The organism is Paenibacillus pinihumi DSM 23905 = JCM 16419, assembly GCF_000422505.1.
In the GTDB taxonomy this organism is placed as follows: domain Bacteria; phylum Bacillota; class Bacilli; order Paenibacillales; family Paenibacillaceae; genus Paenibacillus_D; species Paenibacillus_D pinihumi.
The window spans coordinates 1-57,671 of sequence record NZ_AULX01000019.1 but is presented as its reverse complement, the minus strand read 5'-3'; the positions used below and the strand labels follow the sequence as shown (position 1 = coordinate 57,671).

Below are 57,671 nucleotides of genomic sequence, written 5' to 3'. Positions count from 1 at the left end.
TCCATATAGAGCTGGGTTCCCGGGCCGAACCACTGGTCGAAATTCACATCGGCATCTTTTGCGGTCTTGAGCACTGCTGTCAGGAGCCCCATCAGATAGACCTGGATATCCTTGTAGCTGTGCTCAAGCTCTGAAATATCGGCGAAAATGTCTGTTATCGCCTCCTCCAGTTCTTCCTCCGTTCCTACCTTCAGACAGCGGATCAGCGCCTGCTCCTTCAGTTCATCCTGCCTAAGCTTCTGTGTCGTGCGGTTTTCTACGTCCTGAATGTAAATCAGCCGCCCTCTGCCGAGCACCAGCCGGTAGTCCAGTGCCATTACGGCCTCATCATATGACTCCTTAACCTCTGACAGTTGGCGGGCAGGAGAACCTGCCCCGATCGTCACCTTTAACTTCAAATAATGCTGGACGCTCCGGATAATGCCTTCCAGTGCCTCTTGCAGGGAGCTTAGCCAATGCTGCTCCGCTTCATTCTTCTTTATGGAAAGCAGCACAATATAGTCCTGATAGAGAAAGACGTTCCCCAGCTTTTTGCCCTCCCATACTTCCTCTGCAATATTCCGCACAGAGAACAGCCTCAAATCCGTATCATCCGAATAATAGAGAGAATGCTCCTGCCTGATGCCGTCTTGCGGGTCAGGGGCGTGTAGCTGTATGACTTGCATTGCGTAGTGCGATCCCTGCAAATCCAGATTGAGATTGCGCGTTCTCTCACGGATCGTCTCCTCCGACAGCTTACGGGTCAGCAAGGAGGCGAGGAAGGTCTCCTTGAGCACAGGAAGGCTGTTATAATAATGCTGCTTCAATTGCCGGATATCCTCACGTTCTGCGATTTCAGCCTCGATTTTGCTGCGGATTTTGACCAGAAGCTCTGACAATTGCCCTGACGAGAAGGGCTTCAGCAAGTATTCGTCCACACTTAGTGTGACCGCCTGACGGGCATAATCGAACTCGTCATAGCCAGTCAGAATAATGATTTTGACAAGCGGATGATGCTCGCGCAGCCAGGCGGCCAGCTTCAAGCCGTCCATAAACGGCATGCTGATATCCGTAATGACGACATCCGGCTCCAACCTCGAACATTGCTCCAGCGCTTCTCTGCCGTTCTCCGCTGTCCCTGCGACTACGAAGCCATGCTCCTGCCAGTCCACTTCTTCCAGAAGTCCCTCCCGGACGTCGATTTCATCATCTACAAGCAGTATTTTGTACATTGCAGCAGCCACTCCTATTCTTTCATCTCATTGCAACTAATCCGTTATATGCTTTGATTTTGCCGGTTCATGCCCCTTTTAGCAGTGAAGTCCGCACGTTTTTTTAAATTTTGGAACCATCTGGCCCGTAACTTCACTCGATCCTGTGTTATGATGATAGGACAGGCACGGAGCCTGAATATTTTTGATACGGGAGTGCGGCCCTCATGGTAGTGGTGTATTACATTCGTTGGAGGTAATGTGAGGTACAGCTGAAGTGAACCTGGCTTTTTTGAAGAAATCGCCAGGCTTATTTGGTTGTGCCTTCTTTCATTTACCTAAAAATGAATGGAGTGCATCAAAATTGAATCTTGACCCGAATCCATCTCATCCGAAGCAAATCTGCGAATGGGAGCATTTATTGCAATGCCCGATCTGCACCAGTCCCATGAAATGGACAATACCGGGCAGCTTTACATGCAGCAGCAAGCATGTCTTTGACTTTTCCCGGCAAGGCTATCTCAATCTCTCCACCCGGGCAATTAAAACCAAATATATGAAGCCGTTATTTACGGCAAGAAGAGCAATGATTGACAGCGGCTTCTTCAGTCCGCTCCATGAGCTTGTCATCGATCAGATTATTTTGAATAGAGCGGAGCGAACGAGCACAATGCGAATGCTCGACGCCGGATGCGGAGAAGGCTCGCATCTGCAGCAGATAACGGTAAAGCTGCCCGATGCAATGAGGCTGGGCGTGTACCAGGGCTGCGCGGCGCAAGCCTGCTCATATCCCAATGTGCGCTCGCGCGCGGAATCGACATGGGCGGGGCCGCAAATATGGGCGATTTTGCGGCATCCCCGCTCCAGCAGGTGCCGGGATGCCAGTTCACCACCCTGCCGGTTTGCTGTGGTTACGCAGACGATCGGGTCTTCCGGGAACGCTTTATCCAGCGCCACTACAGGAATCGAGCGCTTCTGCAAATCCAGGATCTGCTGGGGATGCATCGTATACGAGGAGATGATAATGCCGTCGATCCGTTTTCTGACAAGCGCCTCCACATACTTCTTCTCCTTCTCCGGATTGTTGTCTGTATTACAGAGCACCAGTGTAAATCCGTGTCCTGCCGCAGCATCCTCCGCCGCCCTCGCAATCTCCGGGAAGAACGGATTCAGAATGTCCGGCACCATCAGCGCTACGGTCGCAGTCTGCTTGCCGGCCAGACTTCTGGCGATATTGCTCGGTTTGTAGTTCAGCTTCTCGATCGCCTCGGTAATGGCCATCTCAGCTTCCTTGCTCACATAGCCGCTCTGGTTCAGCAGACGGGAGACAGTCGCCACAGATACGCCCGCCAATTTGCCTACATCTCTTATTGTCGTCATCTCAATCTCCTGCCCTCGCGCAATCTGATCCGCCATAAAGAATCATATAATCAATTACCTCACTAACTTAAAGCAAAATATCCGGTTATACCGAACCTGCAGCGAGATACTTCTCCACCTCATTGCGAAGCGGCATTCCGCTTGTTGCTCCCAGCTTGGTGACAGACAATGCACTGGCGCCTACTGCAAACCGGACAGCCTCCTCCAGCGTCTTGCCTTCACTGAGCATGACAGCCAGCGCTCCGTTGAAGGTGTCCCCCGCCCCTGTTGTATCCACAACCTCGACCTCCCGGCCCGGTTCATGGCTGATTTCACCGTCCGCAGGTTTGTAGAACGCGCCGTCCTTGCCATGAGTCATGACGATCTGATGCGGATAAAGTCCAATGATCTCCTCCGGACTGCGCTCGCCATCCCCGTCCAGGCCCAATACAATCGCCAGCTCCGATTCATTTGGTGTAATCACATCCACCATCTCCAGCAGTTCCGCAGACAGCTTCACGGCAGGAGCCGGATTCAAAATCACCCGCACGTTCAGACTTTTGGCCAGACGGATCGCTGCTTCTACTGTTCTGAACGGAATTTCCTGCTGAATCAACACCATATCCGACGCAGCAATAACATGCTCCAGCGCGGTCACATCTTCCGGCTCCAGGCAGTGGTTGGCTCCCGGAATGACGATAATCCGGTTATCCTTGTCACAGACGGTGATCGCCGCGATCCCGGTTGCTTGATGAGGAACCGGTTTCACATAGTCGGTAACGATGCCCTCCTTGCCAAGTGCGGTTATCAGTTGATCCGCCATGCTGTCCTGTCCGACACAACCGACCATTGTAACTTCCGCTCCAAGGCGCGCGCAAGCAACCGCCTGATTAGCTCCTTTTCCACCTGTAAAGCTGGAGAAAGCAGTTCCAATAATCGTCTCGCCCTGATTGGGCATATATGGAGTTTCCGTTACCATATCAATGTTCAAGCTTCCGATAACTGTAATTTTTGATTTATTCACAGCTGCACCTCATCTTCGTTTATTATGAGCAACACGACAATGTGGTATCGGTTACACATCACTTTGCCTTCATTGTATTATTCCCGCTATCCCTTGTCAACAACACTTCTTGAACTTAGCTGCTAAAGGTCATATCCCGTCAAACTCTAATCTATCCGTAGCTTACCTTTGTCTGGAAAAAAGTATGCAAAAAAAAGCAGCTCTTGTGCCCGCGACAGGGTTGTGTCCGGCGGGAAAGACACTTTTGAGAAAAGCGTCCTCCCGCTGGCCACAGCTAAAACGGGGAAAAGAGCTGCCTTATAATTTACTTTATGTTCCAATACCATTCGCGGTACTAGAATTCATAGCGATCAAGTACGCTTACTTCTTGAGCCAGGACAGGTATTCGCCATACCCTTCCTTCTCCAGATCATCCTTCGGAATGAAGCGGAGCGCAGCCGAATTGATGCAGTAACGCAGTCCATTAGGTCCTGGACCATCATTGAAGACATGTCCAAGATGGGAGTCGGCCTCCTTGCTGCGAACTTCTGTGCGCACCATATTATGCGTCAGATCCATCTCCTCGACGATGGCTGCTTCTACGAGCGGCTGTGTGAAGCTTGGCCAGCCGCAGTGGGAGTCGAACTTTTCCTTGGAGCTGAACAACGGCTCGCCGGAGACAATATCAACATAGATGCCCTCTTCCTCATGATCCCAAAATTCATTGCGGAACGGCGGCTCGGTGGCGCTGTTTTGGGTCACTTCATATTGCATCGGGGTCAGTCTCTCGCGAAGCTGGGCTTCATCCTTCTTATAGCCCCAATGCTGCTTGATGAAGGTGTCCCGGCCAGATCCCTTCCGGTACATCTTGTACCGCAGCGGATTCGTCTTGTAATAACCCTGATGGTAATCCTCTGCCGGATAAAATTCCGGTGCCGATGAAATCTCGGTCACAATCGGCTTATCGAATCTTCCGCTCTGCTCAAGCTCGAGCTTGGACTTCTCGGCCAGCTCCTTTTGATGTTCATTATGATAGAAAATTCCTGTACGGTATGAGCTGCCGCGATCATGGAACTGTCCTCCGGCATCTGTCGGGTCAATCTGCTGCCAGAAAATATGGAGCAGCTTCTCATACGGGAACTGCTGCGGGTCAAAAGTGATCTCTACCGCCTCGGCATGGCCTGTAGTCTCACTGCACACCTCTTCATAAGTCGGGTTAACGGTATGACCGCCAATATATCCGGAGACGACCTTCTCAATGCCCGGCATCTGGTCAAACGGCTTGACCATGCACCAGAAGCAGCCTCCTGCAAATGTCGCCTTCTCCAGCTGGCGATTTTCCTGTATATGTTCTGTCATCTTCACTTCACCGCTTTCTTGCAGGTTCTAGAGCAATTATGCTCTGCCTCTATAGTACCAGAAACAACCTCCTGCAATCAAAGCAAAACATGAAGCATGATGACACACCCGAACCCTTCCCTGGTCAATACTCGTAACGGCTTCGCCGGTTATGGCTTGTGCTTTGGCGTTGTCTTCGTAATCGTTAAAAAGCAGTCTTTTCGTTCAATATACAAAAAGATCTGCTTTTTTCGGCAAGCCTACCTCAACGCTTTCAGAAATTTCTCGATTTGTTTCCGATGGTGCTTGTCATGAGAGATAAAGGAGCGCACATAATTGCGAATGTTGAACTTTTTTCTGTCGCCGTCCACGTATTCTTTCTCGAACTCTGAATCATCCAGCCCGCCAATAGCCTCAACAATTTTCGAACGCCAATCTATAAATTGCGCGATTAATTCCTCTTTGGTCTGGGTCTCGGAATAAATCCGGGCGTTATAATTAAATTCATCAAAGTTCAGATGTCTGACCGTCAGCGGTTCCTGCCGCCTGATTTTAGCAATTGCTTCCTCATAAAAATATTGATCCCACTTCAGCAAATGAGCCACTAGCGCCTTCAAAGACCATTTTCCTTCCTCAATCGGCCTGTCCCAAAGCGTTTCGTCCAATGCCTGAAGCCCCTCTATGAACGGGATATAGGATTTGAATTCCGCTGCCATCTCCTGATTTGTCTTAGCCATATGCTTGTCTCTTCCTCCCGGTAAAAAAGTCTCCAAATTTGTCCGACTGCAGCGCTGCTGCTTTCATGTTACAATCTTTCCCCTGCCATTCGGATACCCACAGTCTAGCATACAGAATATGACAAGTGTTTGTCATGTTTCAGCAGACCAATGAAAACATGACCCCAGGAAAAAGAAAGCAATCATAAAAAACTTCTATGCCCCGCAATCGGAGATCGAAGTTTTTTGCATGCTAATATCGCATCATCATTGTTCCAGCAACACAGACGTATGAGCGGCTTCCATTCCATTAACCACCAGGACAATGCGATGCGGGCCTGGATAATGCTTGCGGGTGGTGAGATCAGCCCAGCTATGCTTTCGCGTCCCCTCAAGCCTCTGCCCTCCCGGTACAGTCTTGTCCGTAAGCAGGAACAGCTTGCGTGAAGTCTGTCCGCTGGCCTTGACAAATTCGATGCCATACTCGACACGAATACGCACCGCCTCCCCTTCCCTAACCCTCAGCTCATACTCCAGCCTGCTGATGTCCCCAATCTGCAAAGCAGACGGGGCCGCTGACAGCCTCGCCGCCGTCACAAGCGGCTCGTCTGCTGAAGTGTCTGAGTAGCCGAACAGCCTGAGTGCCTCCGGCACCGCCTTTCGGATCAGAGTACGGCATCCATGCCGGATAATCCAATCCGTATGCGGGTTATTTCCCTGCCAGCGTGCGGCGGTCTGAATCACAAGTTGGGGATGATCCTTGGCAATATCATTTAAATTATTGGCCACGCTCTTGCGTACATACAAGGACGTATCTGCCTTGAGCAGCTCAAGCACGGCCAGCACAGGCTCCGGATCACGCTTGAACACCGGCAGTGCTTGTCCCCAAGGAAGCCGCGGACGGCAACCCTCACTGGCAAGCCTTCTGACATGCTCATTCGAATCACCGGCCCATTTTGTCATTTGCTCCATCATCCGCTTTGGATCACGCAGCAGAAATGAACGAACTGCAAATTCTGCGCTGGATTTGCTTGTAAAACGCTCAAGTGCCTGCATGGACAGTTCCCAATGCTCCAGTGCTTGCCCGTGAACTTCAACGAAATCCGGAAAGAACAAATATGGAAAGCCTGTGCAGTAAGAATCAATCGCATACAGAATCCCCAACGCATCCTCATAACGCGGCGGCAGACATTCTCCCAGAACGGTACTGATTTTACGAATCCGCTCCTTCAGCTCCAGCCCTTCCCAACTTTCATCCATTACTTGTCCTGCAAACTGTTCCGGCTCAAATACCGGATACACCCCCTGGACCCTCCTGCCAAACCATAATAAAAAATCAGTTGTATACATTTCTTTTAATGGCTGAGCCATGAACGATCTCCCCTTCTGCAGCAACTCTTCAATATGTGCTTGTATGTTGTCCAGCTTATCATAGTAAATATGACGATTGTATGTCAGGTTTAAAAAATACCCCTGCGGGCATCAAGCAATGGATCTCAGCAACGTCTTTTTATTGTATAACGGAAATTTTTTTGGTTAAAGTAAACAAATGAAATTCCGGGCATCGTGATCCATCAGAGTTGAGGAGGAATACAAGCATGAATTATGTGTACAGCGGGCTATTGCTCCTTGCAGGATTACTGGGTGTGAATCTGGTCATTTCCTATCAGAGCAAGCATATTGACCCTAATTTTTGGATGACGCTTAAATATCAGCTTTATGTGCTCCCGCTCTATTTGATTATTAATATGTGTATCGGTTACGGGATAAAGCTCGGCTATAAGGCGGCGGGAAGCCTTTCTTTCGCATTGATTGCCTCCAAAGGGCTGGAAATTTTCATTTCACTGCTTATGGGATTCATTTTTATGAAGGAAGTGCCTGGCTGGCGGACCTGGACGGGCGTAGCTCTAATCCTGATCGGCTTTGTAGTAGCCAAGGGCAAATAAACAGCTTCGGATCATCTTGCAAAAACAGAAAAACCGTATAAGAGAAATTCCTCTCATACGGTCTCACAGGGATAAAAGTAAGGGATAAGTTCAATCATTTGTAACGATAGCCCGTTATTTGGAGAATCGTTTTAGCGTGTATCCTTCCAGAAGTTCAACGGCTTCATATCCTTGGACAGCGCCTCGAACCGGTAGCCTTCACTTTGCAGCTTGGCAAGAATTTTCGGCAGTACGCCGACTGTTGCCGCTTGGTCATGCATCAGGATGACAGGGGTAATTCCTTTTTTCTTCAATTGGGTTACTGCCGTAATGACTTCATTATAAATTTTGTCCGGCTGGTCCGGATGCTTCCAGTCCTGGCTGTCAACGTTCCAGTCCCACAGACGATAGCCCTCTGCAACCAGCTTGTCGCGGTAGCCCTGTGTCAGATAAGGCTTGCTGCCATACGGACTGCGGATCAGACTCGTCTCCACGCCAATCAGGTCGTTCAGCTTATCCCGTGCCCCATTCATTTCATCCAGGGCTGATTGCGGTGATTTATAAAATTTATTGACTTCATGGGTCATGCCGTGCAGCGCCACCTGGTGTCCTTCTTTGGAAATCCGTTTAAGTACGCTTTGATGCTTTGGCATGTTCTTCCCGAGCATGAAGAAAGTTGCCTTCGCATCATATTTTTTCAATACATTCAACAGGTTGTCTGTATGGGCGGTCGGGCCATCATCGAAGGTCAGATAAATAGGCGGCTTATTCTCGCTCTCTTCCTTCTTCAGCAGCGCTTTGTGTTTCTCTGCAAACTTCTCATTGCTTAATGCCGCTTCACCATTTGTCGCTCTGACAAGCGTCCCGTCAGCCAGCGTTGTAAGCTTGTAACCGAAATACTGGGTCACATAATTAAAAGGCACCATCAGACGGTTATCTCTGGTAAACATCCACAGCTTCGCTTCAGTCCCGTCTCCGGTAACGACTTTATTATCATTGCCCTTTAGCGTCAGCTTTACATTGCCTTTGGATAAGCGCACTTCATTATTGCTTGCACTCATCGATAGCTTCATGGCAGCGGCTAGCTGACGAATCGGTACAAACGAAATGTTCGAATGCGTCTCCGGCTTCACTTCCGGGAATGTCATGCGCTCATCATTGACGCCAAAGTAGCCGGCCTTGCCGGATGCAGCGTGCGAGATATACGAAGTATGAGAAATCATAATCGTGCACAGCAACAACAAAGCTAATGAAAGTATAAGTCCTTTTCTCATACCTAACACTCCTATTATAAAAGATATGTCCTGCTCTTCTTCTCCATCATTTGACGAAAATCGCCATCATGAGGTTCAAACCTTTTGAAACCTATTCTATTATACATGAATCTGGATCTTATTGATTAAACGATTCTATTCTATTAGAAACGGCTCAGCAAGAACTGTACGCCTGCACACCAAAGAGAGCCTCCCAAGACATTCGAAACAGATGACCTGCAAGACACATACGCAACATTTGCAAATGTCTGTTCAAGCAATCATCATGCTTATACCTCAGGGACGGCTCTCTTCTCTTACTTCGGATTAGTGAATAAATGTATTGCGCACACGAACAGAACGCTTAAAATACGGAATCCAGATAGCAGCTCCAAGAATAGCCCTGACAACCGACTTCAAGTCTCTCTCTTCTTCCAGAGCCGGGATAATCATCGTAGCCGCATATTCGATGCAGGAGATGACAACACCGAAATTTCCAATCCAAAATTTTTATTCTGTGTTGCAGTTTGCTGTGTGTGTTCTGACTGCATCTTTCCGCACTTCCCCCATAATTAAATTAGCAGATGAAACCTGTAAAGCATTTCCTTCCACCCCGCCAGTAATTTCGCCGGAAGGAATACCATTTCCTTCTTTATTCCGACAGGAACAAGAAAATATTGCACAGATTTGGCTGAATAAGCTAATGATTTACCCTTTGAACCGGTTCGTGATCACAGGAATTACGGAATGTAAACCAGCAGGAACCTAAGATAAATGAATTTGTCCGCACCAAAATGGAATAATAAGTTCACAGCTAAAAAATGTCACTGCTTCACCTTCCTTCCCTCATGTTAGAAGGCTAATGGTCAAGGGCTGTAATCCGGCTTATTGGTTATCCCAAATTTTCTTATTGACAGAAAACAGTGATCTTCTTAATATTAGTCAATATATTGACTATATAGCAGTCAAGTATTGAAGGGCGGGTGAAGAATGAACCAGCAGGATGAACAAAGAAAAGATATTATATTAAATATTTACCGTGCCTCCAATCTTCTGGAGCGAATCGGACGGGGAATCGCGAGCAGACACGGACTATCAAGCGTTCAGCAATGGTTCATTATCGGGACGCTGTTCCACAGTCCTGAGGGTGAGCTTCCGCTGAAAGAACTGTCCGGCAACATTTTGGTTACCAAACAGAACATGACCGGCATGGTCAACCGGCTTGAGCAAGCTGGACACCTTGTAACCTGGAAAGACCCTGCTGACCGGAGAAGCACACGCGCAAAATTGACCGAGTCAGGCATACAGGTGTATCACGATCTGCGCAATTCAGGTATTCCAAGCAATATCAGAACCTTTTCATTTCTGGATGATGAGGAAACCCGCGGCTTTGCCGCTCTGCTGGAACGCCTGGTAAGCGAATTACAGCAGATGGATGCAGACAAGCCGGATCAGTCCTGACTTATGATTCCTTTATCTCTTTGCAAGAAGCGCATGCACACTGTATGACCATCCATGATTTCAAACTCAGAGAAAGAAGGCTTTAACCTTATGGATAGAACGAGAACCAATACAACCTGGACGGTAGCCGGTCTGCTGCTTGGCCTATTTATGGCCGCATTGGACCAGACCATCGTATCCACTGCCATGCCAACCATCGTCGGGGAGTTCGGCGGCTATGAGCAGCTGGTCTGGGTATTTTCCGCTTACATGATCGCCAGTGTTGTGACAACCCCAATTTTCGGGAAGCTGTCGGATATGTATGGCCGCAAACCATTTTTCCTGCTCGGCCTTGGCATCTTCCTGCTCGGCTCCATTCTGTGCGGCATGGCGAACGGGATGACAGAACTGATTTTGTTCAGGGCGTTGCAGGGGATTGGCGGCGGAGCCATTATGCCGCTTTGCTTTGCTGTAATCTTTGATATTTTCCCGATTGAGAAGCGGGGGAAAATGAACGGGCTGTTCGGCGCCGTATTCGGCTTATCGAGCGTATTCGGGCCATTGGCCGGCGCATTCTTCACCGATTATGTGGACTGGCGCTGGGTGTTTTATATCAATGTCCCGTTTGGCATTATTGCCGTACTGCTGATTATCCTGTTTTATAAGGAAGCAGGCGAGAAGAAGAAGCAGGTTATCGACTGGGGCGGCGCCGTCCTGCTGACAGCAACGATTCTCAGCCTCATGTTCGCATTGGAGCTCGGAGGCAAAACCTATGCCTGGGACTCGGTGCAAATTCTCGGATTGTTTGCGGCCTTTGTTGTGCTGCTGATTGTCTTCCTGATCGTCGAGGGCAAGGTAGCGAATCCGATTATTCCCTTGCATCTATTTAAAAACAAAGTATTTACCGCAAGCCAGGTATGCAGTTTCCTGTACGGGGCAATCCTGATCTCCGGCGCTACCTACATTCCAATTTTCGTGCAGGGCGTATATGGAGGTTCCGCAAGTTCAGCAGGCCAGACACTGACACCGATGATGCTTGGAGTCGTCGCAAGTTCAGCAATCGGCGGGCGGTTTGTAACGAAATTTGTGTTCCGCAACATTATGCTTGTGTCAGCAGCCATCCTCATTATTTCCCTGTTCATGCTGGGAACAATAGATGCGGATACGCACCGTTGGATCGTGACCCTATACATGATTTTTGTCGGACTTGGTATTGGGGTTTCGTTCGTTATCTTTAATATTGCGACCCTTCACGGGATTAGCCCGCAGTATAAGGGAGCCGCAACGTCTCTGGTCGTGTTCTTCCGTACGATCGGTTCCGCACTCGGTGTTACCATCTTTGGTGTCATCCAGACCACCCGTCTGAAGGACAACATCGCAGCCGTGCTGCCGGACCCGGCACAAGCAGAAAAATTCGGTGATCCGCAAGCACTGCTCAACCCGGCAGTCCGTCAAATGTTCCCGGCTGAAATCCTTCAACGCATGATCGCAGGTTTGGCTGACTCCATCGCTTTCTTGTTCGAATGGAGTGTTGCGCTGCCGGTTGTTGCGGTGATCTTTATTCTGATGCTCGGTCGTGCCAGAGTGCCGAAAGGAGCCCAGACGGAGGCTCCGCGCAGTTTTGAGTAGGATGAAAATTGCATGATACAGTTTTAAAAGAATCTTTGAGCGCCTTGCTCAAAGGTTCTTTTTGCATAGCAGAATTCGCCTGCCCTCATAATTGCAATCCGCTCTTCCTGATTGATTTCCCGCTATCGACCTCTTCTCTATAAGGATGCATAAACTCTTCAACAACACCCGACTGTTACTGCCCTTGCCTTTAGCAGAAGCACCAGAAGATTTGCTGCTTATACGGTTAATACCTTCGTCTAAGCAACAACTTTACACACAAATAATCGCCAGGGCGGGGCCCTGGCGATTATTTCACGCTTCTTTATTTCCGGAATCGGATCGTCATCCTTCTACCGGATTGATGAGCGGCCTGAAGCCCCCGATCCGGCATTCGACCTGGTCGCCTGCCCGAATCAGCACCGGCCCCGGCGTACCAGTAATGATAATATCGCCTGGCAGCAGTGTCATCACCCTGGAGTGAAAGGCTACCGTGAACCACGGCCGAAACCGCATATTCGAAATAACATTGCGATGCCTGACTTCACCGTTAATCACTGTCTCTACGGCTGTGTTCAGAATATCCGGGCATTCCTCAAGCGTATGAAGCTGCGGCCCGTAACTAAAGAACGTATCATAGCTTTTGGCACGGGTCAGAAACCGCGGATTTCGGGCATGAACAGCCGCCTCCGTCATATCCAGCGAGGTCGTAATGCCTGCCACATAACCGGGCGCTTCCTCCTCGGTAATGTGACGGCACTCCTTGCCGATGATGATGGCCAGTTCCGCTTCCGCCGTCGTATGATCCGAGCCCTCAGGTATTCGAATGGCATCCCCCGGACCGATAATCGACGTATCCGGCTTCATGAAGCCTACCGGCTCCTCATCGGGACTAATCGAGTCAAGCTCAGCAGCATCACTCACATAGTTCATGCCAATGCCCCATATTTTGCGCGGATGCCGGTACAAGGGTGCAAATACGGCCACTTTCTCAGGCACAGCAGACATTTGGGCAAGCTTCTCCCGTCCGCCATTGCTGTACCACACTTTCAGCTTGTCGAGCTCGCCCTTCCGCAGCAGCTCATACAAATCTGACGGCCAATCCGTCCCTTCGGTCCGGTTAATTTGCTCCAGCGTTACAAGTCCTGAAGGCCCGGCTACCGCTGCCGTTTCGCGTCCTTCTATTTTTATCGTCGACAGCTTCATGCTGATTCCTCCTGCGCCATACCCGGCTGCATCATCTGTTAGGTTTAAGGATTTACGATTTGCGTAATTTCAAAGGAAGCCATCTCTACAAAAGCATCCGCAAGCATATCTGAGATGCGCTCCTGAATGGTTGCGCCCATCTGAGCTGTTGCAATTGTTGCATCTCCGGCAATACCGCTGCGCGAAATATCTGTCATCTTCCAGGCGAAGCGGATTTTGCCTTCTACGGTCAAATATTGAAGACCCGTCAAATCCGGAAACTCGCTGGTTGCCAGATCATCATGAACCCAGCAAGGCTTGATCGACTTGACGATGGACGTCTCATACGCGCCGCCATGGATGCCGTCTTCCAGTTCCTTTTCCGACAGCAAGTCGGAAGCTGCATTCAGGCTTCCTGGCGAAATGAAAAATACCATCAGATCGGTAACAATCCGGATTTCACGCGCAACGACAAGCAGCAGGTCCGTATTGCCGCCATGCGTATTAAACAGCAGCAATCTGCGGAAGCCGCTTTCCTTCAGGCTTTTGGCAATATCCATAACCAGACCGCTCAAGGTTTCTGCTGAAAGAGAGATTGTACCCGGCAGCCCCAGGTGTTCATTGCTTTTGCCGTAGGATATTGGAGGAAGCATCCAGATATTCGCAGACGCATCCAGCTTTTCGAACACGTCCGTCAAGGTGGATTCACCGATCAGAGAATCGGTCATCACCGGAAGGTGGGCTCCATGCTGCTCCACCGCACCGATCGAAAGCACGACCAGCGCATCCTCCTTGTCCAGGTCTCTGATTTCATGACTGGTCAGCCGCGGCAAAAACTTTTCTTCCCATGCTTTACCCTTATATCTTAAGAACATCTTCATTCCCCCTTAGTAACTCACGAGCTTGTGCATCATGAATCCATTCAAGCAGTCTCATGTCCTGATGCCGTCCCGCAATGATGGACAAGCCTACTGGCGCACCGTCCACCGTTCCCCAAGGAATTGTAAGCTGAGGCAGGCCGGCAAGTCCGGCAATACAAGACAACTGCATGGTACGGGAGCGCCGCTCCTCATTTGCTTCTCCGCTAATTGTAAGCTCTGGAGCAGGACCCGGGGCAGTCGGCAGCACCAGCAGCCCGTCAATCCCAAGCAAATCCGGCAAACGCATCTTTATTTCATCCCGAAGTGCAAGCGGGGCCAGGCCATCTTCCTTCTGCAAAGACCCCGCCCAGGCGAAGCGCTCGGCAATGCCGGGACCGAAGGACGGATTTTCCCGGCTGATCCATTCTCCATGCGTCTTCCAGATTTCCAACCCCTGAATGATGCGGAATGACCGCATCCATGTCTCTAAACCTTCCGGTGCAATATCGGTCCAAGCGAGGCTGCCAGCCAAGCGCTCAAGCTCAGGCCATGCTGTTCGAAGCACTTCTGCAGCCGCAGGGTCCGCCGCCTCCCATGCTTCCCGCGGCAGAAAAATTCGTGAAAATCCGCCAGAATGGTCAGCATCCGCACGTCGGACATCCCCAATCAAGGCACGTCCAACCTCCAGCATCAGCTTCATGTCACGGGCCATCCAACCGACCGTGTCAAAGGATGATGCAAGCGGAATGACCCCCTCTGCCGTTACCAGATCATGCGTCGGGCGAATGCCATATATCCCGCAATAAGAAGAAGGGATGCGTACAGAGCCCCCGGTATCTGTACCCAGAGCGAAATCCGCCATCCCTGCTGCGACAGCAACGGCAGATCCGCTGGAGGAGCCCCCGGGTATCCGGTCAGCCGCACGGGGATTAACCGGTGTGCCGTAATGGGCATTTTGACCGTTGAGGCTGAACATCAGCTCATCCGTATGCGTCATTCCATCCAGCGCCGCACCTTCTTCCAGCAGTTTGACGAGACTTGGCGCTGTCACGGATGCAGGACCATGGGTACGCAGCCAATCCGGATTTCCGGCCCCATTCGTATGCCCTGCAAGCCCGAACACATCCTTGACGGCAAATCTCGTCCCCGCCAGCCTTCCCTCTCCAAGCGGAGCGGCCTTTACATCTTTATGCGAGTAAGCGCAGTAGTCATTCATTACCCGATCACCTCCAGTATCGAACCGGAGTGGGCGGTAAACCCGTAACACTGTTTGATGTTGTATAAAGCCGCTTGTACACAATAATCAGGCGAATTCGTCGCGCAGCAGTCCTCCAGCAAAATGCTGTCATAGCCGCAATTCACCGCATCCTGGAGGGTAGCCATCACACATTGATCGAGGTTGACACCTGCGAACAACACTGTGGTTATGCCAAGATTGCGCAAGATACTGTCCAACGGCGTATCCCAAAATCCGCTCATCCGGTACTTGTCCACCTGGATATCTTCCGGATGCACATTCAGCCCGTCAATAATCGCGGCCCCCCAGCTCCCTTTCTCCAGCACCCGGGACTCATTAACCGGCAGCGGATCACCAATGCCGCGCCCGGTGCCGTCCCCGTTATATACATGGAGCACAGAAGGGCTAAGGTTAAGCCTGTCCGTCCGGTTCCCCCAGTTCAGCCACACGACAGGAACTTCTGCACCACGCAATACAGGCAGCAGCTTGTTGAGCGGATTTACGGGTGTTTGCAGAACGGCATAATCACCCCCGATATAGTCGACCCAGCCGCCTTTTGAGCAAAAATCATTTTGCATGTCCACCACAATGATGGCCGTGCGATTCAGGTCCAAGGTCAGCTGCTGCGGCCGGGCAGTAATTGTAATGCGCCGGGGTTCTTTCATTTCGCGGCTCAGATCGGCGCGATCCTTGGAAACCTTCCAGCCGCTTTTTCGGTTTCCCAGTGTTATCATATGCGTCCCCCGCTTAATTGGAATGGTTCATTGCCGATTCATGCCAGGAGCTGAGCAACCATTTGGAAGCCTGATTCACCAGCAGGAAGAATAAAACCCCGAGAATTGCCGCAGATAATCCGCAAGCGAACAGGTATGGCGTTTGCAGACGCGAGGCGGCAATTGTAATTGCATAGCCCAGACCGCCCTTGCCGCCGCCGATACCGGCAATGTACTCTCCAACAATTGCTCCGACTACAGACAGGGAGCAGGAAATTTTCAGGCCCGCTACAATATAGGGCAGCGCCGCCGGGATGCGCAGCTTCATAATCGTCTGAAACTTGGTGGCGTTATACAGATAGAATAAGTTTTTCATGTTCTGTTCCGTAGAATTAAGCCCGATCAGCGTATTGGACAGAATCGGAAAAAAGCTGATCAGGAAGGAAATAATGACGATGGCGTTCAGCCCCGCTCCGAACCAGATCACAATAATCGGCGCAATCGCTACAATCGGGATAGTCTGCAATATAATTGCATATGGATAGACGCTTCGTTCCACCATTTTGGAGAGGGCCAGCAAAATCGCAAGCGAGATGCCAAGCACAACACTAACCGCAAAGCCGATAACCGCCTCCATGACCGTCGTTCCGACCGATACCATCAGGTTGCCGATATTGTCACGGGCAGCAAGAAAGATATCGCTTGGCTTCGGCAGCAAATATGGCGCGATGCCAATCAGTCTCCCTATAAATTCCCATCCTCCGACAAAAAGCAGCAGGACAACGAGCGGCGGGATAATTTGTGAAGCGAGCTGCTTTCCTTTCCCCGGCACCGATTTGTTGACCATTTTTTTGGGCTGTGCGGGCCGCGCTTCCGAATACGCATGATCTGTAACATTGCCTGCATAAGATTTATTCACGCCAACCTTCTCCTTTCAATAAAACCTCTCATGATTGCATGTGCATTGAAGCTCAGGTATGGATTAGTGGTTTAGCGCACCAGACACCGCACGAACGTAGTCGCTAAACTCCGGAGTTGTGCGGAAGTCCTCACCTCTGGGGAAAGGAACAGGAATATCAATCATCTGTGCGATTTTACCGGGGCGCGGTGTCATGACAACAACCTTGGTCGACAGAAACACAGCTTCAAATACATTATGTGTAATAAACAGCACGGTCATCTTCTTCTCCCGCTGCCAGATGGACAGCAGCTCATCCTGCAAGGTCTGTCTTGTAATCTCATCCAATGCTCCAAACGGCTCATCCATGAGCAGCAGCTTCGGACGGGAAATGAGCGCTCTTGCAATGGAAACCCTCATTTTCATCCCTCCGGACAGTTGCCTCGGGAGCACCTTCATATGTTCTTTCAACCCGACCAGTTCCAGCACACGTTCCCCTTCCTCCTTGCGGACCGATTGGGGTACACCGCGCAGCTTTAGCGGCAACGTTACATTCTCCAGCAGATTGGCCCATGGCAGCAGCGTATGCTCCTGGAAAACAAAGGCGATCTCATTTTGCTTGCGCGCCTCTCTCGGGGTTGTTCCAAGCACAGCCAGTTCGCCTGCCGTATGGGAGGTCAAGCCGGTAATCATGTTGAATATTGTTGATTTACCGCAGCCGGAAGGTCCGACAAAGCAGAGGAACTCTCCCTCACCCGCCCGCAGATTGGCATTCTGCACCGCAACCGTACCGTTCGGATAAATCTTGTCCACATGATCCAGATGGACGAGCAGTCCCTTGCTTTCTGAGGAATATGGTGCAGCTAGTTGTTGAGCAGATTGCAGCGTCATCTTCTCCACCTCCATATAAAATAAGAGCTTCGCTTTTTATAACTAACACATACTTGACACAAACTTGCAAAAAATTCGAAATTCCTAAATTCAAATTAACTATATGACGATAATAAAGAAATAAATCAAACTTTTAGATCGAAATATAAGTTATAAACAATCAATTCGCATATAATTTTAATCTTATTATAACGATACGAAAAACAAGTGTCAATCCATATGTAAGGTTTGTTGACGTAAAATTATGATTTTTGACAAATAAAAAGCATCTATTTCATAAGGATTCAATGAAATAGATGCTTTTGTGTTAGTTTATTTTACATATTCACCATCCAACTGCTCTGCCATCACTCCGAGGATCAGCACCGCCGCTGCGGAAGCCTTGTTCATCCACAATAATGGCATGAGCATGTCCCATAATGCCGTCAAAGTCCTTCACAGTCCGCACAAGGTGGCCTGCACCGGACAGCCGGTTAAGCACAGCTAAAGGTATTCGGCCCTCAACCTTTAATTCCTGAGTCGGCGCTCCCCATGTCCGGCCCCATACCCATCTCGGCTCATTAATTGCCCGCTGCGGGTCCATACCGTAATCGATCATGCGTGTAATGAGGGCTGTCTGTGTCTGAGGCTGCCCTTCGCCACCCTGCGTTCCATACAAAATACGCGGCAGTCCGCCCAAGCATGCCATAGCCGGCATCAAGGTGTGAAACGTTCTTTTATGAGGAAGCAGCGTATTCACATGACTTGGATCAAGCGAGAAAAACGAGCCGCGGTTTTGCAGCAAAATGCCCGTATTGCCAGCAGTAAAGCCTGAACCAAACTCAAAATAGAGACTCTGAATGAATGATACTGCATTCCCGTCCGCGTCTACGACCGCAGCATAAGCAGTATCACTGCCAACAGGCTGTGAATCCAGACTCAATGCCACATCCATGCGGATCATTGCCGCCAGCTCCGCTGTATAAGCAGGACTCAGCAACCGCTCAAGCGGGATATCTGAAAACAACGGATCAGTCAAATAACAATTACGGTCGCGGAAGCTCAGCTTCAGCGCTTCAATCAGCACATGGTAATACTCATAGGAACCGTGCTCAATTTGGCTGAAATCATACTGTTCCAGCATTTGCAGCGTCATAATTGCCGTAAACCCCTGAGAGTTGGGCGGAACCTGATAAATCGAATATCCCCGGTATTTACCCGTCAGCGGCTCTGCCCATTCCCCCTGGTGATCAGCAAAATCATCCATAGTGAGCAACCCCCCAGCGCCTTGCAATGAGGATATAATTTCCTGGGCAATATTACCTTTGTAGAACGCATCCCGGCCACCTGCAGCAAGCTGCTTGAGTGTACGGGCAAGATTCGCTTGAATAAACCTGTCCCCGGCTTGTGGTATATGCCCCCCCGGCAAATAAACAGACTTGGTCGTATCATATCTCCGCAACAATTCGTGGCAGAGAACCGTATTCTCATATTGGTCTGCTGACAGCGGAAAACCTTCTTCTGCATAAGCAATTGCCGGCTCCAAAACTTCTGCAAAGCTTAATCTCCCATACTTGCTGTGAACAGCCGCCCAACTGTCTGCCATGCCGGGAACCGTGATCGCACTTTTTGGACCGCGAACCGGAATGGCATCAAGTCCGGCATAGGCTTCTGGCATAGCCAGATAGCCAGATCTCCCGCTTCCATTATAAGCACGCACCTTGCCCTCTCCGGTCTGATAGGTCAGCCAGAAGGAATCGCCCCCCAAACCTGTCATATGCGGGTAGACGACTGCCAGACAGGCACTGACGGCTACCGCAGCATCAAAGGCATTGCCTCCCCGTTCCAGCATACGCGCGCCTGCTGTCGAGGCCAAATAATGAGGGCTAACCACCATCGTTTTGGAGCCAGTTACAGTTTGCATCGTTCTCCCTCATTTCTTAAGAAGTAGTTTGTCTGGATGCAGCCTTGTCATATAAAATAACATAAAACATTGGAATACCTCTATCGGTCTGCTATTTCGTCAGATTTCTTCGGTATATTGCAAGGTTATTATTGAAAAGCTTAACCTGTACCTATATGATAGATTTAAGTCAGATGATTACATAGATAGAGAAGGAGTGTGAACGGATGCAGCCAAAAGCTTCGGCGAACGGAGCATCAACCTTTGCGGTGGATGAGCTGGATCGTAAAATTATGTCTGCCCTCAATGTGAATGGAAGAATCTCTTACACAGATTTAGCAAAGGAAATCGGTCTATCCCGTGTAGCGGTGCAGGCCCGGATCAACGCGCTCATGGAGCATGGGGTTATCGAGCGTTTTACTGCTGTGATCAATCCGGAGAAGATCGGTATACAGGTATCGGCCTTTTTCAATGTTGAGGTGGAGCCGAAGTTTTTGCAGGAGGTTGCCGATCTGTTGTCCGAGGACCCCGCCGTCACCAGCCTGTACCATATGACCGGGCCTAGCAAGCTGCACATGCACGGCCTGTTCATCAACAACGCAGCGATGGAGTCCTTCCTCAAGGACAAGCTGTACACACTCCCCGGCATCATGAGCGTTGACTGCCAGGTGCTAATCACCCGCTATAAGAGCCGCATGGGCATGCGGTTATAGGCAGAAGGAGGGATTTAAGTTCCCTCCTTCTTTTTATTTCTGAAATACGAATTTTACATTCGTAATGTAATAATATTACCCGTTCAGTAAACCTTTTATTTCATTATATAGGGATGAATCGGACAACTTGCTCTTTTGTCCTTTATTATAATGAGAGGATAAGCGGGTGTCAATGAGTTCGTGTTAGATTACATGACATTATATTAAAACACTCTTCTTAAGCTGACTTTTATTGGGCCAAAAATAACCACACGGAGTTCGTTGTTCCCTGTGGTTGAGTTGGAAAATCACTCTTTAATCTTCTTTTAAAAATTTACTTAAAATCAATCCTGCCAGATTTCCTATTATGATTGATAAGACTAATATTAAAAATACCATCATTAGCAAAATTCCTTCTGTACTGCTCCCCTGATCACCTTGACCACTACCCATTGTTATTTGAACTATTAAAAAAACTAACAACAAACATAAAAATAAACCAATACTACTAAAATAGAATTTCCAGGCAGTTTTTTTGTATAGAATTTTAAAAGTGGTTGCATTAATTACTATTGTAAATCCGACAAAAACTATTATAAAAGCCAATGTAAATGCCCAATCAAAATTAAGAATAAGTAAGAACAGAATAAACATCATTATCAAATTTACAAACGGATTCAGCAGTATTCTTATAAAATTGTGCATTGGATCTCCTTCTTTATGAGAAGAATTGTATATATTTATAACCAATTGTATCATTGTGTAGTTTGTAATAGCTCTATATCTTATTAATGAAATCAAGTGCAGTTTTATTGTTAGGTTCAATAAGAAGAATCTGGCTTGCGTAATTAGTTGCTTCTTCTTGCGTTATTAATTCGTTAGGAATTAATGAATAAAATAAAATTAACTCCTTAAGTGATACATCTGTTGGATTAAGCTCAATTGCTCTCCTAGCATGATATAACCCCGTTTCATACGCACCTTTTAGAAAACAAAGAGGGTTACTCATAATTGTTGAAGCAGTGCTATGCAGAATTGCAGTCTCATTACTTTCAATTAAATGACATACAAAATGATAGATTAAAATATTTTCAGAGTCTTATGCTATTCCGAGAAGTAAACGCTCCAATTGTAATGGTGAAATATCTATTATAATTCGTCTAGCCTCAACAAAATTCTCTTCTAGAATAAGCTTTTGTAACTGTGATATGATCATTTTGCAACCACCCATCGGATATTTTTATCCTAGTCTATAAAGCCTCACTTATGTATAAACAATGGGCAGTATTACCCGGCAGTTTCCCCATATATTTTATCATCTGGTATTATAATTGGATACTTCTGGATTGATATATGCCGCCCTTTTTTTCATGAAATAACGGATGATATTCATCAGCCTGCGCATGATGCACACAACGGCTTGCAGCTTCATCTTTCTGGCTTTCAGCTTCTGTACGTAATAGTGATGAAAATATAGATTTCGAGGCTCTTTCTTCGTCCTGTTGACGCCAATTGGCGAATTGCTAACACTCTTACAATGGCATACAACTTTCGCTTGCCCTGTTTGCTCTTATAATTGCGCGATTTATTTCCAAGCCTTCCTTGCCAGGTGCTATTCCGAGAATAGGCCCATTTTGTCCGAGTTGGCAAAAACGATGAATGTCCACAAGCTCAGATCCGCAGACAGTCCATTTTACTCCTCACTCGGAGGAATTGAGTCAAACTTTTGATGATGCTTGCTCCAGATGATCAACTGAATCGCATCTACCATCAATTGTCCTGACATGACTGAACCGCATTACGGCAGTTTACAGCCTTCACAGATTCAAGTATGAACCACCTATAAATGTGTCATTAGAAATATTGATAATTTATAATAAATATGGTAAAATTTTGCGTGTTGTCAACATCCACAAGTGGATCAAACGCTGGCCAGCATTTCATTATAAGATTTATTGAAAGGATGATTTTATTGAAAAGAAGAAAAATTTTACCTGCACTCATTCTTGTAGGAAGCATAGCTCTAGGATCTATTTCTCTCAGTTCATTTGCAGCACAGTCCAATTTACAAGTCGTTTCCGGGGGCTGGAGCGAAAATGAAGGCTATTTCGTAAATTATGCACCAAATCTAAAATCCAACTCGGTTGTATCATCATCAAATTCAACACCTGTTCATTATGGTAGAACTGAAAGTCGCGAACGAGGTTCAGTTCTTGAGAGACGCGTTATTGCAGATACAAAGTGGTTAGGCGTGTATCATTATTCTCGTGCACGCTTCGAGAATATTTTTACAGGTACTCCTTATGCAGATAGTGGAAGAGTGTATGGAACTAGCTATACAACAGCATATAGTGACTGGAGGGACTCTACCGGGGAAATTGCTAAAACTTATTACGGCATAGACTAAATACTTGTAGAGGAGTTAAGAGGGATAGTCACTGACTATTCCTCTATCTAACCCATTGAAAAAATATAGTGAACTCATGGATAAAACCCGTTTTATTTTTATTTTGCAATTCATTTGCTTGCTTGCAGGCAGCGCTTTTTGGTTCATCTCGTACTTAGATCAGATTAATATGATTAATAATGGTTATTTGAATAAAGATTCACTTTCCTTTCGTACTAAAGGATGGGAAGGCGAGCTGAATAAACATACTACCAATTATATCTTAATGCAATATGACACCATTTCCCCTAATTTTAAGTATGTGCACGTAAAAGGTCACGTTAAGCTGCCACCAATCGACTATATTTCAGGCATGAGCACAACAGGGCGAACCAAATATGCGATTATTGGGAAAATGGTCCGTACGACAGCCAATATACCAAAGTCCTATGAAATCATTGGCTATTTCGATACACCACATTCCTATCGGCTCCAATTCCAAACATGGTTGATCAGCAAAGAAGCATCTATCGATCTAACGAACGGAACAAGCTTCGATTTCTCTACACCTAATGGAAATGCCAGGAAAGTATTGGATAGCCTTATTGACAGTGAAAAGGTTGAGCTGATTCCCCGAGATCAATTCGGGACCTATGTACTGGAGTCAAACCGGATGTTCCCTGCTTTGCTGGCCGCTTCCCTGTTTTTTTTGTTCATTATGAAAGTCATGATGATCTATATGTGGATACGGAAAGATAACGCCGTCATAAAGGTGTTGTATCTTTCAGGAAATACTTATTGGCGAATTGCCGGTTTTTTGGCGCAGCAGAAATTGCTGCCGTATATTTTAGGCTCCGGCGGATTAATCATCTTACTCTTCACATTTAAATTTATGAACCCGCTATGGGATAATGTATGGCTTAATAAGTTGATGTACTTTGTCATCGCTGGCTGGCTGGTTCTGCTGATTATTATCGGGTTTACGATTATTAAGGAGTCGGTTCAAAAAGGTGGTAAGCGATTTTGAAGGTTCGCAAATTATTATTCAAGCAGACCCCATATTTAAATGTACTTAGTGGAGTAGCAGCCATACTATTTTGTTCACTGATCCTCGCATTTATCATTAACCTGCAAAAATCGAACATAGAGACAACTGCCCCTGATCAGTTCAAAGAGAAAAATGTATACCAAATATCCGATAAATTATACAACGGGCAGGAAAAATTGTTTTTCTCAAATCCGGACAGCTTTTCGATTTTGCATCAATTCGGCCAAAAGCTTCGCCAATCCAATAAGTATGACTATTACAATGCCGTGTGGCAGCCTATAGAACTTGCGGATTTCAAAATAGACCCGCAGTTTGGTCCTTACTATGAATTTGGCAAAGGGCTTCAGATACGCGAGTTTGAAGGAAAACCATATGCTACAGTCGCATCGTTCCAGATTAACGCAAAGGTATTCGAATATAATAATATCGGTTTGCAAGAGGGTCATTTTTTCCCCTCGGATGCCTATTTCTTCGAAGAAGATGCGGACATACCAATTTTGCTTGGTGCAGCTTATAAAGGCATCTATCAGGTAGGAGATCATTTAGAGCTTCTGCACTATACCCGGCATTTTAATGGTGTTGTAACGGGTATTCTTAAGCCTCAACAAAGAATATTTACGATGAATAACCCGGAGGCCGTACTTGATCGAAGCGTAATTTTGCCTGTCCGGTATTTCAAGGAACCTCCCAAGAATACAGAGGGGATCTTTGTAAAAGCCTCTCTGTATAGCCATATGAATGGCACGATAATAACGAATCTGTCTCCTATGGAGCTGAGGGATGTGCTCAAACCGATCAATGTGGAGTCAAACTTTGAAGCGTATCATATCATCGGAGCGGAAAGCTTACCCATTCTGGCACTATCGAAGATGACAGATACCAACCGCTTGCTTCTTTTTATTGCCAGCCTAACGACGGGTTTCATGTTAGCGGGACTCTACCTCTGGACCTTATCCTTGTTGGTCAAGCGTAATATACCGGTATATATGGTGTTGTTGATTAGCGGTGCAACAATGGATTCTATTCAGATGTTGTCAAGCAGAAGACTGATGCTGACAATTGGGATCGCCAGTTTGTTTCCGGCTGCTCTTCTGATGATTATTGTAGAGAATCCCCTCTATTTCTTGATTACCTATTACGTGGTGGTTGTCATTGTAGTACTCTTGCTTGCAGGAATGGTTAAACTTATGACGAAGAAGTTGTTTCGCAGGCTTGATCTCGTGCAACAATTGAAAGGTTGATCCCATATGCGGCTAGTGCTGGAGAATGTAAAGAAAGAATACAAGGATACGCTTTTATTCCAAAATGTCCAATTGCGGGTTCCACCCGGCGAAATGGTCGCCCTGCAAGGCAGGAGCGGGGTGGGAAAAAGCACATTGCTTAATCTCATTGCCGGATTGGAAAAGCCGACTTCCGGCGAAATACAGGTGAACGGGATTTCACTTAGCGGTAAAAGCATGCACGAATTAAGTTCTATCCGAGGCCAGGAAATCGGATATATTGCTCAGAATAGCCCGATGATTCCGAAGCTAACCGCGCTGGAAAATGCAAAGGTTCCCCTTTGGTTAGTCAAGCAGACGCCGGATGAAGAAGCCGCGGCTGTACAACGCCTATTACAGTTTGGCGATTTGCTTGGCGTAGCTCATCTGTTTGAGAAGCGAATCGAAAAACTGTCCGGCGGCGAGGCACAACGAATCGGTATTTTACGGGCGCTTGTTCGAAACCCGGGACTGATTGTGGCGGATGAACCAACCTCTGCGCTGGATGATGAATCAGCAGAACAAGTTATTGCCAGTTTTCATCATATACGTTCGCAAGGTGTGACAATTATAGTGGCTACTCATAGTGCGCAAATCGCAGCCAAATGCGATAAACGTTATAGGATCACCCCATCCGGTCTTGTCAGCATACCCTAAGTGAGTCAGATCTAGCATTCATGGAAGATGAGGGCCCTTGTTCCGTAATTTGCCGCTCCATTTCCCTGTCGGGGCAGGAGCGGTTTTTCCCTTATCAAAGCTGTCATTAATACTATTCCATTACCTAGCAGATAACTCGCTTTTTCCGTACTATATACCTTTAAACCCTCCAACAAAAGTAATAATTATTAAAATCACACCAATTAAGGCCATAACGCAACTGCTTATCTTATAGCGTTTTATTGCTCCTTTACTAGGTTTCTTTTTTAAAGTATTTGTCGCAGTAGTTCTTACCTTAAACTCAGGAAATATATATCCGAGTATTCCTCCAACCACAAAAATAATAAAGATAAATGAAGAGAGTAAAAATTTATCAGTCATTAATATAGCTCCTTCTTAATGATGGCCAGTATTCCTCATATATCATTTAACTAAAATAATGATGCAGATGACTGCACTCACAATAAAGAATACTCAAATCCCCCAAACAATTGATTTTTCGGGTTTAATCTCATCGCCTTTCTCTTCAAAAGGCCTCATTCCACCCCATAAGTTATAAATACCGATTTTCCAATACTGTTGTGGAAAAACTGCGAAGTATACAGCAATAATGCATAAGAAAACAAAAAATAGTTTCGGCACATGCGTTAACTCCTAAACGTTTTTTTCAAAAGATACCGGGCGAACATCACGGTTTCCAGATCAAACTCTTATTAGACGGGAAGCAATCATATTCACCCTTCAAGTTTATTTCGCCCTCTTAAAAAACACTAATAAATGGTTAATCCGTGCAACCTACGCTTACATCCTCGAATTACTAATCACCAAAATACATATGCAACATGCCTGCTAAAACTAAAATTACACCAACAAATCTGGCTATCAATATTGAAGACTTATTTGGCTTACTGGAATAGAACTTGATGTCCCGTTTCTCTATCAAAAATGCAAAACCGGATATCAACAACAAAAGCCGGGCAAAAACAATCTGTAGTATACCAAATAGGATTGCAAGGATTCCAAAAAGCAATTTTATCCCCCTAATCGTGCAACTTTAAGATTTTATTTACGAAAAATACCTTTATTAAGTTTCAAAAGAAAAAATAGTAAATTCATGACACTATCCTCCAATACATTCCTAATCCATCTTGTACCTAATTAATAGATCAGCAATTGAAATTCCCGACGCTTATGAATTATCAAATTTCACCCCTTTATTATGACAAAATTACAAACTCACCTTCTTTATTGTGCAAATTAATAAAATAAAAGTATAATAAGGAAGCATACATATATGATGAAAGGGGTTTAAAGATGTCTGAAAAGCTGATTAATATTTTCTACCAGTCCCATTCAGGCTCGTGGGCGTTTCTGCTGATTCTGTTCGTGGTCGCATTCCTGCTGGCCAAGGGCGGCAAAGCAAAAGGCGCCAAAATTGTCGGAATGGTGCTTCGGCTGTTCTATATCATCATGCTGGTCTCCGGGGTCGGCATGCTGATCGGATTCAGCTTCCCGCTCATGTTCATTATCAAGGGCATTCTGGCGGTAATTCTGATCGGCCTGATGGAGATGATTCTCGGCCGTACACAGAGAAGAGAGAATACTGGCATGTTCTGGATTTTGCTGGTTATCATCGTAGCCATCGTCGTTCTCATGGGCTTCGGAGTTATCAGTTTTTAAGCATGCAACTCCACATACATGCTCCAATTGGACATCAAAATGCCGGCGCTCTCTGAGTGCCGGCATTTTGTGTGTATCATTTTGTGTGTATAATCGGCAAGGGCGGCCTGCCAAACATGATCCGCAAGAAGACAGTAGCCGTACTTGTCCGCATTCCCTTCCCACAATTCAAAGAAGGTTCAACTCTTTACAAAAAATGAACAAAAAAGATGCCTCTCCAGCTAATAATAGCTGAAAGAGGCACCCCATTTCCAATCTTAAAACGCAATAATTTGCCTGACAGTAAACCAAACCGATTATTCCGCCTGCTGCTGGCATTCGCCGCAAATACCATAAATCTCAAAGCGGTGGTTCATAATCTTGAAGCTCTCCGGCAAGTCCATGCTCTGCTTCATCGGACAGTAATCAAAGGTGATCGTCTTCTCACATTCCAGACAGATCAGATGATGGTGATGATGCTTGAAGCAGCTTCCCTTGAATTTCAGGCCGCCTTCCATAAAATAAAACTGTTCCAGCGCGCCCATCTCACTGAGCATGCGCAAATTGCGGTATACGGTATCGAAACTGACGCCGGGATATTTATCCTTCATCAGATCGTAAACATCCTTTGGAGACAGAAATCCTTCGTTATCGGCAAAAATTTTCGCCAGTGTACGCCGTTGATCCGTGATTCTCCATCCGCTTCGAGACATGACAGCAATCATATCTTCCACTTTATCGCTTGTCGTCATAGCTGCCCCCTCTTTACTTGTTTATCGTTAATCCCTATTGTGTTAAAAGCCGCGCCAAATGTCAAGGCTTTCCCTCTCGCCGCTGTTGCGGGCCTGACTCAACTTTTGTAAAATATAAGTGATAAATAATGCGTTATCCATTACACGTTTGAGAGGATGACCCGACAATGAATTGCCCGGTATGTGACAATGTGAAAATGCGTGAAGTTGAAAAAGACGGCATTCTGATCGATATTTGCCCGTCGTGCAAAGGCGTCTGGCTTGACCGCGGCGAGCTGGAGAAGCTGATGGAGGGCGTTCGTGAAGTCCGTGAGCCATTCAACAAATGGTACGAAGAACAGGAATACAGGCAGCAGCCTCCCCAGCATGAGGAACAGCGTCCCCAAGGTTACCGCCAATCACCTTATAAGGAGGGCTCTGCTTACAAGGGCGACTACAATGGTTCCTACAAAAAGCCGTACAAAAAGAAAAAAAGCGTGATGGATATATTCGGCGACTTATTTGATTAGAAGACAAGCCTGTTATTGCGCCGGCAGCTTCAGCAGCCTGTAAATATGATCTACCGAGCGCAAAGCATATTCCTTATGCATCAGCCCTTCTTCTCCAATAATTGCGAGACAAGGCACACTGGCCACCTGCCACCGTTCACGCAGCAGCGGTGCGTAATTGATATTCAGCTTGTGCAGCGGCACTGCTGCGGAGGTCGCCTGGACGATATCCAGCATCCGCTCCGCCAGCTTGCATGTTCCGCATAGCGGCGTATACATGAGCACCGCTTCCGTGCCTTGAATCGCATTCATATGCTCCAGGAGCTGCTGCTCCGTCATTTCTTGTATGGGCAAGGAAATTCGTCCCTTTCTATTGCGGCCGGATGGCAAATGGGTCTGAAGCGGTGCACTGTCATCTGCAGTCAGCTTTCTTCAGTCCGCATCCGGTCGCTTCGTGCTGTCATTTCAATGTTATACGATCTATTATTTGCATCCAAAAGGAGTAGCACAATGTCTCACAACAAATCCGTAGAAGAACAGGTTATTAAAAGCTTTCAGCAGGACGAGCAAATGATGGTGCTCGTATTTGCCCAATGGTGTGTCAACCATGACCTGGATCCGCAAGAGCTGTATCTGAGAGCCTATCCCGATCAGGAAGCCAATCCTGCGCTCCTTCAAACGCTGAAGCTGACTGTATCCAAGGAAGAAGCCGGCCCGGTGCCGGATGATACCCTGCTTGGCGTGCTTTCGCTGTTTGGCAATGAGGATCTGGCATTTGTAGTTACAGAGGAAATCGGCAAACGCAAATCCAAGTGACGAATTCTGATCACAGCCGTTTTATTTTACCATATCATGCTTATCGATTACAGTGAAAAAGGGTCAGTCCGGTTCCGCCTTCAGGCAGACAAAATGGACTAACCCTTTTTCTATTTAGCAAGACAGCGCCAATGATTCACCACTATCCGGCCCGTTAATCAGCTTGCAAGACCAGACAATTTAACTGCAACTACAGCCGCCATTTCACGGGTAACTGCAGCGCGCGGCTCAAATCGGCCATTGTAGCCGGTCATAATGCCTTGTTCATACACCGCTTGAACCTGGGCTTCTGCATTCTTATACAGCTCTGCACTGTCCTTGAATACAACCGGCTTCGTGCCCGCCTTCAAATCGAAGGCTCTGGCAATCATAATCGCCATCTCCTGGCGGCTGATTGCCTGTTCAGGCTTGAAGGACGACGGGGTTATCCCTTGCAGATAGCCAAGCTCTCTAGCCTTCATAACATAGCCGTAATACCAGCTTGCCGGAGTGACATCCGTAAAGATCTGTTTCGCATCCTTATCAGCAGTCTGGCCAGTCAGCTTGACCAGCAGTGCGGCAAACTCTGCTCTTGTCATCGCCTGCTTCGGCGCAAAGCGCAGTTCCTTGACGCTTACTCCGTTCATAATGCCTTTATTCAGTGCCTCATATACCGAAGCTGCCGCCCAACCGGAAATTGCAGCATCGTCCACATATCGGACTGTTGGTTGCTCAGAGGCCGGGGTCAGTGCATACAATGGCGAAGCTCCCTCCGCAAAACGCTGATAGGCAACCAGTGCCAGCAGCGCCTGTTCGGTAGCCATTCCGTTGGATTTCTCACCCTTCGAATGTGCAAAGCCCCCATCGGCATTGCGGTACGAAAGCAGGTTGGCAAGTACATCCCCGCCGGACTTTGTGAACCGGCTCTCCTTCGGATTAATGCCGAGTGAAGTCAGTGCGATGATGACCTGAGCTGTACTTTCGCTGTTTTCATCTCCAAGCGACTTGAATCCGCCATTGGAATTTTGCACAGTGGACAGCCACTTCAGCGCTTTGTCTGTAGCAGCCTTGACATTCGTGCGATCCTGGTAAGGAGCAAGTGCAGCCAGAACCATCGCTGTCATATCGACATCCGAATCGCTGCCGCTCACAAGCGCGAAGCCGCCGTCTGTATTTTGAACACCGAGCAGCCAATCGACCAGCTTATCGCGGTTCCACTTGGCATCTGAAGGGACCTCATAACGTCCGCTATCCAGCGCAACCAGCGCAAATGCCGGGCCATTAGCTCCCTGATTCGTCATTCTGTCATGATTATAGATTGCAGCAATAAGATTGTATCCGCCAATGCGGGCCGGGTCGCCCCCGGCTGCCTTTACAGCCAGAGCGATGCGCTCAGCATCCGTTACTTTGTTGAACTTGCCAGCCTCATCCTGTACATGCTTGGCTGCGTCCTGCAAATAGCTTGCCGGAACACTCTTGCCTGCACGGGCAAGTGCAAAGGCTTCCCAATCTGACAACTTCCCTTTTGCCAGCACATGCTGGACAGCACTGTCAATTTCCTTGGTTACATCGACTCTGCCTGCAATTCCGCTGACAGCCTTGCTGCGGTCAATAACCGCGTATTTGGTGAAATGATCCGTCTTCCCGGTCAAAATACCCGTCTTGGCGTCAATGACAGCGGGAACTGGAATCCATTTGCCTGTTGACTCATTAAGCCATGCCAGAACAAGCTGGTCAGGCTGGTTCGTCTGTACCGGAACCTTCACTTGAATCGTCACCGGAGATTTAAACTTCGTGCCAGCCGGTGTAAAACGGTAAATCCCCGATACCAGCTCAACGCCGCTCGATTGAATCTCTTCAACCTTGATCGTCAGCTTCTCGGCCAATGCGCCAGCCGGAACCGTCAGCTTTACTTCTTCCTTGCCGTCTGACAAAACAGCTTCAGAACCCGTGAGGAATTCCTTCTCCATGTTCACCTGGTTGCTCTCCAGCGTTTTACGAAGCTGTTCTGCAACAGAAGCTGACATACGTTCCCCGGCGTTCAGAACAGCTGTCGTGCGGCTGACCTGATCGAGCGGAAGCTCATTATTCGGTAATAGCGACAGTTGTGCGAAAGCCTCTGCTACCGTCTTGGGACCGTTGCTATTGCCGCTTCCCGGCCCCGGGTTCCCGCTGCCGCCCGAAGGTGGAGAGGAAGAATCGTCAATAGGAGTTGTCGAGTCGCAGTCTTCGCCATTCAGCGTATAGCACCAGGACACGGAATCATTGGCACGCAGCTTATAGGCTGCTGCACTCATATTCGGGAACGTGCCGTTAACGGCATACTTCCAGCCGCTTTTTGGATATTTGGAGCTGAATTCTTCAGCGAGACCATCAATGCCAGACACATAGAGCGAATCTCCGGAGCCTCTTTTGGAGTGACTAATGCCCCGCTCGCCCAAAATCCGTACCAGCACACTATAGGCGGTGTCATCTTGCTCAAAACGCGTGCTCACCCTGCTGATAATTGTACCCTTCTTGCTGTGCCCGGTTACCGAGAGGGACACCGTGTCCGTGACCGGGCCGCCACCTCCCGGGTTGTACGGGAATACTGATAAAGGCTGCTCTGTACGGACAATGCCCGGTGATTTGTCTGTATATTGCGAGACAATCAGCTTATAATTGCCGGATGGCAATCCGCCTGTGAATGTGGCAACGCCGTTTTCATTTGTCGTCGCTTTCTTGCCGCCAGCCTCTACGAGCACACCGCCAGCCTTGCTGGATACAAATTCAAACTTGTTCCAATCCCACTCCAGCTTTGTTACAGCGACTTCAAAAGTCAAACCGGACTGCGGCTGCGACGGGCTTACTGTGATCGTACCTGGAAGCTGTGTAGAAGAACCGCCAAAATAAACGACAACTTCATCCTGATTCTGCAGGCTGAATTCGCCAATGCCAACTGGCGGGTAAATCCATTCTCCTCCCCTGCGGATCGCATAATTCCAGCCGTCATAAAGCTCGTAAGTTCCTGCATGAATACCGTTAATAGAGGAAATATAGCTGCCATATACGCTTTCTTTGACAACAGATTCGATCTTCTCTTCTCCGAGAAGCGCAAGCAGTCCTTCTAACGGACTGTATGCTGCTGCTTCTTTGGAAGCAAGAATAATGCCCTTCGGCCCTTCTACCCGGTACGTATTTGTTGTCTTCGGAAGACCGTTCACCTGGAGAGAAGTGACGTGACGAACCAGGAAAGGAACCTCATTTGTCTTATAGCCTGTTACCGTAAGCTTATAGCTGCCGGCAGCCTCAATGCCTGTAAACTGTGCTACGCCTTCTGCATTTGTAACAGCTTTGGAATCCCCAACCTGAACCTCTGCTCCTGCTGCCGCAGAAACTACGGGCTCGCTGGTACTTTTCTCATTATTCCAGACCCATTTGATTTGATTTACCAGTACCTTGAATGGCTGTCCGGATTTCGGTACCGAAGGGAGTACAGTGACAGAGTTGACAAGCTGAGTGTCAAAGCCTCCGAAATAGACAACAATTTCATCATCCGCAAGCGGCCGAAAGCCATCCATACCCACGTCAGGATAAATCCACTTGCCTTCACGATGTACCGCGAATGACCAATACTTAGTAGAACCCTCTGCTTTTTCGTTATTAATAGAATTAATTAACTTGCCCCAGCTGTACACTTCTTCCGTAAAAGGAATATCCTTCGCATTCAGCAGGCTTACGACAGCCTCATACACATTCTTGCCTGCCGCTTCACCGCTTGTAATTTCTCCAGACGCGCCTTCAATCCGGTAATGGCTGGCAGTTGATACCTGCCCGGCTACCTTCAGCTTGCTTGTATGGCGAACGACAGTTGGAACTGCATCTTTTTGATAACCGGTAATGATCACATCATGGCTGCCTGCCGGAAGCCCCTGCTCCAGAACAGCTTTGCCATCCGTATCTGTCGTAACAGAGATATCACCAATTTGAAGCTTTACCCCGGCTGCAGGGCCCTCTTCAATGATCTCCTTATTAGCGTTACCGTCCCACACTTTGCCCTTGGCAGTCACTGTCAGTGTAAATGCTTCCCCATCCTGCGGTTCAGCCGGAGTCGACATTATCGAGCTGATAATGCGTGTATCGGAGTAGCCTCCATAATACACAACGATGTTATCGTTTGACTCCAGTTTGAATGCTGCCATTCCCACGTCTGGAATAATGAGCTGATCTCCGCGTTTGACGGCAAACATCCAACCGTTCATTACACCCAGATAGCCTGCTGTAATGCCATCAATTGAACTTACATAGGAGCCGGCAGATGATTCCGTAACTACATAAGCAACCGATTTTCCCTTGAGAAGCGACTCCAATGCTGCAAGAGCGTCAGCACCTTTCGCCTCGCCGGACGCAACCGGACCTTGCAGTCCTTCAACCGTTACCGTTACATTTGCTGTAACAGGCGCTTCCTGATTCGGGAAGCGGTAAAGCGGACCTTCGCCCTTTGTGAACAAGTCATAAGCGACCAGTGCCTGCAGAGCCTGCTCTGTTGCCAGACCATTTGCGCCCTGTCCTTTGAGATGGCTGAAGCTGCCGTCATTATTCTGGTACTCCAAAAGCTCCTGAACCAGATTTACGCCGTTACTCGTAAAATCTGTTCCCGCAGGGTCAACGCCATACGACGTCAATCCGATGATCGTCTGGGAGATGCTCTCGGCATCCACGCCACGACCGGACTTGACCAGCCAGGCGACAATTTGATCAGCAGCGGTTTTTATTTCCTGCTGCTCTTTATATGGCGCAATACCGGTCAATGCCATGGCTGCCATATCAATGCCCAGTCCGAACGAACCGTCAGGAAGCTGCTTGTCCGTAATCAGCTTGAGCAGCTTGGAGCGGCTTGCCTGCGCATCCTCCGGCACGTTGTAGCTTTTGGAATCATAAGCAATTAACGCATAGACAGCAGCGTTAAGCTCAGTAATATCCGAATTATAAATGCTCTCAATCAGATTACGGCCAGCGACATCAGCCGCATTCCCGGTAACCGCAGAAGCAGCCAGTGCCAGTCTGGCATAATCCGTTACAGGAGCTTTCGGACCATCCGGCTTGTACAGCGCGGCAATATCCTGCTCCAAAGCTGTCTTGTAGCTTTGGGGAACCTGCTTGCCTGCCCGGACAAGTCCGATCGCCTGCCAGTCATAAATTTTATTTTGTCCAAGCAGATAGCTGCTCACCTTGCTGATTGCTCCCGTGACGTCCGGCTTAGCCTCCGGGCCATCCGCAGCATAAGCGCGATCCATGACCGCTACCGGAGTGGCCAATGTAGAGAATACGTACAGCCATGCCAGCATAAAGGCTGCAAATGCTCTCGATTTGAATCGAAATTTCATTGCGATTTCATTCCTTCCCATTTCTGTAGTACAGACCCTAACCATTTCATTCTTTCCGCAATTTATCATATAGCCCCTTAAAGAAGTTGTCTAGGTAGATTACAGGAAGCTCAAGCAACCTTCTCCAATGTCTGGACATTGAAAAAGGCCGCTATTCCGCTGCATGGAATAATTGGCCTTTGCCAAAAGATATATAGTTGTATGAATCTGAATCAGTATCCGACCTCGACCGATGCGATGACAACATAAATCAGATCGTTCTTGTCATCCTTGTCCGGCAGCACAATACCGCTTGTTGTCAGCATGCCACCATCCGTCACCTCGATGCTTACTTGCCCGTAAGGAAGCACCGCCTTCACTTCTTCCTCACGAAGAAGCTCCTTGTCGCATGGAACCGCAAGCTTCACATGCACCTTCAAATGATCCAGCGTGCCGCCCGGCAACACCGAGCGCAGCCCCGGCATGGAATTATGATGAATTGCATTTTTCACCGCACGTACAGCGGCTTTTGTAATATCCTGGCCGTGAAGATCCGTTCCCATCCCAATTTCAATAAACATCAGATTTTCCATCGAAAGGCCTCCTATATTCAGACTGTTATCCGGGAATTAAGATTTAGCTGCACGAATGCGGTAAGCGAGCATATATATGCCGGCGAGATCGTGGCGGTCCTGCTCTTCAAACCGGCTGACAGCCTCCTCAATATCCATCAAAACGACAGCTGCCACCTGCTCCCCGTCCGGAGGATTGAGCGGTTCCCCGAACAGCTCCACATCTCCATAGCCCACCAGTCTGACGAACTCCGGATGAGGAATATGGGGACGATAAGCCTTTTCCGCCAGAGAACGGCAGTTGAATTGGCCAAATACATAATAAGACTTAAGCTCGGCTCCCAATTCCTCCGCAGCCTCCCTGCGCAATCCTTGCATGAATTGTTCTCCGGGCTCCAGTGTACCGCCGGGAAGCTCCCAGCGTCCATCTTCAAGCTGGAACATGACGCACTGCTCCCCAATGAATGGCACCATGCTGACATTGCTGATTCTCTGGCTGTCCAGATCATAATCGCGTGTAAAGTCCGCCCTGACCGGTCCCCATTCTATCGTCTTCGCCAATGCCTCCGGGAGTTCTGCAACCTTGCTGTTTGTTTGAAACTCCAAGCTCCTCTTGGCCTCCTTCTCTTCCATAAGCAGCGCCTTGATTTCTTCGATGTCCTTTTTCAGCAGGTTCTGCTTCATAATCATATGGATTACCATCGTGAGCAGAAGTGCCCCTATAATCAGAATTGCATACGGGCTAATCATTATTAAAATAATACTTCCGACCAACACTAGGGCAAATAGCAAAATCATCACAGCCTGTTCCTCCTTAATTCCTGGAACGATAAGCACATTGATTTTGTCGGTCTGCCATGCTAGTTCAGCTTCAAATAATGAATCGTTCCGATATAATAGCCGATGGTGATAAATACTGTACACCATATAATTGCACCCAGTCCGGCAAACAGGATATAAGTACGCGGCCTAACGCCTGTCACACCTGCCATATAGCAGGTCAAATGCCGGACACCCGGTACATAATATCCGAATACGACCGTCCACATGCCATATTTTTGATACCAGCCCTCCACCCTGGCCAGCCGTTTGGGCGTAAGAAAGAGCCATTTTCCATACCGCCACAGCAAGGGCTTGCCGACCTTCTTCCCGATAAAATAACTGAACAGCATGCCAAACATGGCACCAGAGAAGGCTACTGCGACTGCGAATATATAAGTTAATACGCCTTGCGAACATAAATAGCCGACGAAGGTCATCAGCACCTCATCGGGAATTGGCAAACCGATAATACCTAAAGACAGCAGCAGGAAGATTGCAATGTAGCCGTATTGTGTAACAAACTCTTGAAGATTCTCCATTTCTCATTCTCCACCAGCCTAAAATTTTCAGACTTGTCCATTATAACCCATGAGTCGAAAAACTGCTAACATTTGTCTGTTCTTCTCTCTTGAATTCGAAAACATTAGCATGCCACATTGGGCACATCATATTATACTGAACTTTTATTCAGTATATATGATAATAAGCAGCCATATCAAGTCGACACAAACAACAGCAAGACTACCAATCTAAGCAACGGGAAAGCTGCTTTGGCATACAATTGGATTTACTCATCTTAATAGATCAGGCCCGCGGACGGATGTCCGCGAGCCTGTATTTGCTCTGTCACAAAGTTCCTTTAAATGTTTCAAAATTCAAATACATCTAATCATTGATCGGCCGCTTCCTTCTGAACCATACCGGCGCGGTTCTCATCCACAATTGAGACATGCTCCCAATGGCCTGTTCTGGCAATATGCCGTGTCCGCAAAATAAAGACTACCGCTGCCAGCAGCAGGAAAGCCGCGATATAGCCAAGCAAGATCCCGGCCTGCTCCCACACAAGACTGTAATCTGTGCCAATCGAGATAATCTGGCGGAAGCCGTTAATCGCATACGTCATTGGCAGATACGGATGGATGGCCTGGAAAAAGTCCGGTGTCAGCAAGCTTGGGAAGGTTCCCCCGCTTCCCCCGATTTGCAGCAGCAATAGCAGGAAAGCCGCATAGAGACCCACATTGTTCAATGCCGCATACAAAAAGAATATGATGGAGAAGAAAGCCATGCTGGTAATGAAGGTAAACAGGTAGAACAGCCAGGTGCTCTGCACCTCAAGCCCGACTCCCCATATAACGATGGAGTCCGCAAGAATGGATGACAACAAGCTGACAAAAACAATGACACTCAGCTTGCTGGCAAACCATGCAAGCCCTCTCTGCGGACGAATTGCAGCTTCCTTGAGTGAATAAGCCGAAGCGAACATCATTGTTCCTGCATAGAGCGCAATGCACAATATATAAGGTGCAAGCCCGACACCATAAGAGGCAATTTCATGCAGCTTGTGACCGACAAGTTCGGTTGGCGATGCGAACATATCATAATTGCCTTCATCGGCATGTACCCCGGTTTGCCCAGCGCCATCCTGCAAAGCGCTATGAAGCTTGCCGGTTCCGTCAGCAAGGCTTTTCGCACCTGTATGCAGGCTTGCAGAGCCGTCTGCAAGCTGGCGGGAGCCGGATTGCAGCTTGCCGGAAGCATGCTCCAGCTTATCCATTCCATCTATCAGGCTATGCTGTCCCTCCACCAGCTTGTCCAGACCGGCAGACAGATTGCCTCCGCCCTGAACGAGCTGTACAGCTCCTGCCTGCAGCGCATCGCTGCCGGATGCCAGCTGGCCTGCCCCGGCTTTGGCATTGCCAATCCCGGCTCCAAGCTTGCCTAGGTTATCCTCCAGCTTGCCGCTGCCTTCAGACAGCCGCTGTGCGCCTGCCGCTAGCTGCTTCTGGCCTTCTGCCAGCTTGCCGGCTGCACCCTGCAACTGCTTGCCGCTTTGTTCAAGCTCACCCAGTGCTGCGGACAGCTTCTTCAGCTCCGCAGGATCAGGAGAATCCTTCTCTGCCGCATTCTTCATTGCCGTATTCAGCTCATGCAGCTTGGTATTATAAGCTGCCATCTGTTCATTAAGCTTGTCTGATCCGGCCGATGAAGATTGCAGGCCAGTATTCAGTTCGGCAAGGCCGCCGTTAAGCTCCTTCGCACCGGCATGCAACTGGCCGCTGGCTGTCGCAAGCTCGCCCAGCCCGCCTTGCAGGTTGGCCGCTCCTTGCTGAAGCGACTTCGTCCCGTTCTCCAGCCCCTTCAAACCGTCCTGCAGCTTGACAGAACCGCTCTTCGCATCCTGCAGGCCGTTTTGCAGCTTGCCCGCTCCGCCCGCAACATCTGCCACCCCTTTGTTGAACGTGATCGTGCTGGCTGCCAGCTCCTTCAATTTATTGCTTAGCTCTTTCGAGCCATTCTCCACCTTTTGGGAGCCGTCATCGATTTTCCCGGCCGCATCGCTCGCTTTATGGAAACTGGAGGACACATCCTTCAGGCTGTCAAACAAGGAACGCGTGTATTCCTTGGTCACTTCAGCATCAATCTGCTCATTGATTTTGACCATTGCCGTCGCGCTGATCTGCGATCCGGGATAGTTCTTGCCGGGATTGGTAAAATAATTGAGCTGCATCTTCTTCGGCTGCTTGTCCATTACTGTAGCAGCATCCCGGGAGAAACTTGCCGGAATCTCGATGACGAGATAATAATTTTCCTTTTCCAATCCTTTCAGTGCAGTCTCCTTATCTGTAAACGTCCATTTAAAGGTCGTATTATCCTGCAAGTTATCCACGAAGTTTTTGCCGATCTCCAGATGCGACCCGTGATAATCCGCACCTTCATCCTGATTGACCACCGCTACAGGCAGCTGATCCGTATTCCCATAAGGGTCCCAATACGCTGACAGGAAGATCAGCCCGTAAAAGAACGGCACGAACAGCAATCCTACAATCGTAATAATCGTCATGGGCCTGCTAAAAATCTTTTTCCATTCTGCCTTCAGCATCTGCATTGAAATCATCCCTTGTTATCGATTGGAAACCACAGAACTAATTTGATATTTTGGTCATTTTAATGCGCACGAAACTTGCCCGCTGCCGTCCCGGGCAGGGACAGCAAATATTTCACACGAAATAGCCCTTACTCTACTTTAGGGTACCGTGTGAAATATTTGTTCCGATTGCTGTTGTTCCCGGATTTTTCAGTTCTTACTTGCAACCCCATGCAAAAAGTAAAATTCCACAAGCTCCAGTATACGCTCATCTTCCAATGGTTCACGGGTACTGGACCATTCCCTCGTCAGCGTCAAATAGGTTTTGACCAGCATGTAGGCCGTAATTTCCGGATCGCTTGGCTTCAGCTCGCCGCGTCTTGTATACTCCTCCACCTTGATCTTCACATATTGAATGAGCGCCTCCTCCGTCTGGCGGACACCTTCCATCGCCTCCGGAGTTCCGATATCCCGAATCTCATGCACCAGTTGGCAAATTAACGGATGATTGCTGCGGTAGGTCAGCACCTCGCGCAGGATTGTCCTCATATTTTCCTGAAAGGACTTTTCCTCCTTGTAAAAATACTGGGCCAGCTCTTGAATTTCTACATTAATTTGCATCATAATTTCATGAAACAAAATTTCCTTGCTCGGGAAAAAGGTATAGATCGTGCCTTTGCCGACTCTTGCGATTTTAGCAATCTGGTCCATTGTCGTCGCCTTGTAGCCGTATAAGGAAAAGGACTGTGACGCCGCCTTTAAAACTTCCTTCTTGCGGTCAACTTCGGGCATTTTGCTGCCGCACCTCCTATATGACCAAAATAACATTTCAGTTCTGTGGTCTTGAATGAATTGATTATAGCCGGATTTAATTGTACATGCAATCTTTTTTTACCGGTATTCTATTCCAGCTTCCTAACATGAGAACAGGCTGTTGGCGCATAGCCATATGTATTGCAGTTTTGAAAAGGAAACAGAAACTTGACTTCATTAAGCGAGGAGTAACAAGGAAGGGAGAATGATTGTGCGGACTAGCAGGAAGACAGAAACCTTCATTATGATCGTTGTGCCCCTCTCATCCATCAAAGAGTTCATTGCCATTGAATTTATTGGCAGCACGGCAGCTTATATGATCATCAAGAAGATAACGCATGTAGAAGTGCTGGCCATGGCGGGCAGCTTTGCGGCATCAGTTATACTTAAAAAAATGATGTTGTTTCTCCGCTCGCTGCCAGCCGGCCGGTACGCTTATTTTTTCAAAAACGAGAAAACATCAATATTGCCGAGAAAATATCCGATCAGGATGAAAAAAGTGCTCCAAAGCAGAGCTCCAGCTCCGGCGAACATAATGTACTGACGGGTCCGAACGCCGCTCATTCCTGAAATGTAACACGTAATATGCCGGACGCCAGGGATGAAATAGCCGAATACGATCGTCCACATCCCATAACGGTGGAACCAGCCCTCAACCCGCTCCAGCCTTTTTGGTGTCAGCTTGACCCATTTGCCATAGCGTTGAATTAGCGGCTTTCCGACTTTGCGCCCGATTGTATAGCTGAGCAGCATGCCGCATAATGCCCCGCTGAAGGCCACCAGAAAAGCCAGCGGCAGCTTCAGAACATAAACCGAGGCCAAATAGCCGACAAAGGTCATTAACACCTCATCCGGAACCGGCAGTCCGACAATGCCAAGCGCCAGAAGGCAAAAAATAGCTAAGTAGCCGTAATGTGAAATTAATTCCTGAACCATTTCCATAAGCGTATTCTCCGATCTGGTGGCTGTACTTGGCTGTAGTCATACGGTTAATGATGGCCGGAGCTTTCCACGGTCTTGACCTCCAGCACATCGAGCAGGAAAACAAATACCGGAATTCCGATAATCAGTCCCCATATGCCGAAGAAATGCTCCGAGAATAACAGGACGATAAACGTATAAAAGATCGGCAGGTGTGTCTTGGAAGACATCAGCTTCGGATTGAGCACATACGCCTCGATCGTATGCAGAACGACAATGAGAACAAGCAGGTAGACCAGATAATTAAAGCCTCCAATACTGTAGGCAATCGTTCCGAGCGGAATTAGCGAGATGAACACCCCGGCAACCGGAATCAGTCCGAGCAGGAATACAATCAGCGCAAGTCCGAGCAGATGCGGGAAGCCCATAATCCACAATCCGACTGTCGTTAGTATGGAATTGATCAGGGAAATTAAAATTTGGGTCTCAATCACTTTGCCGAACGTATGGATAAATTTGTTGCCAAAATAGCTGACTTCCTCGAACAGCCATCCCAGCTTGCTTTTTTTGAACTGCGCAGTGAAATGCGTAACCTTTGATTTCTCCAGCAGGAAGAACAGACTGAGAATGAGGGCGAGAAATACATTCAAAGCCACATGGCTGATTTTGACGACCAGATTAAAGCTCGGGCCAATCAGCTTCTGAAAATCAATCGAATTCAAATAGCCGAATATGTATCTTGTAAACTCCGTGTCCGGCGGATTAAAGTAAAACCATTTAAAAATTTTGTACAGCTGAACAATTTGATCCCCTATTGAAGGAACAAACTTGTAAAAGCCAAAAATTATAAGCAGCAACAGCAGGATATAAAGCAGCGGCAAAATGACTTTGGAAGGTACCGAGTAAAACCGGTCGAGCTGGCGCATGACGAACATATGCAAGCTGCCCATCAGAAACGTAAAGAGCAGCGTCAGCAAAATGAGATTCATCATGCTTCTTACACTAAAAATCAGCAGGCAGATCAGGGCCAGAATTAAAAAACGCCGCACATCCTTTTGCTTCAACCATCCTATAAAATCCTGCATTATGATTCCTCTTCCTTCAGGTTGTATTCGTAAAGCAATTACCAACCCTTTGTTCCAGCTTCGGCCCAAACAAGCGGAAATATACGTTACGGTGTTCTTTAAATATTATAGCAGGACAAGATTCGTTTGAATACCAAGCCGGCGCAACACCACTGGATCAGGTCCATCCTTCGAAGCACAGAAAAACCAGGTCCGTTCCCCTGGCTTAGTGTTTGTCATTCCCGCCATGATTCATACGCCTAACCCCAGTCGACGTCTGAATCGAAAAAAACCCTCCAGCTAATGGCCAAGCCACTCGCGGAGGGTCATCAGATTAAGTTATCCTTCTTTGCTGTGATACTGTTCAAGCTGCTTCATTTTTTTCAAATCATCCCTCAGCTCATCCTTGACACTGGTGTCGGACAGCTTGACTCCGGAGCGGTAGGCAGAGCGAATAACCAGATGGCCCGCTACCGGAGCGGTAAGGAATACGAATAATATGCCAAGCAGCAAGCGAATGCTGATCAGACCGTGCATAAACCAGAAATAGATGAAGGTGCCCAGAAGAATGAACAAAATGCCGAGTGTAACACTCTTGGTAGCAGCGTGGGAACGGGTGTAGATGTCCGGAAGCCGTATAAAACCAAGCGAGCTCAGCAGACTTAGCACCGTGCCGGCCAATACCATGACAGCGACAATGATCTCAATGATCGCGCTCACGTTCAATGACGACACCCCTTTCAATAAACTTGCACAGGGCAATGGTGCTCAAAAATGCCAGAATGCCGATCAGCAATATCGTCTCCAGATAGGCATGGGAATCCATCATAATACACAATACCGCTACAATGCCAATTACGCTGTAGCCGAGCGAATCAAGTGCCAGGACACGATCCGGCATCGAAGGGCCGCGGATAACCCGGTACAGGGAAATAACAATTGAGACCGACAATAAAAACATCGACAGAAGCATCAGGTAGTTAAACATCAGCGCATCACCTCTATAATCGCTTCTTCAAACAAATCCTTTGTCCGGACAATGGATTGCTTGAATTCCGCAACGTCCATCGCATGGATATACATAATTCCTTCTTTTGGCGCAATCTCCAGTACGGCCGAACCCGGAGTTAGCGCCAGCATATTGGTGAGCATAATAATTTCCCAGTCGGATTTCAGCTTCGTCTCAAGCTTGAAAATACCAGGCTGGATGTTCAGCTTTGGACGGGTAATTTGTCCGATGACAACAAGGCTGGATTTCACCAGCTCAATATTAAACAAAAGGAGCAGCTTGATAATCGACCAGATTTTGATCCCGTAGAACCGTCCCGGAAAAAATCTTCGCAGCGCAAATATAAAAATCATACCGATCAAATAACCAATTGTGAAGGTGAGCATATTCCACTCATCGTGGAGCAGCATCCAAACCATTCCAATAACGAGATTCAATAGAATTTGCAGCGTCAAACCAACAGCACTTCCTTCCTGCAGCCTGACTGTCTAAAGCGGCTTGCCCCGTCTTTGACAGATACAGCTTCGTTTCGCGTTGAAATATAAGAATCTCCAATACTCCATTTATCTATATCAGTTGGACGAATGACTTTCGGGCAGGACCCGTCGTGTGAAAGGTTCTTCCGATCGCCGTTTCTATTGTTCAACTTGTCTATATTGTTATTCTTATATTTTTTATATATCCGTTTGGGGCAGGACAGCCTCAATGTAAAGTGTAGGATTGAGCATGACTTCAACCGCCTGTCTGACGTATTCCATAACCGGCTCAGCCCCTATGCCGAGGCCGATAATAAGCGCTGCGAGAATGGACCCGGGCAGCAGATAGCCTTTGCCAGAGCTCTTCTCTTCTCCTTCGCTGAGCAGTGTCTCCCCCCAGAAGCTGTTGATGAATATTTTCATCGCAGAGTACAACACTAGCAGACTCGTAATCAAGCCGACTGCCGCCATTACATAATACCGCTGCTCTACACCGCCCTGCAGGATCATAACCTTGCCAACGAAGCCGCTCAGCGGAGGCACCCCTGCCAGAGCAAGCGCGGACAGGAAGAACAACCAGCCAAGCGTCGGACGGAATCGGATAAGACCCGGCATATCTCGCAGCTTGTCAGTGCCTGCAATACTGATGATTGCGCCGCCAAGAATGAAGACCAGGGCTTTGGCGAGCATGTCGTGAATCAGATAGAACACCGCCCCGTTCAGGGAGGCTTCGCTCGCAACCGCCACCCCGAATACGATGAATCCAACCGATACAATCACGTTATAAGCGAGAATCCGGCGAATATCCGTATAAGCGATGGCACCTACCGCTCCCAAAATCATGGTAAGCGCCGACATCCAGACGAGTATCGTATGGGTCAGCTCAGACTGATGATAGAAGATAAGTGTAAACATCCGCATAATGGCATAAATCCCGACCTTGGTTAGCAGCGCAGCGAACAGCGCCGATATGGCAGCCGGTGGAGCGCTATAGGAGCCTGGCAGCCAGAAGAATAGCAGCAGACCGGCTTTCAGTCCGAATACGATCAGGAACAGCAGGCTGACGGTTGTAATAAGTCCATCCTGTCCTGCAAGTGCAACCCGCTCGGAGAGATGGGCCATATTCAGAGTACCCGTTATGGAATACAGATAAGCAATCGCAATAACGAACATCGAGGACGCAATGATATTGGTTATGACATATTTAATCGTTTCCCGCAGCTGAATCTTCCCGCCGCCCAGACTAATCAGCGCATAGGAGGAAATCAGCATCACTTCAAAGAAGACGAACAGGTTAAATATATCCCCCGTCAAAAACGAGCCGTTCACCCCGCAAAGCAAAAACATGATTAGGGGATAAATATAAAACTTTTTCCGGTCCTGATTCGTCGAATAAAAGGCATAGAGCACACAAATAAGCGTTACGACTGAAGCTGTTGCCACAAGCAGGCCGGCCAGCATGTCTGCAACAAGAGATATACCAAATGGGGCTTCCCAGCCGCCCATATTCAATATTTGAATCCCGTTATCCGATATGGTGCTTACCATCAGCAGCGATGCAATGATGGTAGACAGCAAGCCTGCAACTGCCAGCGCTTCCTGCAGACGAATTTGACGTCTGATAAAAAACATCAGTATACCGGACAATAGCGGGAGAAGGATCGGTAAGATGACAAAATTATTCATTCGGATCTCCCTTCAACTGTTCCAGATCATCGGTTCCTAGCTCTACGTATGTCCGGTATCCCAGTACGAGGGAGAACGCGGTCAATGCAAAGCTGATTACAATGGAGGTCAGAATAAGCGCCTGCGGCAGCGGGTCGGTATACACATCTGTACCCTCTCCAAGAAGCGGCGCGCCGCCTTTCTTGAGCCCGTTCACTGCCATAAGGAGCATATGCACCCCATGCGTAAACAGCGACAAGCCAAGAATAATGCGCACAAGACCTTTGCTCAAAATAAGATAGGTCCCGATCGTAAAAAGTACGCCTGCAATAATTGTTATGAAGGTTTCCATATTTACTCATCCTCGCCTATGCTTAATATGATGGTCATCGTTGTACCGACTACAGCCATATAGACACCAAGGTCAAATATAACAGCCGTAGCCAGTTCTGTTTTGCCGAACAGAGGGAGAGTTTTGTAGGCGAATGTCTGCGACAGAAACGGATAGCCTAGCACCATTGAACCGATACCGGTCAGCAGGGCTATGAGCACACCAAGCGCACCGACAATCTTGAAGTCGACAGGTATAATTTCATGCACGGTCTTCACATCAAATGCAATGTAAAGCAGGATAAGAGCGGAGGCTGTAATCAGCCCCCCGATAAATCCCCCGCCCGGATTATGGTGTCCGGCAAACATGACGTAAATGGAAAACGTCAAAATAATAAACACCAGAATTTTGGTTGAAGTCTGTAAAATGACGTCTGTGAATTTCATTAGTTATTCCTCCTGTTCTCACGCAGCTTGATTAGGTTGTAAACCCCTATTCCAGCGGCGAACAGGACTACAATCTCCAGCATGGTGTCGAAGGCGCGGAAATCAACGAGCAGCGAGTTGACGATATTTTTCGCCCCTGCCAGCTCATATGAATTCTCAAAGTATCGGGAGATTGATTCAAACAGGTTATGCCCTTGCACAGACAGCCCGATCAGTGTCAACGTAATCCCCACACCCAGCGAGATCAGCAGATTGGACAGCTTGAACCTCAAGCGGGTAAGCTCCTTCTTCATCTTTGGCAAATAATAGAAGCAGAGCAGGAACAAAGCGGTTGTAATTGTCTCGACTACAAGCTGCGTCAAAGCAAGATCCGGCGCCCGGAATATGACGAAAAACAGGGATACCATATATCCGATGCTTCCTACAGCGATAATCGATGTCATTCTGGAACGGCTGAATACCATAAACACTGCTGCAATGATGACGGAAATTCCAAGCACAAATTCAAACCACTCGATGCTTGAATTCGTCGACAGATCAATGGTGAACGCACCTTGGCTGAGCAGCGTGCCTGCCGTCAGGCAGATCATGACAACAAAAATATATGAAAGGTAATTGTGAAGGAAGCCTGTCATGTACGTGCTCGTAAATTTCAGCGACATGCGTTCCAGCCCTGTCAGTCCTCCGTCATACGCATTGTTAAGCGTGTACTTGCGCGGCAGGGTATCATAAATACCTGACCATCTTTTCAGATATACATACAGCGTAGTACCCAGCAGGATAATCCCGAAAGTCATCAGCAATTCGGTATTGAAGCCATGAAATGCGGAAATATGGACATCAAACCGTTCTCCCGGAGCAAGCAGGTTCGGCATAATGGAATGCATAGCCGGCTCGAGCAAGCTTAAGGACAGCAAATTCGGGAAGAAGAAAAACACGATGACAAGTACAGCCAGAACGCCCGGTGAAATAAGCATTCCGATCGGAGCCTCATGCGGTGCTTTATCAAGCCGCTCCGGCTGGAACTTCCCTGTAAACGTCTTGAATACGAGAATCAGGCAGTATACAAAGGTCAGAACACTTGCAATCCATGCAACTACAGGCAGAAGCATAACCCATTGATCCATATTCCGTGCCGCGGTGAGCATCCCGGTAAAGAACATCTCCTTGCTCAAAAATCCGCTGAACGGCGGAAGCCCGGCCATCGATAATCCCCCGATAACGGTAAGTGTGAAGGAAATCGGCATAATGCTCATCAACCCGCCAAGCTTACGAATATCTCGAGTCCCTGTCTCATGGTCCAATATTCCGATTACCATAAACAGACAGCCCTTGAAGATCGAATGATTGAACAGGTGGAACACAGCTGCCAGCGTGGCGCCTGAGAACAGTATCGCCTGATCGCTGAAATTCGCATTCAATGCTGCCGAACCGATTCCGAGCAGCGACATTATTAGTCCAAGCTGGCTGATTGTCGAATAAGCCAGCAACGCCTTGAGGTCATTCTGCCTAATGGCCATGAAGGAGCCCCAGAACAGCGTTATCACACCGAATATTGTAATAATCCAGAACCATTCCATACTGCCGCCGAAGATCGGCGTAAGCCGTGCAACCAGATAGACACCGGCCTTAACCATTGTGGCCGAGTGCAGATAAGCGCTGATTGGCGTTGGTGCTTCCATCGCGTCAGGTAGCCAGATATGAAACGGAAACTGTGCCGACTTGGTGAATGCTCCCAGCAGAATAAGCAGCATGGCCGGAATGAACAAGGCATGCTCTGCGATCTGTCCGGACATCCCGATCAGTTCCCTGACACTGAATGTGCCAGTCATTGTATAGAGCAGAATAAATCCGAACAGCATGGAGAAGCCGCCCGAAACCGTAATGAGCATCGATTTTTGCGCTCCATAGCGCGATCTGCTCCGCTGATACCAGTAGGCGATGAGCAGGAATGACGAAACACTGGTCGTTTCCCAGAATACATACAAAACAAGCAGATTATCCGAGAGGACAATACCAAGCATTGCGCCCATAAAGAGCAGTAAATAAACGTAAAAGTTGTGCAGCGCTTCCCGTTCCATGGACATATAATAAATGGAATACAGGACAACTAAGGTTCCAATACCCGTAATAATAAGCAGTAATAATAATGCTAATCCGTCAAGATATAAGGTGAAGTGGATATCCAGGGAAGGAATCCAGGGTATGGAATGAATGACAGGCGCCATGGTGGGATCAAGGGGAAAGTGTCCCAGGAAGTAAATAAATAATAAAAGAGGAACTGCAAGTACGAACCACCCCGTATGGATTCGGCGTATGTTCTTGTTGAGCAACGGTACTACCAGTGTGAAAAGAAAAGGCGTCAATACAGCAAGATGCAACCAGGACAACGTGGAACCCCCTATTACTATAGTTTAGGCTTGTTCCAACTTTGCGCACTTTTAAAAATGAATAAAAAATTTTCTATATGATAATAAATTGTAATAAAAACCCAACTATAGCTATGATTTGAAATGCTGAATTTTCAAAAGTGCGCAAAGCCGGTCGGTTTTGGCAAGCAATAGCTTATCAAAAGGGTAAAAGATGGGCTAATTGGGATTACTAAAACATTATACACTAAACAGATTGACAGGGCCAATCAAAAAATGTACCCTGTAGCTAATGTCTAAATTTCCAAGACTCTTTGTGAACAACCTGTTACAAATTTCAGATGAGGTGAGCGTTTAAAGTGACGAATGGAAAAATGGATGAGGTCATACTGGTTTGTGTTTATTATGGACCAAACGGTGAGCGTCTGATTCGCAGAGGCGGAAAAATAGCCAACATGCTGAATTGTCCGTTGTATGTATTGACTGTCGATCCTTTGCCGGAAGATGAGCTGGATATAGAAAAAATTCACTATATCGAGAAGTGGAAAATAGCGGCCAAGGAACATAATGTCCAGGAGTTTATTATCAAGTACAATGAAAAACGTCCGGTAGCAAAAGTAATCAGCGAGGTTGCCAAACAAGAGCATGTCACCCAATTGGTCCTCGGCCAGACCGCCCAAAGCCGGTGGAAAGAAATTACCAAAGGTTCGATTATCAATGTTCTGCTGAATGAGATCCCCTTCGTTGATATCCACATCGTATCTGTATCCCGCGAATTGAAAGACCAGGAAGGCTTTTTCGAGAAAGGCGTCCGCGCCTATTTGCTGAAGGACAACGAAGGCTACAGATTATGTTTTAACCACACGCAGCAGGATGTGTATGAGGGCATTTTCTACAAAGAGGTTGGGACGGATTTTAATAATGGCGTCTTTAAGTTTATGAAGGACAATCACATGATAGAAGTTCATGTCTGTGATGATTATGTGAAGGAATTCAATGAATTGATTCCTGAAGCGACGGACACCAAAATTAAATCCTGATCATCCCGTTTGCCGGGGTGATCTCTCTTTTTTATCCCGGTTTCCTTGCTGAAAAAGCATGGACAAACAGACGAAAAGCGTAGCACCCGCTTTATATTAAAAGCAGGATGCTGCGCTTTTCGTTTTCTCAAAAAACCGGTATTGCTGATTAGTGAATGTTCTTCTTCTCCATGTTGCCGCCCAGCACATCCGACACATGCTGAATGGAGATAAAGGCTGACGGATCGATTTCCTGCACAATTGTCTTCAGTTTCGCCAGCTCCAGACGGGTTACAACACAGTAGACGACCTGTGTTTCCGTTTTGGAATAGCCCCCCTTGGCGTAAAAATACGTTGTGGAGCGCCCCAGCCTGTCCATAATAGCCTGTGAAATTTCCTCAAATTCGGATGAAATAATCGTAACGGATTTGGATTCATCCAAACCTTCAACAACGATATCCATAACTTTGGCAGCTATGTAAAAAGAAAAGATCGAGTACATCGCCGAATCAGGTCCAAATACAAAGCCTGCCACAATAAAAATGACCACGTTGATCATCATAATTATTTGACCGACCGGAATGCGCGTTTTTTTGGAAACGAGAATGGCAACAATTTCGGTCCCGTCCAGCGCGCCACCGTACCGGATGACAAGCCCTACACCAGCCCCCAGCATCACACCACCGTACAATACGGCCAGTATCTTCTCATGGGTAAACGGCTCGACATGATGTAGGAAAGCAGTTGTTAATGACATAACAGCTACACCGTAAAGGGTAGACAGTGCAAAAGATCGTCCAATCTGTTTGTAGCCGATCAGCAGGAACGGTACGTTGATGACAAAGATAAATACCCCAAGCGGAATCGGGGTAATCTTGGATAATACGATCGAAATACCGGTAATCCCGCCATCAAGAATCGTGTTCGGAACAAGGAAATATTCGAGGGCAACGCCCATCATGACGGCTCCGATTGTAATAAAAATCAGTTTTTTAATGAGCTCGCCTATGCTCTGTTTTTTATGCGCTCGCGGCATATGTACTCCTCCAGTGCGTTTATGAAGTATAAAATTATTATATTATAAATAAATAAGCAAAAAATTGAAAGCCCTGGTCCGCACCTAGAGAAACCTGCCGCCTTTTTCCAAGCTGTAACAGGATCATAAGACGAAAGTCTGCCGCTGCCTTGCAGCCGCCACTATTGCCCGATTTTGTCCGCTTTGACCGGAACGGACAGCAGGTCGCTCGCCGCCTCTGTTGCCGGGAATATATGCTGAGCTTCTTCCACCAGCCAGGCCATATCCTCATCGCTATAGCGTGAGCTGAAATGTGTCAGAAATAACCGCTTGGCTCCTGCTTCCCTGGCCGCCTCAGCAGCATGCTGCGTCGTCGAATGACCAAATTCCACCGCTTTGTCCCCGAGTGCAGCCTCAAAGGTCGCTTCATGTACAACGAGATCGGCATCGCGTGCCAGTTCAACCGCATTACCACACGGCTTTGTATCTCCGAGAATGGCAATGACTCTGCCGGGAACCGGCGGATCGGTCACGTATTTGGCATAAATAACCGTACCGTCGCTCATCACCACATCTTCTCCCCGCTTCAGACGCCCGTACAGCGGCCCTGCGGTTAATCCCATCTCTTTGAGCAATTCCACCTTCAAACGGCCAGGCTGGGCCTTCTCGACGATTCTGTAGCCATAGCAGGCGATCCGGTGTTCCAGTTCTCTCGCCTCAACAGCATAACGTTCATCTTCAAATATAATCCCCTCCCCGACCTCGCGGATATCCAGCTCATGCCCAAGATGAGTCTGGGAGATGGACAACGTTGTGTCCAGCCACTGTTTTAACCCCTTTGGTCCAAACAGCACCACCGGCTGGGTTCCTCCTTGAAAAGCGCGGCTGCTCAATAGACCCGGCAGTCCAAAAATATGATCTCCATGCAGATGAGTAATAAAAATATGAGAGATCCTGTTGATTTTGTAAGGGGTGCGCATCAGTTGATGCTGCGTCCCTTCGCCGCAATCAAACATCCATAAACCGTGCGGCGGTTGCGAGAATTGGAGTACCACCGAAGTGACATTGCGGTTCTTTGCAGGCCTTCCTGCTCCTGTTCCTAAAAAACACAGCTCCATTCAACCGGTCTCCTTCCTTGATTTTCGTAATTTATTCAGATTGCCAAGCATACAATGGACATGACCCCTCAAGACAAAGTACCGTCGGGAGTGAAGCTTATCAATTATTATCGGTTAAAAAGACTCAGTTCTGTCGTGATAGGGAGCTTTATCATTGTTTTTGGCATTCACCTGTTCATACTGCCCCACCATATTATTGAGGGTGGAATGCTTGGTATCGGCTTGCTGACAAGCTATATCACGCCCATCCCGTCCGGGGTCGCAATCCTTTTGCTCAGTCTTCCGATTTACATCTTTACCTGGTTTTATAAAAAGTCGCTCTTCTGGTTCAATATGCTTGGAGTCATTTTTATCTCATTCCTGCTGGAGGTCATTCCGGATTTCGAGCCGCCATTCCACATTCCTCCGCTGCTCAGTGCCTGGCTTGGCGGTGTAATGATCGGCACGGGAATCGGGGTACTGCTGCGCTCTCATATTACTACAGACGGCCTTGATCTTCTGGCCCATCTGCTCAGCTTCAAAACGAATATGAATGTGGGCATTTTGATTTTTTTCCTGGATATGCTGGTCATATTCGGCGGCATGTTTGTTTTGAACAAAACTCAAATCGTGCTGTCCCTCATTACCATCTCGGGAATTGGCATAATGACAACACTCGTAACCTGGAGCAAACGGCACTAACAGGCTCTCCGCCCTCATCTGCAAAAGGGGGCGGTAACGCAGCACCTGTATACAATAAAATAGCAGTATTTACTCCATTAAAGCAAGCTTTTATGTATCCAGATCGCCGCTTGTGAACCATCTCCCATTGCAATTGCAAGCTGTTCGGAGTGAACCGTGACATCTCCTGCAGCCCATAAATACGGCACACTGGTTTGTTTGGAGCGGGGATCTACTTCAATATGTCCATTTTCCGAGACAGCTGCCCCGAGCTGCACAGCAAGTCCGGAGCGGACTTCATTGCCGCCAAATGCAAGGAAGGCTTTACGGCTCTCAATTTGCTGCCCGTCCATTAATACGACCCCTTTAATACTTGTATCCTCAACAATTGTCCTGCTGACCGGCTGCCCGATATATGAAATTCCATGTTCCTCAAGTCGGCTCAGTTCGGAAGCTCCAATCCCCCCGGGTTCATGCTCAATATAAATCAAGTCCCGTGTCCAATATAGAAGGGTCAGCGCCATATTTACACCAGCTTTTCCCGATCCGATAATCAAGGTACGCTCCCCCCTTGCCTCATAGCCGTCACAATCCGGGCAAATAAATACGCTTTTCCCCATACATGGCCGCAACTCTTCAAACCCTGGAATCCGGTCCTTTACCCCTGTGGCCAAGAGCAACCGTTTAGCTGAAAATGTCACTCCCTCCCCGTTTTTCACCGACAACAGAAAGCCCTTCTCTGTCTGATATGCCCTTTCGGCTTCCATTTCCATAAATTGAATTCCCAAACGCTCTGCCTGAAGCCTGCCTGTCCTTCTTAATTCTTGCCCGTCTACCCCTTTCGGCCATCCCAGTACATTGCGATAGGAGCGGCAAATCGCAGAGCGTCCATCCGCAGCATCCAGCACTAACACCTTATGCTCATACCTGCCTAATTGAATCGCTGCCTGAAGCCCGGCAATGCCCCCTCCGACGATGATGCAATCGTAGAGCAATTGTCTTTCCTCCCCTCATTTTTTGGAACATATCCTTTTACTATCCCCAATTTTTATGTCATAATCAAAATTTGAAGGCTTTGCTCAGCATCATAGAATGAGAAAGTTTGGAGCAAAATATTCCAATAACAAAGCAATAAACCGAAGAAGATGGAGGAATGATCCGGTGGATCAAATTTTGGTCGTGTTCACAGGTGGAACAATCGGCAGCATGAAAACAGACCGTCAAATCGATGTCCGCTCATCTGCCTCATACGAGCTTATCGAACGTTATTTGAAGCTGGTTGGTAATCATGCACCGCAGCTTGAAACCATTCAGCCTATCAATATTCTTAGCGAAAACCTGCTTCCACAGGACTGGAACGCTTTAAATGATATTATGAAGGCCCGTCCGTCTGCCCATTACGCGGGGGTGATCATTACGCATGGTACGGACACGCTTGCCTATACGGCAGCAGCATTAAGCTATCTATTCCATGACAGTCCGGTACCGATCGTCCTGATTGCCAGCAACTACCCGATTTCCGACCCGCGCAGCAAAGGGGTCAACAATCTGGACAACGCCGTCCGCTTCATTACCGGCACCAGGCTGCCAGGCGTCTATGTATGCTTCGAAAATTCCCGGGGCGAGGTGCTGATTCATCTGGGAACGCGCATCCGGCAGTCCTCCCCGTTTACCGATGAATATGAAAGCTCTTATGGGGTCCCATTCGGCTACATGGAAAATGGCAGCTTTGTTCCGGCAGACCATTCTGCTAATCCTGAAATAGGACTTGTCCGCAAACCGCGTACCCCAAGCCTGCCAGGGGATGCCCGGTTTTCCTCGGAGGTGCTTCATATCCGTCCTTATCCGGGACTGGACTACAGCTATTTCTCTTTCACAGAAGGAGCCAGGCCAAAAGCAATCCTCCATGATTTGTACCACTCCGCTACTGCAAGCACGCGAATGACGGACCAGGACGGGCGCTATTCCATCCTTGCTTTCATAGAGCGGTGCAAGAAGGAGCAGGTTCCTGTATACATATGTCCATTCAAGGAGGAAGGGGATGATCTGTACTCCACCTCTATGCAGATGCTTGACGCAGGAGCTATTCCACTCCGGGGGATAACCGTAGAAGCGGCGCTGGCGAAGCTAATGCTCGCTTACGGCACACCTTCAATCCGATCAGCTCCAGAGGCATGGATGAATACGTCCCACTTGCTGTTCGAGCATATCTGGCACCGGTAAGCGGATTATGATTTGACCAAATAACAGGAAATAGATGTTCCCTGTTGTTTTCCGGCAAGCTTGGCACGGCCTTCCTGTTTTAATGGATAGTGAAAGCAAGAGGAGTGTCAATAGTCAACCAACGATGCAAGTATTGGAGTTGAGCAATTGTGCAGAACAATATGACGGAAGAACAGCTACAGGCGGAAATGCGCCGATTGCTTGAAAGCAAGCATTCAGAAGAGCTTGAAACCATGGTTCAGGAGCTCCAGCCCTATGACGTGGCGACCCTCTTCAAAGATCTTCCGCATCCGCTGAAGGAGAAGCTGATCACTGTGCTCGATCCGGTGATGCTGACGGATCTTGTGGAAGAGCTCGGCAATGAGCAGCAATATGAGATATTCCGGCTCCTTGGGCCGGCCAGAACCGTTGAGATTATGGACCGGATGGATAACGATGACCTGGCCCAATTTCTCGGTTCGCTGAGCGAAGAAGACTCCAGGCGATTCCTGTCTTCCATGAAGCTGAGTGAATCGGCAGCGGTCAGACAGCTTATGAATTACCCGCCAGAGACCGCTGGCCGGATCATGAACAACCGGTACGTATGGATACCTCAGCACTATACCGTTACCGAAGCTATCGCCAAAATTCGCGATTTTGCTGAAATTTCCGAAGCCATCAGCTACCTGTACGTGATCGATGACAGCAAGAAGCTGCTCGGTGTTGTATCGTACCGGGACTTAATTCTCGCGATGCCGGGCGATAAAATTTACGATATCATGTATACTCGGGTTATCTCCGTTGCGGTGGATATGGACCAGGAGAAGGTCGCAGATGTCATCCGAAATTATGACTTTCTCGCGGTCCCTGTCGTGGATCATGATGACCGGTTGATCGGGATTGTCACCGTCGATGATATTATCGATATCGTTATTCATGAAGCTAATGAGGACATTCAGAAGCTGTCAGGAAGCGGCCGCGATATTGATTTCAATACCAAGGCTTCCGTCGCAGCATTTCGGCGTTTGCCGTGGCTTGTGCTACTGCTGCTGATCGGGCTGGTGTCCGGATCCATTATCAGCCAGTTTGAAGAAGTTCTGGGAAAAGTCGTAGCACTGGCCTATTTCATGCCGATGATTGCCGGAATGACGGGAAATACCGGTACCCAGTCGCTTGCAGTTGTCGTACGCGGTCTGATCAGCAATGAAATTACGGCTAAGGCCGTATTTCAGCTTATCCGGCGTGAGCTGCTTGTGGGACTTATTATCGGGCTTACATGCGGCATTCTCGTGACCCTGATCGCCTTTATCTGGCAGGGCAGCCTGATGCTCGGTCTCATTGTGGGCCTGTCCCTCATTCTTACCCTTATTATCGGGACGATGGCCGGGACGATTATTCCGCTGCTGCTGAACAAGTTCAAAATCGACCCTGCTGTCGCATCCGGACCGCTGATTACGACCTTGAATGATGTCTTGTCTTTGTTCATTTATTTTGGAATAGCATCGATGTTTCTCAAATATTTGTTATAAGCCATACTCTGTGGCACAAATATAAAGGGCTATGACGTCTCTGGCATGCACAACGTCATTTTCGAAGAAATAAAAGCCATTTATAAAAAAAGTGAAGCTTATCAATTCTTATATTAGACAAAGACCCTGGACAGGAAACCAACGTTTCCTGTCCAGGGTCTTTTATTTAGAAGCGGTTCATCCCGCTATATTCAGCTACAATCTTCATCAAGCCGTCTGATAAAGGAATAATAAACTGCATCGGTCCCGTCTGAAAATGTCCGTTCCGATTGTGCACTGTTGCATTGCGTACATACAGCTTGTACGAATTGGAGTTGACGGAGGAGCTTGATAACTCAACTTTCTCATCACGGCGATTCTCGAATGAAATTGACCGCTTGCCTTTGAATTCAAAAGGGACAATGCTGATCATATCCTCGAACTTCATAAAGTAATTAAGATGCGGCTTATGAAACACCAGCTCTTTCGTTGAAACTGTAATCCCATAGTCGGTTTTCTTCTGTGACAGCTTTAATTCACCATCAAGTGTCTTCACTTGAATAAAATCACGGTTCATGATTGCTCTCTCCTCTCCCGCCAGGGTATCTATTAAGCATACCATACTTAAGCGGCAGAATCATCCCAGCATTATCTCCCTCATACAAAAGGGGCGAACCACAGTCCTCAGCCCAACGGTCCGTCACACGCTATCCTTTTTCCTTCAGAATATGTTCAAACAACAGCTCTTTGCAGCGCATCGCATTATTTTTTCCGTCTACTTGCTTGCGGATGACGGCGACCAAATTGCAGGGCGGTATCACTACAAGGTACTGGCCGCCGTAGCCCAGGGCAAAATAACAATCGGCTTTGCCGTTATGATCCTGAGGAGAGCACCACCAATGCCACCCATAGTAACCGTAAATAGGCGGCTTGTAATTGAGCAGCCCTTTATGTTGAATGCGGGTGGATTCCCTTACCCAGTCAGAAGAAATCAGCTGTTGTCCTTCCCAGCTGCCCTCCTGCAGATACAATTGGCCGAACCTTGCCATATCTCTCGCTGTCATATGCATACCGGCACCGCCCTCACTAATGCCGGCAGCATGATTCCATCTGGTCTTGCCATCCATGCCGATTGGCCCGAACAGCCGCCCCTCAGCAAAAGTCAGAGCCGACTGCCCCGTCACCTTCGTCAAAATAGCCGACAGCAAATGAGAGCATCCGGAATTATAGGCATAAATTTCTCCTGGCTTATGAGACTGCGGCTGGTTCAGGATATAATCCAGCCAGTTCCCAGATTTGCGCATTTCGAAGTAAGGCTTGTCAAAATCCGGCCATTCCATCCCGGATGTCATCGTTAGCAGATGCTGAATGGTAATACCAGCTTTATGCTCAGGCACTTTATCAAAAAACTCAGACACAGTCTGCTCCAATGACAAATGTCCGTCATCTGTAACAATGCCAATCAAGGCTGACAGGATACTTTTCGTGCAGGAGAAGACAGGCGCAACACGATCGGCTCCTTTGTCGTACCACTCCCAGAGGAGATCGCCATCCTGCACAAGCACAACATCTTTAATTTTGGCCTCACGCAGCCAACCATCCATCCTATTCAACTCTGGGACATTAATGCTCAACCTTGTCTGGCTGTTGTCGTTCTGCTCAACTGCCGCAGTATGGATCATAGAACGTACCTTCCTTATATGTGTTAGAAGCTGTTATACAGTTCTTATGTTAGCCTGCTGTTCGAACAGGTTGGACTTGCTCTTGTAGTATGCTAAGCTGACTATCGGCTCATGTAACCAAACATCAAATAGCGGCAGGAAACAAAAGGGATTCCCTACATTATATAAGTTAAAAAGTGAGCTTTTCAAACATTAAAAGATGACAAAGTCACTGAAGACAAACAAAAAACCCGTTGAACCTAAAGTTCAACAGGTCATTCGTGCTTGGCGACGTCCTACTCTCCCAGGACCCTGCGGTCCAAGTACCATCGGCGC

The 57,671-nt window shown here is 47.9% G+C and carries 56 protein-coding genes and 1 pseudogene (1 of these 57 running past the window's edge); 16 read left to right on the top strand and 41 right to left on the bottom strand.

Annotation, left to right across the window (positions count from 1 at the left end; all coding sequences use genetic code 11):
- Positions 1–1,211 carry the 5' portion of a response regulator gene (locus H583_RS0105265; RefSeq protein WP_028559562.1) on the bottom strand. The gene continues 445 nt to the left of window position 1, outside the view, so only the first 1,211 of its 1,656 coding nucleotides appear in the window; the start codon lies at positions 1,209–1,211; its stop codon lies off the left edge, out of view.
- Between the two features lie 256 nt (positions 1,212–1,467).
- On the opposite strand from H583_RS0105265, the pseudogene H583_RS38075 reads away from it, so the two are divergent.
- Positions 1,468–1,707, top strand: a pseudogene (locus H583_RS38075) (putative RNA methyltransferase); the annotation flags it as partial.
- A 116-nt stretch (positions 1,708–1,823) separates the two neighbouring features.
- Here the strand turns inward: H583_RS38075 and H583_RS31945 are convergent.
- From H583_RS31945 to H583_RS0105235, 5 genes are all read right to left on the bottom strand, one after another.
- Complete coding sequence (locus tag H583_RS31945) at positions 1,824–2,570, bottom strand: LacI family DNA-binding transcriptional regulator (RefSeq protein ID WP_051236010.1); 747 nt, start codon at positions 2,568–2,570, stop codon at positions 1,824–1,826.
- An 85-nt stretch (positions 2,571–2,655) separates the two neighbouring features.
- Positions 2,656–3,573, bottom strand: a complete 918-nt coding sequence (gene rbsK / locus H583_RS0105250) for a ribokinase (RefSeq protein WP_028559561.1) — start codon at positions 3,571–3,573, stop codon at positions 2,656–2,658.
- 360 nt (positions 3,574–3,933) lie between these two features.
- Complete coding sequence (gene msrA, locus H583_RS0105245; protein WP_028559560.1) at positions 3,934–4,911, bottom strand: peptide-methionine (S)-S-oxide reductase MsrA; 978 nt, start codon at positions 4,909–4,911, stop codon at positions 3,934–3,936.
- A 239-nt stretch (positions 4,912–5,150) separates the two neighbouring features.
- Complete coding sequence (locus tag H583_RS0105240) at positions 5,151–5,627, bottom strand: DinB family protein (RefSeq protein ID WP_028559559.1); 477 nt, start codon at positions 5,625–5,627, stop codon at positions 5,151–5,153.
- Between the two features lie 246 nt (positions 5,628–5,873).
- A complete protein-coding gene (locus H583_RS0105235; protein WP_028559558.1) occupies positions 5,874–6,977 on the bottom strand; it encodes a DNA alkylation repair protein in 1,104 nt (367 codons plus the stop codon).
- Positions 6,978–7,204: 227 nt separating this feature from the next.
- On the opposite strand from H583_RS0105235, the gene H583_RS0105230 reads away from it, so the two are divergent.
- Entirely contained in the window at positions 7,205–7,552 is a 348-nt protein-coding gene (locus H583_RS0105230) for a hypothetical protein (RefSeq protein ID WP_028559557.1), read from the top strand.
- A 131-nt stretch (positions 7,553–7,683) separates the two neighbouring features.
- Here the strand turns inward: H583_RS0105230 and H583_RS0105225 are convergent, their stop codons facing one another.
- Both H583_RS0105225 and H583_RS38070 read right to left on the bottom strand, forming a co-directional pair.
- The gene (locus H583_RS0105225; protein ID WP_036708559.1) at positions 7,684–8,805 is read right to left on the bottom strand and encodes a polysaccharide deacetylase family protein; all 1,122 of its coding nucleotides are present in this window, start codon (positions 8,803–8,805) and stop codon (positions 7,684–7,686) included.
- A 306-nt stretch (positions 8,806–9,111) separates the two neighbouring features.
- Complete coding sequence (locus H583_RS38070; RefSeq protein WP_425414500.1) at positions 9,112–9,264, bottom strand: DUF2569 family protein; 153 nt, start codon at positions 9,262–9,264, stop codon at positions 9,112–9,114.
- A 510-nt stretch (positions 9,265–9,774) separates the two neighbouring features.
- Between H583_RS38070 and H583_RS0105215 the strand changes: the two genes are divergently transcribed.
- Complete coding sequence (locus H583_RS0105215) at positions 9,775–10,245, top strand: MarR family winged helix-turn-helix transcriptional regulator (protein WP_028559554.1); 471 nt, start codon at positions 9,775–9,777, stop codon at positions 10,243–10,245.
- Between the two features lie 90 nt (positions 10,246–10,335).
- Positions 10,336–11,853 carry an MDR family MFS transporter gene (locus H583_RS0105210; protein ID WP_028559553.1) on the top strand — a complete coding sequence of 506 codons (1,518 nt, stop codon included), beginning with the start codon at positions 10,336–10,338 and terminating at the stop codon, positions 11,851–11,853.
- A 324-nt stretch (positions 11,854–12,177) separates the two neighbouring features.
- Here the strand turns inward: H583_RS0105210 and H583_RS0105205 are convergent, their stop codons facing one another.
- The 7 genes from H583_RS0105205 to ggt all read right to left on the bottom strand — a co-directional run bounded on the left by H583_RS0105205 (position 12,178) and on the right by ggt (position 19,519).
- Complete coding sequence (locus H583_RS0105205) at positions 12,178–13,038, bottom strand: fumarylacetoacetate hydrolase family protein (protein ID WP_028559552.1); 861 nt, start codon at positions 13,036–13,038, stop codon at positions 12,178–12,180.
- A gap of 44 nt (positions 13,039–13,082) precedes the next feature.
- Positions 13,083–13,892: a creatininase family protein gene (locus H583_RS0105200; RefSeq protein ID WP_028559551.1), complete on the bottom strand. Its 810-nt coding sequence runs from the start codon at positions 13,890–13,892 to the stop codon at positions 13,083–13,085.
- A complete protein-coding gene (locus H583_RS31940) occupies positions 13,876–15,093 on the bottom strand; it encodes an amidase (protein WP_051236008.1) in 1,218 nt (405 codons plus the stop codon). The genes H583_RS0105200 and H583_RS31940 overlap by 17 nt, the downstream gene beginning before the upstream one ends.
- Positions 15,093–15,848, bottom strand: coding sequence for a cysteine hydrolase family protein (locus tag H583_RS0105190; RefSeq protein WP_028559550.1), 756 nt, complete (start codon positions 15,846–15,848; stop codon positions 15,093–15,095). The genes H583_RS31940 and H583_RS0105190 overlap by 1 nt, the downstream gene beginning before the upstream one ends.
- A 13-nt stretch (positions 15,849–15,861) precedes the next feature.
- Complete coding sequence (locus H583_RS31935) at positions 15,862–16,674, bottom strand: ABC transporter permease (RefSeq protein ID WP_051236051.1); 813 nt, start codon at positions 16,672–16,674, stop codon at positions 15,862–15,864.
- A 135-nt stretch (positions 16,675–16,809) separates the two neighbouring features.
- Positions 16,810–17,616, bottom strand: coding sequence for an ABC transporter ATP-binding protein (locus H583_RS0105180; RefSeq protein ID WP_051236006.1), 807 nt, complete (start codon positions 17,614–17,616; stop codon positions 16,810–16,812).
- Positions 17,617–17,941: 325 nt separating this feature from the next.
- Positions 17,942–19,519, bottom strand: a complete 1,578-nt coding sequence (ggt, locus tag H583_RS0105175; RefSeq protein WP_028559548.1) for a gamma-glutamyltransferase — start codon at positions 19,517–19,519, stop codon at positions 17,942–17,944.
- Between the two features lie 206 nt (positions 19,520–19,725).
- On the opposite strand from ggt, the gene chrS reads away from it, so the two are divergent.
- The gene (chrS, locus tag H583_RS0105170; protein ID WP_028559547.1) at positions 19,726–20,211 is read left to right on the top strand and encodes a chromate efflux transcriptional regulator ChrS; all 486 of its coding nucleotides are present in this window, start codon (positions 19,726–19,728) and stop codon (positions 20,209–20,211) included.
- A 294-nt stretch (positions 20,212–20,505) separates the two neighbouring features.
- Here the strand turns inward: chrS and H583_RS0105165 are convergent, their stop codons facing one another.
- A complete protein-coding gene (locus H583_RS0105165; RefSeq protein WP_028559546.1) occupies positions 20,506–20,895 on the bottom strand; it encodes a hypothetical protein in 390 nt (129 codons plus the stop codon).
- Positions 20,896–22,162: 1,267 nt separating this feature from the next.
- Here H583_RS0105165 and H583_RS36475 point away from each other — a divergent pair.
- The 4 genes from H583_RS36475 to H583_RS0105145 all read left to right on the top strand — a co-directional run bounded on the left by H583_RS36475 (position 22,163) and on the right by H583_RS0105145 (position 25,540).
- Positions 22,163–22,597 carry a hypothetical protein gene (locus H583_RS36475; protein ID WP_154665804.1) on the top strand — a complete coding sequence of 145 codons (435 nt, stop codon included), beginning with the start codon at positions 22,163–22,165 and terminating at the stop codon, positions 22,595–22,597.
- A gap of 76 nt (positions 22,598–22,673) precedes the next feature.
- Positions 22,674–23,603: a hypothetical protein gene (locus H583_RS0105155; RefSeq protein ID WP_154665803.1), complete on the top strand. Its 930-nt coding sequence runs from the start codon at positions 22,674–22,676 to the stop codon at positions 23,601–23,603.
- Entirely contained in the window at positions 23,600–24,865 is a 1,266-nt protein-coding gene (locus tag H583_RS0105150; protein ID WP_028559544.1) for a hypothetical protein, read from the top strand. Before H583_RS0105155 ends, H583_RS0105150 begins: the two co-directional genes overlap by 4 nt.
- 6 nt (positions 24,866–24,871) lie before the next feature.
- Positions 24,872–25,540, top strand: a complete 669-nt coding sequence (locus H583_RS0105145) for an ABC transporter ATP-binding protein (RefSeq protein ID WP_028559543.1) — start codon at positions 24,872–24,874, stop codon at positions 25,538–25,540.
- Positions 25,541–25,690: 150 nt separating this feature from the next.
- Here H583_RS0105145 and H583_RS0105140 read toward each other — a convergent pair whose 3' ends face one another.
- The 3 genes from H583_RS0105140 to H583_RS38250 form a co-directional block, all read right to left on the bottom strand.
- Entirely contained in the window at positions 25,691–25,921 is a 231-nt protein-coding gene (locus H583_RS0105140) for a DUF6199 family natural product biosynthesis protein (RefSeq protein ID WP_028559542.1), read from the bottom strand.
- Between the two features lie 93 nt (positions 25,922–26,014).
- Positions 26,015–26,182: a hypothetical protein gene (locus H583_RS36470; protein ID WP_154665802.1), complete on the bottom strand. Its 168-nt coding sequence runs from the start codon at positions 26,180–26,182 to the stop codon at positions 26,015–26,017.
- Between the two features lie 175 nt (positions 26,183–26,357).
- The gene (locus H583_RS38250; RefSeq protein WP_028559541.1) at positions 26,358–26,570 is read right to left on the bottom strand and encodes a DUF6199 family natural product biosynthesis protein; all 213 of its coding nucleotides are present in this window, start codon (positions 26,568–26,570) and stop codon (positions 26,358–26,360) included.
- A 284-nt stretch (positions 26,571–26,854) separates the two neighbouring features.
- Between H583_RS38250 and H583_RS0105125 the strand changes: the two genes are divergently transcribed.
- Positions 26,855–27,220, top strand: a complete 366-nt coding sequence (locus H583_RS0105125) for a DUF1516 family protein (protein WP_028559540.1) — start codon at positions 26,855–26,857, stop codon at positions 27,218–27,220.
- 296 nt (positions 27,221–27,516) lie between these two features.
- Here H583_RS0105125 and H583_RS0105120 read toward each other — a convergent pair whose 3' ends face one another.
- A complete protein-coding gene (locus H583_RS0105120; RefSeq protein ID WP_028559539.1) occupies positions 27,517–27,951 on the bottom strand; it encodes a Fur family transcriptional regulator in 435 nt (144 codons plus the stop codon).
- A gap of 167 nt (positions 27,952–28,118) precedes the next feature.
- On the opposite strand from H583_RS0105120, the gene H583_RS0105115 reads away from it, so the two are divergent.
- On the top strand, positions 28,119–28,460 hold the full coding sequence (locus tag H583_RS0105115; RefSeq protein ID WP_028559538.1) for a TFIIB-type zinc ribbon-containing protein: 342 nt from the start codon (positions 28,119–28,121) through the stop codon (positions 28,458–28,460).
- Positions 28,461–28,472: 12 nt separating this feature from the next.
- Here the strand turns inward: H583_RS0105115 and H583_RS0105110 are convergent, their stop codons facing one another.
- Entirely contained in the window at positions 28,473–28,793 is a 321-nt protein-coding gene (locus tag H583_RS0105110; protein WP_051236005.1) for a thioredoxin family protein, read from the bottom strand.
- A 156-nt stretch (positions 28,794–28,949) separates the two neighbouring features.
- Here H583_RS0105110 and H583_RS0105105 point away from each other — a divergent pair, with 156 nt between their 5' ends.
- Positions 28,950–29,255 carry a hypothetical protein gene (locus H583_RS0105105; protein ID WP_028559536.1) on the top strand — a complete coding sequence of 102 codons (306 nt, stop codon included), beginning with the start codon at positions 28,950–28,952 and terminating at the stop codon, positions 29,253–29,255.
- A gap of 158 nt (positions 29,256–29,413) precedes the next feature.
- Here the strand turns inward: H583_RS0105105 and H583_RS31930 are convergent, their stop codons facing one another.
- From H583_RS31930 to H583_RS0105030, 15 genes are all read right to left on the bottom strand, one after another.
- The gene (locus H583_RS31930) at positions 29,414–34,600 is read right to left on the bottom strand and encodes an S-layer homology domain-containing protein (protein WP_051236003.1); all 5,187 of its coding nucleotides are present in this window, start codon (positions 34,598–34,600) and stop codon (positions 29,414–29,416) included.
- A 212-nt stretch (positions 34,601–34,812) separates the two neighbouring features.
- Positions 34,813–35,172 (bottom strand): Lin0512 family protein, encoded by a 360-nt coding sequence (locus H583_RS0105095; protein WP_028559535.1) that lies wholly within the window; start codon positions 35,170–35,172, stop codon positions 34,813–34,815.
- 36 nt (positions 35,173–35,208) lie between these two features.
- A complete protein-coding gene (locus H583_RS31925; protein ID WP_245585848.1) occupies positions 35,209–35,949 on the bottom strand; it encodes an NUDIX hydrolase in 741 nt (246 codons plus the stop codon).
- A 62-nt stretch (positions 35,950–36,011) separates the two neighbouring features.
- Positions 36,012–36,512: a DedA family protein gene (locus tag H583_RS0105085; RefSeq protein ID WP_028559533.1), complete on the bottom strand. Its 501-nt coding sequence runs from the start codon at positions 36,510–36,512 to the stop codon at positions 36,012–36,014.
- Between the two features lie 350 nt (positions 36,513–36,862).
- Complete coding sequence (locus H583_RS31920) at positions 36,863–39,079, bottom strand: YhgE/Pip family protein (RefSeq protein ID WP_051236001.1); 2,217 nt, start codon at positions 39,077–39,079, stop codon at positions 36,863–36,865.
- Positions 39,080–39,268: 189 nt separating this feature from the next.
- Complete coding sequence (locus H583_RS0105075; protein ID WP_028559532.1) at positions 39,269–39,850, bottom strand: TetR/AcrR family transcriptional regulator; 582 nt, start codon at positions 39,848–39,850, stop codon at positions 39,269–39,271.
- Between the two features lie 456 nt (positions 39,851–40,306).
- Entirely contained in the window at positions 40,307–40,813 is a 507-nt protein-coding gene (locus tag H583_RS0105070) for a DedA family protein (RefSeq protein WP_028559531.1), read from the bottom strand.
- Positions 40,814–40,860: 47 nt separating this feature from the next.
- Positions 40,861–41,877 carry an AI-2E family transporter gene (locus H583_RS0105065; protein WP_036708552.1) on the bottom strand — a complete coding sequence of 339 codons (1,017 nt, stop codon included), beginning with the start codon at positions 41,875–41,877 and terminating at the stop codon, positions 40,861–40,863.
- Positions 41,878–42,195: 318 nt separating this feature from the next.
- Positions 42,196–42,576: a monovalent cation/H(+) antiporter subunit G gene (mnhG, locus tag H583_RS0105060; RefSeq protein WP_342663513.1), complete on the bottom strand. Its 381-nt coding sequence runs from the start codon at positions 42,574–42,576 to the stop codon at positions 42,196–42,198.
- Positions 42,560–42,844 carry a Na(+)/H(+) antiporter subunit F1 gene (locus H583_RS0105055; RefSeq protein ID WP_028559528.1) on the bottom strand — a complete coding sequence of 95 codons (285 nt, stop codon included), beginning with the start codon at positions 42,842–42,844 and terminating at the stop codon, positions 42,560–42,562. The genes mnhG and H583_RS0105055 overlap by 17 nt, the downstream gene beginning before the upstream one ends.
- Complete coding sequence (locus tag H583_RS0105050; protein WP_028559527.1) at positions 42,844–43,320, bottom strand: Na+/H+ antiporter subunit E; 477 nt, start codon at positions 43,318–43,320, stop codon at positions 42,844–42,846. Before H583_RS0105050 ends, H583_RS0105055 begins: the two co-directional genes overlap by 1 nt.
- Positions 43,321–43,539: 219 nt before the next feature.
- Positions 43,540–45,027, bottom strand: coding sequence for a Na+/H+ antiporter subunit D (locus H583_RS0105045; protein WP_028559526.1), 1,488 nt, complete (start codon positions 45,025–45,027; stop codon positions 43,540–43,542).
- Complete coding sequence (locus H583_RS0105040; protein ID WP_028559525.1) at positions 45,020–45,358, bottom strand: Na(+)/H(+) antiporter subunit C; 339 nt, start codon at positions 45,356–45,358, stop codon at positions 45,020–45,022. Before H583_RS0105040 ends, H583_RS0105045 begins: the two co-directional genes overlap by 8 nt.
- 2 nt (positions 45,359–45,360) lie before the next feature.
- Positions 45,361–45,783 carry a Na(+)/H(+) antiporter subunit B gene (locus H583_RS0105035; protein ID WP_028559524.1) on the bottom strand — a complete coding sequence of 141 codons (423 nt, stop codon included), beginning with the start codon at positions 45,781–45,783 and terminating at the stop codon, positions 45,361–45,363.
- The gene (locus H583_RS0105030) at positions 45,783–48,173 is read right to left on the bottom strand and encodes a Na+/H+ antiporter subunit A (RefSeq protein ID WP_028559523.1); all 2,391 of its coding nucleotides are present in this window, start codon (positions 48,171–48,173) and stop codon (positions 45,783–45,785) included. Before H583_RS0105030 ends, H583_RS0105035 begins: the two co-directional genes overlap by 1 nt.
- Before the next feature lie 353 nt (positions 48,174–48,526).
- Between H583_RS0105030 and H583_RS0105025 the strand changes: the two genes are divergently transcribed.
- Positions 48,527–49,192, top strand: a complete 666-nt coding sequence (locus tag H583_RS0105025) for a universal stress protein (protein ID WP_036708582.1) — start codon at positions 48,527–48,529, stop codon at positions 49,190–49,192.
- Positions 49,193–49,340: 148 nt separating this feature from the next.
- Here H583_RS0105025 and H583_RS0105020 read toward each other — a convergent pair whose 3' ends face one another.
- Together H583_RS0105020 and rnz are read right to left on the bottom strand one after the other, a co-directional pair.
- The gene (locus tag H583_RS0105020; protein ID WP_028559521.1) at positions 49,341–50,207 is read right to left on the bottom strand and encodes a YitT family protein; all 867 of its coding nucleotides are present in this window, start codon (positions 50,205–50,207) and stop codon (positions 49,341–49,343) included.
- A gap of 161 nt (positions 50,208–50,368) precedes the next feature.
- Positions 50,369–51,304 carry a ribonuclease Z gene (gene rnz, locus H583_RS0105015; RefSeq protein WP_028559520.1) on the bottom strand — a complete coding sequence of 312 codons (936 nt, stop codon included), beginning with the start codon at positions 51,302–51,304 and terminating at the stop codon, positions 50,369–50,371.
- 60 nt (positions 51,305–51,364) lie between these two features.
- Here rnz and H583_RS0105010 point away from each other — a divergent pair, with 60 nt between their 5' ends.
- Entirely contained in the window at positions 51,365–51,985 is a 621-nt protein-coding gene (locus H583_RS0105010; RefSeq protein ID WP_051235999.1) for a YitT family protein, read from the top strand.
- A 77-nt stretch (positions 51,986–52,062) separates the two neighbouring features.
- Here the strand turns inward: H583_RS0105010 and H583_RS0105005 are convergent, their stop codons facing one another.
- A complete protein-coding gene (locus tag H583_RS0105005; RefSeq protein WP_028559518.1) occupies positions 52,063–52,959 on the bottom strand; it encodes an NAD(P)/FAD-dependent oxidoreductase in 897 nt (298 codons plus the stop codon).
- A 166-nt stretch (positions 52,960–53,125) separates the two neighbouring features.
- Here H583_RS0105005 and H583_RS31915 point away from each other — a divergent pair, with 166 nt between their 5' ends.
- On the top strand, positions 53,126–54,187 hold the full coding sequence (locus H583_RS31915) for an asparaginase (RefSeq protein ID WP_051235997.1): 1,062 nt from the start codon (positions 53,126–53,128) through the stop codon (positions 54,185–54,187).
- A 149-nt stretch (positions 54,188–54,336) separates the two neighbouring features.
- A complete protein-coding gene (mgtE, locus tag H583_RS0104995) occupies positions 54,337–55,695 on the top strand; it encodes a magnesium transporter (RefSeq protein WP_028559517.1) in 1,359 nt (452 codons plus the stop codon).
- A 166-nt stretch (positions 55,696–55,861) separates the two neighbouring features.
- On the opposite strand, the gene H583_RS0104990 is transcribed toward mgtE, so the two are convergent.
- Entirely contained in the window at positions 55,862–56,251 is a 390-nt protein-coding gene (locus tag H583_RS0104990; RefSeq protein ID WP_028559516.1) for a hypothetical protein, read from the bottom strand.
- Positions 56,252–56,381: 130 nt separating this feature from the next.
- Positions 56,382–57,356: a serine hydrolase domain-containing protein gene (locus H583_RS31910; protein ID WP_051235995.1), complete on the bottom strand. Its 975-nt coding sequence runs from the start codon at positions 57,354–57,356 to the stop codon at positions 56,382–56,384.
- Positions 57,357–57,671 lie beyond the last annotated feature (315 nt).

Excerpts from the sequence above, each read along its gene's own strand:
- H583_RS31945 (WP_051236010.1), bottom strand. The coding sequence starts at position 2,570 with ATGACGACAATAAGAGATGTAGGCAAATTGGCGGGCGTATCTGTGGCG.
- msrA (WP_028559560.1), bottom strand. The coding sequence starts at position 4,911 with ATGACAGAACATATACAGGAAAATCGCCAGCTGGAGAAGGCGACATTT.
- H583_RS0105240 (WP_028559559.1), bottom strand. The coding sequence starts at position 5,627 with ATGGCTAAGACAAATCAGGAGATGGCAGCGGAATTCAAATCCTATATC.
- H583_RS0105235 (WP_028559558.1), bottom strand. The coding sequence starts at position 6,977 with ATGGCTCAGCCATTAAAAGAAATGTATACAACTGATTTTTTATTATGG.
- H583_RS0105230 (WP_028559557.1), top strand. The coding sequence starts at position 7,205 with ATGAATTATGTGTACAGCGGGCTATTGCTCCTTGCAGGATTACTGGGT.
- H583_RS0105225 (WP_036708559.1), bottom strand. The coding sequence starts at position 8,805 with ATGAGAAAAGGACTTATACTTTCATTAGCTTTGTTGTTGCTGTGCACG.
- H583_RS0105215 (WP_028559554.1), top strand. The coding sequence starts at position 9,775 with ATGAACCAGCAGGATGAACAAAGAAAAGATATTATATTAAATATTTAC.
- H583_RS0105210 (WP_028559553.1), top strand. The coding sequence starts at position 10,336 with ATGGATAGAACGAGAACCAATACAACCTGGACGGTAGCCGGTCTGCTG.
- H583_RS0105205 (WP_028559552.1), bottom strand. The coding sequence starts at position 13,038 with ATGAAGCTGTCGACGATAAAAATAGAAGGACGCGAAACGGCAGCGGTA.
- H583_RS0105200 (WP_028559551.1), bottom strand. The coding sequence starts at position 13,892 with ATGTTCTTAAGATATAAGGGTAAAGCATGGGAAGAAAAGTTTTTGCCG.
- H583_RS31940 (WP_051236008.1), bottom strand. The coding sequence starts at position 15,093 with ATGAATGACTACTGCGCTTACTCGCATAAAGATGTAAAGGCCGCTCCG.
- H583_RS0105190 (WP_028559550.1), bottom strand. The coding sequence starts at position 15,848 with ATGATAACACTGGGAAACCGAAAAAGCGGCTGGAAGGTTTCCAAGGAT.
- H583_RS31935 (WP_051236051.1), bottom strand. The coding sequence starts at position 16,674 with ATGGTCAACAAATCGGTGCCGGGGAAAGGAAAGCAGCTCGCTTCACAA.
- H583_RS0105180 (WP_051236006.1), bottom strand. The coding sequence starts at position 17,616 with ATGACGCTGCAATCTGCTCAACAACTAGCTGCACCATATTCCTCAGAA.
- ggt (WP_028559548.1), bottom strand. The coding sequence starts at position 19,519 with ATGCAAACTGTAACTGGCTCCAAAACGATGGTGGTTAGCCCTCATTAT.
- chrS (WP_028559547.1), top strand. The coding sequence starts at position 19,726 with ATGCAGCCAAAAGCTTCGGCGAACGGAGCATCAACCTTTGCGGTGGAT.
- H583_RS0105165 (WP_028559546.1), bottom strand. The coding sequence starts at position 20,895 with ATGCACAATTTTATAAGAATACTGCTGAATCCGTTTGTAAATTTGATA.
- H583_RS0105155 (WP_154665803.1), top strand. The coding sequence starts at position 22,674 with ATGGATAAAACCCGTTTTATTTTTATTTTGCAATTCATTTGCTTGCTT.
- H583_RS0105145 (WP_028559543.1), top strand. The coding sequence starts at position 24,872 with ATGCGGCTAGTGCTGGAGAATGTAAAGAAAGAATACAAGGATACGCTT.
- H583_RS0105140 (WP_028559542.1), bottom strand. The coding sequence starts at position 25,921 with ATGACTGATAAATTTTTACTCTCTTCATTTATCTTTATTATTTTTGTG.
- H583_RS0105125 (WP_028559540.1), top strand. The coding sequence starts at position 26,855 with ATGTCTGAAAAGCTGATTAATATTTTCTACCAGTCCCATTCAGGCTCG.
- H583_RS0105120 (WP_028559539.1), bottom strand. The coding sequence starts at position 27,951 with ATGACGACAAGCGATAAAGTGGAAGATATGATTGCTGTCATGTCTCGA.
- H583_RS0105115 (WP_028559538.1), top strand. The coding sequence starts at position 28,119 with ATGAATTGCCCGGTATGTGACAATGTGAAAATGCGTGAAGTTGAAAAA.
- H583_RS0105105 (WP_028559536.1), top strand. The coding sequence starts at position 28,950 with ATGTCTCACAACAAATCCGTAGAAGAACAGGTTATTAAAAGCTTTCAG.
- H583_RS31930 (WP_051236003.1), bottom strand. The coding sequence starts at position 34,600 with ATGAAATTTCGATTCAAATCGAGAGCATTTGCAGCCTTTATGCTGGCA.
- H583_RS0105095 (WP_028559535.1), bottom strand. The coding sequence starts at position 35,172 with ATGGAAAATCTGATGTTTATTGAAATTGGGATGGGAACGGATCTTCAC.
- H583_RS31925 (WP_245585848.1), bottom strand. The coding sequence starts at position 35,949 with ATGATTTTGCTATTTGCCCTAGTGTTGGTCGGAAGTATTATTTTAATA.
- H583_RS0105085 (WP_028559533.1), bottom strand. The coding sequence starts at position 36,512 with ATGGAGAATCTTCAAGAGTTTGTTACACAATACGGCTACATTGCAATC.
- H583_RS31920 (WP_051236001.1), bottom strand. The coding sequence starts at position 39,079 with ATGCAGATGCTGAAGGCAGAATGGAAAAAGATTTTTAGCAGGCCCATG.
- H583_RS0105075 (WP_028559532.1), bottom strand. The coding sequence starts at position 39,850 with ATGCCCGAAGTTGACCGCAAGAAGGAAGTTTTAAAGGCGGCGTCACAG.
- H583_RS0105070 (WP_028559531.1), bottom strand. The coding sequence starts at position 40,813 with ATGGAAATGGTTCAGGAATTAATTTCACATTACGGCTACTTAGCTATT.
- H583_RS0105065 (WP_036708552.1), bottom strand. The coding sequence starts at position 41,877 with ATGCAGGATTTTATAGGATGGTTGAAGCAAAAGGATGTGCGGCGTTTT.
- H583_RS0105055 (WP_028559528.1), bottom strand. The coding sequence starts at position 42,844 with ATGTTTAACTACCTGATGCTTCTGTCGATGTTTTTATTGTCGGTCTCA.
- H583_RS0105045 (WP_028559526.1), bottom strand. The coding sequence starts at position 45,027 with ATGAATAATTTTGTCATCTTACCGATCCTTCTCCCGCTATTGTCCGGT.
- H583_RS0105040 (WP_028559525.1), bottom strand. The coding sequence starts at position 45,358 with ATGGAAACCTTCATAACAATTATTGCAGGCGTACTTTTTACGATCGGG.
- H583_RS0105035 (WP_028559524.1), bottom strand. The coding sequence starts at position 45,783 with ATGAAATTCACAGACGTCATTTTACAGACTTCAACCAAAATTCTGGTG.
- H583_RS0105025 (WP_036708582.1), top strand. The coding sequence starts at position 48,527 with ATGGATGAGGTCATACTGGTTTGTGTTTATTATGGACCAAACGGTGAG.
- H583_RS0105020 (WP_028559521.1), bottom strand. The coding sequence starts at position 50,207 with ATGCCGCGAGCGCATAAAAAACAGAGCATAGGCGAGCTCATTAAAAAA.
- rnz (WP_028559520.1), bottom strand. The coding sequence starts at position 51,304 with ATGGAGCTGTGTTTTTTAGGAACAGGAGCAGGAAGGCCTGCAAAGAAC.
- H583_RS0105010 (WP_051235999.1), top strand. The coding sequence starts at position 51,365 with ATGACCCCTCAAGACAAAGTACCGTCGGGAGTGAAGCTTATCAATTAT.
- H583_RS0104990 (WP_028559516.1), bottom strand. The coding sequence starts at position 56,251 with ATGAACCGTGATTTTATTCAAGTGAAGACACTTGATGGTGAATTAAAG.
- H583_RS31910 (WP_051235995.1), bottom strand. The coding sequence starts at position 57,356 with ATGATCCATACTGCGGCAGTTGAGCAGAACGACAACAGCCAGACAAGG.